55 protein-coding genes and 1 riboswitch (2 of these 56 running past the window's edge) are annotated in these 57,671 nt (G+C 39.0%); of the genes, 39 read left to right on the forward strand and 16 right to left on the reverse strand.

Translation table 11 applies throughout. The features are described 5' to 3' along the window. A protein-coding gene (locus tag QNH17_RS04995) for a PAS domain-containing sensor histidine kinase (protein ID WP_283877695.1) crosses the window boundary here: on the forward strand, positions 1–1,041 show its 3' portion. Its footprint begins 18 nt before the window's first position; 1,041 of the gene's 1,059 nt are visible here — the last part of the coding sequence; the start codon falls outside the window, past its left edge; its stop codon occupies positions 1,039–1,041. Positions 1,042–1,253: 212 nt separating this feature from the next. Here QNH17_RS04995 and QNH17_RS05000 read toward each other — a convergent pair whose 3' ends face one another. Beyond that, positions 1,254–2,909, reverse strand: a complete 1,656-nt coding sequence (locus QNH17_RS05000) for a glutamine--tRNA ligase/YqeY domain fusion protein (protein ID WP_283877696.1) — start codon at positions 2,907–2,909, stop codon at positions 1,254–1,256. A gap of 202 nt (positions 2,910–3,111) precedes the next feature. Between QNH17_RS05000 and QNH17_RS05005 the strand changes: the two genes are divergently transcribed. The 5 genes from QNH17_RS05005 to kynB all read left to right on the forward strand — a co-directional run bounded on the left by QNH17_RS05005 (position 3,112) and on the right by kynB (position 8,833). Then, complete coding sequence (locus QNH17_RS05005) at positions 3,112–4,095, forward strand: Gfo/Idh/MocA family protein (RefSeq protein WP_283879434.1); 984 nt, start codon at positions 3,112–3,114, stop codon at positions 4,093–4,095. A 187-nt stretch (positions 4,096–4,282) separates the two neighbouring features. After that, on the forward strand, positions 4,283–5,296 hold the full coding sequence (locus tag QNH17_RS05010) for a 4Fe-4S binding protein (RefSeq protein WP_283877697.1): 1,014 nt from the start codon (positions 4,283–4,285) through the stop codon (positions 5,294–5,296). Between the two features lie 159 nt (positions 5,297–5,455). Continuing rightward, positions 5,456–5,821, forward strand: a complete 366-nt coding sequence (locus QNH17_RS05015) for an SCP2 sterol-binding domain-containing protein (protein ID WP_283877698.1) — start codon at positions 5,456–5,458, stop codon at positions 5,819–5,821. 303 nt (positions 5,822–6,124) lie between these two features. Continuing rightward, complete coding sequence (locus QNH17_RS05020; protein WP_283877699.1) at positions 6,125–8,101, forward strand: WG repeat-containing protein; 1,977 nt, start codon at positions 6,125–6,127, stop codon at positions 8,099–8,101. Positions 8,102–8,215: 114 nt separating this feature from the next. Continuing rightward, a complete protein-coding gene (gene kynB / locus QNH17_RS05025) occupies positions 8,216–8,833 on the forward strand; it encodes an arylformamidase (protein WP_283877700.1) in 618 nt (205 codons plus the stop codon). Between the two features lie 86 nt (positions 8,834–8,919). Here kynB and QNH17_RS05030 read toward each other — a convergent pair whose 3' ends face one another. Beyond that, the gene (locus QNH17_RS05030) at positions 8,920–9,270 is read right to left on the reverse strand and encodes a hypothetical protein (RefSeq protein WP_283877701.1); all 351 of its coding nucleotides are present in this window, start codon (positions 9,268–9,270) and stop codon (positions 8,920–8,922) included. Between the two features lie 588 nt (positions 9,271–9,858). On the opposite strand from QNH17_RS05030, the gene QNH17_RS05035 reads away from it, so the two are divergent. The 5 genes from QNH17_RS05035 (at position 9,859) to QNH17_RS05055 (ending at position 14,137) form a co-directional block, all read left to right on the forward strand. Continuing rightward, on the forward strand, positions 9,859–10,662 hold the full coding sequence (locus QNH17_RS05035) for an MBL fold metallo-hydrolase (protein WP_283879435.1): 804 nt from the start codon (positions 9,859–9,861) through the stop codon (positions 10,660–10,662). A 156-nt stretch (positions 10,663–10,818) separates the two neighbouring features. Beyond that, a complete protein-coding gene (locus QNH17_RS05040; protein WP_283877702.1) occupies positions 10,819–11,118 on the forward strand; it encodes a DUF5658 family protein in 300 nt (99 codons plus the stop codon). Between the two features lie 106 nt (positions 11,119–11,224). Further along, on the forward strand, positions 11,225–12,370 hold the full coding sequence (locus QNH17_RS05045; RefSeq protein ID WP_283877703.1) for a DEAD/DEAH box helicase: 1,146 nt from the start codon (positions 11,225–11,227) through the stop codon (positions 12,368–12,370). Between the two features lie 106 nt (positions 12,371–12,476). Further along, the gene (locus QNH17_RS05050) at positions 12,477–13,946 is read left to right on the forward strand and encodes an amidase family protein (protein WP_283877704.1); all 1,470 of its coding nucleotides are present in this window, start codon (positions 12,477–12,479) and stop codon (positions 13,944–13,946) included. 56 nt (positions 13,947–14,002) lie between these two features. Beyond that, on the forward strand, positions 14,003–14,137 hold the full coding sequence (locus tag QNH17_RS05055; protein WP_283877705.1) for a hypothetical protein: 135 nt from the start codon (positions 14,003–14,005) through the stop codon (positions 14,135–14,137). Positions 14,138–14,192: 55 nt separating this feature from the next. On the opposite strand, the gene QNH17_RS05060 is transcribed toward QNH17_RS05055, so the two are convergent. From QNH17_RS05060 to QNH17_RS05070, 3 genes are all read right to left on the reverse strand, one after another. Then, on the reverse strand, positions 14,193–15,722 hold the full coding sequence (locus QNH17_RS05060) for an FAD-dependent oxidoreductase (RefSeq protein WP_283877706.1): 1,530 nt from the start codon (positions 15,720–15,722) through the stop codon (positions 14,193–14,195). A gap of 118 nt (positions 15,723–15,840) precedes the next feature. Then, positions 15,841–15,987, reverse strand: a complete 147-nt coding sequence (locus QNH17_RS05065) for a hypothetical protein (protein ID WP_283877707.1) — start codon at positions 15,985–15,987, stop codon at positions 15,841–15,843. A 91-nt stretch (positions 15,988–16,078) separates the two neighbouring features. Next, positions 16,079–16,456 carry a DUF1360 domain-containing protein gene (locus QNH17_RS05070; protein WP_283877708.1) on the reverse strand — a complete coding sequence of 126 codons (378 nt, stop codon included), beginning with the start codon at positions 16,454–16,456 and terminating at the stop codon, positions 16,079–16,081. A 121-nt stretch (positions 16,457–16,577) separates the two neighbouring features. Here QNH17_RS05070 and safA point away from each other — a divergent pair, with 121 nt between their 5' ends. From safA to QNH17_RS05130, 12 genes are all read left to right on the forward strand, one after another. Further along, positions 16,578–17,192, forward strand: coding sequence for a SafA/ExsA family spore coat assembly protein (safA, locus tag QNH17_RS05075; RefSeq protein WP_283877709.1), 615 nt, complete (start codon positions 16,578–16,580; stop codon positions 17,190–17,192). 149 nt (positions 17,193–17,341) lie between these two features. After that, a complete protein-coding gene (locus QNH17_RS05080) occupies positions 17,342–17,689 on the forward strand; it encodes a lmo0954 family membrane protein (protein WP_283877710.1) in 348 nt (115 codons plus the stop codon). Between the two features lie 21 nt (positions 17,690–17,710). Further along, on the forward strand, positions 17,711–18,355 hold the full coding sequence (locus QNH17_RS05085) for a PspA/IM30 family protein (RefSeq protein ID WP_283877711.1): 645 nt from the start codon (positions 17,711–17,713) through the stop codon (positions 18,353–18,355). A gap of 327 nt (positions 18,356–18,682) precedes the next feature. Further along, positions 18,683–19,417: a cell wall-active antibiotics response protein LiaF gene (liaF, locus tag QNH17_RS05090; protein WP_283877712.1), complete on the forward strand. Its 735-nt coding sequence runs from the start codon at positions 18,683–18,685 to the stop codon at positions 19,415–19,417. After that, positions 19,414–20,469, forward strand: a complete 1,056-nt coding sequence (locus QNH17_RS05095; protein ID WP_283877713.1) for a sensor histidine kinase — start codon at positions 19,414–19,416, stop codon at positions 20,467–20,469. Before liaF ends, QNH17_RS05095 begins: the two co-directional genes overlap by 4 nt. Next, positions 20,462–21,094: a response regulator transcription factor gene (locus QNH17_RS05100; RefSeq protein ID WP_283877714.1), complete on the forward strand. Its 633-nt coding sequence runs from the start codon at positions 20,462–20,464 to the stop codon at positions 21,092–21,094. Before QNH17_RS05095 ends, QNH17_RS05100 begins: the two co-directional genes overlap by 8 nt. 142 nt (positions 21,095–21,236) lie before the next feature. Next, the gene (efeO, locus tag QNH17_RS05105) at positions 21,237–22,088 is read left to right on the forward strand and encodes an iron uptake system protein EfeO (protein ID WP_283877715.1); all 852 of its coding nucleotides are present in this window, start codon (positions 21,237–21,239) and stop codon (positions 22,086–22,088) included. Further along, positions 22,089–23,381, forward strand: a complete 1,293-nt coding sequence (gene efeB, locus QNH17_RS05110; RefSeq protein WP_283877716.1) for an iron uptake transporter deferrochelatase/peroxidase subunit — start codon at positions 22,089–22,091, stop codon at positions 23,379–23,381. 30 nt (positions 23,382–23,411) lie between these two features. Then, complete coding sequence (locus tag QNH17_RS05115; protein ID WP_283877717.1) at positions 23,412–25,166, forward strand: FTR1 family iron permease; 1,755 nt, start codon at positions 23,412–23,414, stop codon at positions 25,164–25,166. A 105-nt stretch (positions 25,167–25,271) separates the two neighbouring features. After that, positions 25,272–26,603, forward strand: a complete 1,332-nt coding sequence (locus tag QNH17_RS05120; protein WP_283877718.1) for a polysaccharide biosynthesis protein — start codon at positions 25,272–25,274, stop codon at positions 26,601–26,603. A gap of 99 nt (positions 26,604–26,702) precedes the next feature. Then, positions 26,703–27,221, forward strand: coding sequence for an RNA polymerase sigma factor (locus tag QNH17_RS05125; RefSeq protein WP_283877719.1), 519 nt, complete (start codon positions 26,703–26,705; stop codon positions 27,219–27,221). A 35-nt stretch (positions 27,222–27,256) separates the two neighbouring features. Then, on the forward strand, positions 27,257–28,999 hold the full coding sequence (locus tag QNH17_RS05130) for an aromatic amino acid hydroxylase (RefSeq protein WP_283877720.1): 1,743 nt from the start codon (positions 27,257–27,259) through the stop codon (positions 28,997–28,999). 63 nt (positions 29,000–29,062) lie between these two features. Here QNH17_RS05130 and QNH17_RS05135 read toward each other — a convergent pair whose 3' ends face one another. The 3 genes from QNH17_RS05135 to QNH17_RS05145 all read right to left on the reverse strand — a co-directional run bounded on the left by QNH17_RS05135 (position 29,063) and on the right by QNH17_RS05145 (position 31,718). Continuing rightward, positions 29,063–29,698 (reverse strand): Bax inhibitor-1/YccA family protein, encoded by a 636-nt coding sequence (locus QNH17_RS05135; RefSeq protein WP_283877721.1) that lies wholly within the window; start codon positions 29,696–29,698, stop codon positions 29,063–29,065. Positions 29,699–29,747: 49 nt separating this feature from the next. Beyond that, positions 29,748–30,143: a large-conductance mechanosensitive channel protein MscL gene (gene mscL / locus QNH17_RS05140; protein WP_283877722.1), complete on the reverse strand. Its 396-nt coding sequence runs from the start codon at positions 30,141–30,143 to the stop codon at positions 29,748–29,750. A gap of 72 nt (positions 30,144–30,215) precedes the next feature. Next, positions 30,216–31,718, reverse strand: coding sequence for a response regulator transcription factor (locus tag QNH17_RS05145; protein ID WP_283877723.1), 1,503 nt, complete (start codon positions 31,716–31,718; stop codon positions 30,216–30,218). A 198-nt stretch (positions 31,719–31,916) separates the two neighbouring features. Here QNH17_RS05145 and QNH17_RS05150 point away from each other — a divergent pair, with 198 nt between their 5' ends. Genes QNH17_RS05150 through QNH17_RS05160 form a run of 3 tightly spaced genes read left to right on the forward strand, consistent with a single transcriptional unit; the run spans position 31,917 to position 34,079 of the window. Further along, positions 31,917–32,492 carry a DUF6230 family protein gene (locus QNH17_RS05150; RefSeq protein ID WP_283877724.1) on the forward strand — a complete coding sequence of 192 codons (576 nt, stop codon included), beginning with the start codon at positions 31,917–31,919 and terminating at the stop codon, positions 32,490–32,492. 17 nt (positions 32,493–32,509) lie between these two features. After that, on the forward strand, positions 32,510–32,896 hold the full coding sequence (locus QNH17_RS05155) for a DUF6114 domain-containing protein (RefSeq protein WP_283877725.1): 387 nt from the start codon (positions 32,510–32,512) through the stop codon (positions 32,894–32,896). 13 nt (positions 32,897–32,909) lie between these two features. After that, positions 32,910–34,079, forward strand: a complete 1,170-nt coding sequence (locus tag QNH17_RS05160; protein WP_283877726.1) for a hypothetical protein — start codon at positions 32,910–32,912, stop codon at positions 34,077–34,079. 197 nt (positions 34,080–34,276) lie between these two features. Here the strand turns inward: QNH17_RS05160 and QNH17_RS05165 are convergent, their stop codons facing one another. The 3 genes from QNH17_RS05165 to QNH17_RS05175 form a co-directional block, all read right to left on the reverse strand. Beyond that, the gene (locus QNH17_RS05165; protein ID WP_283877727.1) at positions 34,277–35,509 is read right to left on the reverse strand and encodes an aminopeptidase; all 1,233 of its coding nucleotides are present in this window, start codon (positions 35,507–35,509) and stop codon (positions 34,277–34,279) included. A 341-nt stretch (positions 35,510–35,850) separates the two neighbouring features. Continuing rightward, positions 35,851–37,119 carry an MDR family MFS transporter gene (locus QNH17_RS05170; protein ID WP_283877728.1) on the reverse strand — a complete coding sequence of 423 codons (1,269 nt, stop codon included), beginning with the start codon at positions 37,117–37,119 and terminating at the stop codon, positions 35,851–35,853. 101 nt (positions 37,120–37,220) lie between these two features. Beyond that, a complete protein-coding gene (locus tag QNH17_RS05175; RefSeq protein WP_283877729.1) occupies positions 37,221–39,311 on the reverse strand; it encodes a DNA topoisomerase III in 2,091 nt (696 codons plus the stop codon). A gap of 322 nt (positions 39,312–39,633) precedes the next feature. Between QNH17_RS05175 and hutH the strand changes: the two genes are divergently transcribed. Continuing rightward, the gene (gene hutH, locus QNH17_RS05180; protein ID WP_283879436.1) at positions 39,634–41,160 is read left to right on the forward strand and encodes a histidine ammonia-lyase; all 1,527 of its coding nucleotides are present in this window, start codon (positions 39,634–39,636) and stop codon (positions 41,158–41,160) included. Between the two features lie 235 nt (positions 41,161–41,395). Here hutH and QNH17_RS05185 read toward each other — a convergent pair whose 3' ends face one another. Further along, positions 41,396–41,599 carry a hypothetical protein gene (locus QNH17_RS05185; RefSeq protein WP_144552843.1) on the reverse strand — a complete coding sequence of 68 codons (204 nt, stop codon included), beginning with the start codon at positions 41,597–41,599 and terminating at the stop codon, positions 41,396–41,398. A gap of 632 nt (positions 41,600–42,231) precedes the next feature. Continuing rightward, a riboswitch (cyclic di-GMP riboswitch) is annotated at positions 42,232–42,318 on the forward strand. A gap of 30 nt (positions 42,319–42,348) precedes the next feature. On the opposite strand from QNH17_RS05185, the gene QNH17_RS05190 reads away from it, so the two are divergent. Beyond that, positions 42,349–42,471 (forward strand): anti-repressor SinI family protein, encoded by a 123-nt coding sequence (locus tag QNH17_RS05190; protein ID WP_144552845.1) that lies wholly within the window; start codon positions 42,349–42,351, stop codon positions 42,469–42,471. 95 nt (positions 42,472–42,566) lie between these two features. On the opposite strand, the gene QNH17_RS05195 is transcribed toward QNH17_RS05190, so the two are convergent. Continuing rightward, on the reverse strand, positions 42,567–42,893 hold the full coding sequence (locus QNH17_RS05195; protein ID WP_026564443.1) for a helix-turn-helix domain-containing protein: 327 nt from the start codon (positions 42,891–42,893) through the stop codon (positions 42,567–42,569). Between the two features lie 275 nt (positions 42,894–43,168). On the opposite strand from QNH17_RS05195, the gene map reads away from it, so the two are divergent. Then, a complete protein-coding gene (map, locus tag QNH17_RS05200; protein ID WP_283877731.1) occupies positions 43,169–43,918 on the forward strand; it encodes a type I methionyl aminopeptidase in 750 nt (249 codons plus the stop codon). A gap of 38 nt (positions 43,919–43,956) precedes the next feature. Here map and QNH17_RS05205 read toward each other — a convergent pair whose 3' ends face one another. After that, positions 43,957–44,181: a DUF1128 domain-containing protein gene (locus QNH17_RS05205; RefSeq protein WP_026564441.1), complete on the reverse strand. Its 225-nt coding sequence runs from the start codon at positions 44,179–44,181 to the stop codon at positions 43,957–43,959. A gap of 175 nt (positions 44,182–44,356) precedes the next feature. Here QNH17_RS05205 and QNH17_RS05210 point away from each other — a divergent pair, with 175 nt between their 5' ends. Then, entirely contained in the window at positions 44,357–44,728 is a 372-nt protein-coding gene (locus QNH17_RS05210; protein WP_283877732.1) for a YtxH domain-containing protein, read from the forward strand. Between the two features lie 13 nt (positions 44,729–44,741). Next, entirely contained in the window at positions 44,742–45,578 is an 837-nt protein-coding gene (locus tag QNH17_RS05215; protein ID WP_283877733.1) for a YihY/virulence factor BrkB family protein, read from the forward strand. A 267-nt stretch (positions 45,579–45,845) separates the two neighbouring features. Here QNH17_RS05215 and QNH17_RS05220 read toward each other — a convergent pair whose 3' ends face one another. Together QNH17_RS05220 and QNH17_RS05225 are read right to left on the reverse strand one after the other, a co-directional pair. Then, on the reverse strand, positions 45,846–47,759 hold the full coding sequence (locus QNH17_RS05220) for a heavy metal translocating P-type ATPase (RefSeq protein WP_283877734.1): 1,914 nt from the start codon (positions 47,757–47,759) through the stop codon (positions 45,846–45,848). 174 nt (positions 47,760–47,933) lie between these two features. Next, positions 47,934–49,112: an MFS transporter gene (locus QNH17_RS05225; RefSeq protein WP_283877735.1), complete on the reverse strand. Its 1,179-nt coding sequence runs from the start codon at positions 49,110–49,112 to the stop codon at positions 47,934–47,936. 213 nt (positions 49,113–49,325) lie between these two features. On the opposite strand from QNH17_RS05225, the gene cax reads away from it, so the two are divergent. The 8 genes from cax to rlmD form a co-directional block, all read left to right on the forward strand. Then, positions 49,326–50,366: a calcium/proton exchanger gene (cax, locus tag QNH17_RS05230; RefSeq protein ID WP_283879437.1), complete on the forward strand. Its 1,041-nt coding sequence runs from the start codon at positions 49,326–49,328 to the stop codon at positions 50,364–50,366. A 389-nt stretch (positions 50,367–50,755) separates the two neighbouring features. Next, positions 50,756–51,373, forward strand: coding sequence for a YczE/YyaS/YitT family protein (locus QNH17_RS05235; protein WP_283877736.1), 618 nt, complete (start codon positions 50,756–50,758; stop codon positions 51,371–51,373). Positions 51,374–51,500: 127 nt separating this feature from the next. Then, entirely contained in the window at positions 51,501–52,271 is a 771-nt protein-coding gene (locus QNH17_RS05240; RefSeq protein ID WP_373561737.1) for a YfkD famly protein, read from the forward strand. Positions 52,272–52,394: 123 nt separating this feature from the next. Further along, positions 52,395–52,592: an SE1561 family protein gene (locus tag QNH17_RS05245; protein ID WP_066251284.1), complete on the forward strand. Its 198-nt coding sequence runs from the start codon at positions 52,395–52,397 to the stop codon at positions 52,590–52,592. 188 nt (positions 52,593–52,780) lie between these two features. Further along, positions 52,781–54,325 (forward strand): fumarate hydratase, encoded by a 1,545-nt coding sequence (locus tag QNH17_RS05250; protein ID WP_283877737.1) that lies wholly within the window; start codon positions 52,781–52,783, stop codon positions 54,323–54,325. A 408-nt stretch (positions 54,326–54,733) separates the two neighbouring features. Next, positions 54,734–55,699 carry a nuclease-related domain-containing protein gene (locus tag QNH17_RS05255; RefSeq protein ID WP_283877738.1) on the forward strand — a complete coding sequence of 322 codons (966 nt, stop codon included), beginning with the start codon at positions 54,734–54,736 and terminating at the stop codon, positions 55,697–55,699. Positions 55,700–55,787: 88 nt separating this feature from the next. Further along, entirely contained in the window at positions 55,788–56,528 is a 741-nt protein-coding gene (pdaA, locus tag QNH17_RS05260; protein ID WP_481858614.1) for a delta-lactam-biosynthetic de-N-acetylase, read from the forward strand. A gap of 127 nt (positions 56,529–56,655) precedes the next feature. Next, positions 56,656–57,671: the 5' portion of a 23S rRNA (uracil(1939)-C(5))-methyltransferase RlmD gene (rlmD, locus tag QNH17_RS05265; protein WP_283877740.1), read on the forward strand. 370 nt of this gene lie beyond the right edge of the window; 1,016 of the gene's 1,386 nt are visible here — the first part of the coding sequence; the start codon lies at positions 56,656–56,658; its stop codon lies beyond the right edge, outside the window.

Genomic DNA, 57,671 nt, shown 5'->3' on the forward strand with positions numbered 1-57,671 from the left:
CAGCCTGCAAAATTCGCAAACCTTGAGTTAGAATTAAAAAAGTCAATGCAGGAATTAGTAGATATAAAGTTTGCGCTTGATGAATCTTCGATAGTAGCCATCACCGATTCTCGGGGCACGATTACATATGTGAATGATCAATTTTGTCATATCTCGAAATACTCCAGGGAGGAACTCCTTGGGGAAGATCATCGAATTATCAATTCCCAGTACCATTCAAAAGAATTTTTTCGAAAAATGTGGAAAACAATCGGTTCCGGTAAGGTTTGGAAAGGTGAAATCTGCAATAGGGCAAAAGATGGGACTCTTTATTGGATGGATACAACGATTGTTCCTTTTTTAAATGAAAAGGGAAAACCGTATCAATACTTAGCGATTCGTTATGAAATTACTGAACGAAAACGAGTCGAACGAGAGCTTCAAAAAATGATGACTACTATCATTAATGTTCAAGAAGAGGAACGAAAACGCTTGTCACGTAATTTACACGATGGAATTGGACAAAACCTGTATAGTCATTTAATTACTATTAATCGTCTCTTAGCCGAAATGGACCATCCTCTTTTGCAACAGATGCAAACCGAAGCAACCGAATTGATTGAAGAAATCCGTGAGATTTCATGGGAACTTCGGCCTTCCGTACTTGATGATTTAGGACTAGTGCCAGCTATTCGATCGTTTCTATCCCGTTACTCAGACCATTACAATATTGATGTGTATTTTGAATGCGTGTTAAACCGGCGCTTAGACATTAGCATTGAACTAACGATTTACAGGATTATTCAGGAGGCACTCACGAATATTCGCAAATATGCCGAAGTTAATGAAGCCACGGTCACTGTAAGAGAAATTGAAGATGTAGTTCGTGTTATGATTGAGGATAAAGGAAAGGGGTTTGATGTGAAGAATCAAACCTTTGGTGTTGGTTTGTTTAGTATGGATGAGCGTGCACGTTCGGTGGGTGGAGAGTTATTAATCAGCTCTTCACCTGGGAAGGGGACTAAACTGATCTTAGAAGTCCCTAATTCTATCGTGGAATAGCAAAGAACCAGGCGGTGTTTATGCCTGGTTCTTTAAGTATTTATATAGTAACTTTTTACGATGATAACTATCTAGCTCCAGCGCCCAGCGACTAGTGTGCTTCGCTCTCCTCCTTCGATAAGTCAAGCACGAATGCGCTACGCTCTTCGTGTTTCCTTTATCTCGTTCGGAGCGCTCCAGCCCTGTCGTGCGCTAAACGGGCGCTTCCGCTTTTATATTTTAAATGAACTTTTTAAAGATACGATTCGATTAAATACTAATTTATCTACTGTTGTATGTTTAGGATCGACGTTAAAGTATCCATGTCTAAAGAATTGGAATTTCTCTTGCGGTCTGCTTTCCTTCATGTTAGGCTCGACAAAGCCTTGTAACACCTGAATAGAATTTGGATTAACATTGTCTAAGAATGTCTTTTCTGGACTGCTGTTATCGTCTGTTTCGTCTAAAATCAGTGGTTCGTAAAGGCGGAATTCAGCAGGAACGGCATGGGCTGCTTCCACCCAATGAATCGTTCCCTTCACTTTTCTACCCGTAAACCCTGTACCGCTTTTTGTCTCTGGGTCGTAAGTGCAGCGCAGTTCGACAACTTTACCATTTGAATCCTTAACCACTTCTTCACATTTAATGAAATAGGCATTTTTTAGACGGACCTCATTACCAGGGAACAGACGGAAATACTTTTTAGGCGGCTCTTCCATAAAGTCATCTTGTTCAATATAAATTTCCCGTGAGAATGGAATTTTTCTCGTGCCCATTTCTGGATTCTCTGGATTGATTTCAGCATCTAGCAATTCAATTTGTCCTTCTGGATAATTCGTAATAACCACCTTTAAAGGATCGATGACACCCATTGTTCGTGGTGCTTTTAATTTTAGATCCTCACGGACGAAGTGTTCGAGCATTTGTGAATCAACTGCTCCAGAACCTTTGTGAATGCCAGTTTCTCGGACAAACGAAACAATCGATTCTGGCGTGAATCCTTTTCTTCTCATCCCAGAAATGGTGGGCATACGAGGATCATCCCAGCCATCCACAAATCCTTCGTCTACTAATTGTTTCAACTTACGTTTACTCATGACAGTATTCGTTACATTTAAGCGGCCAAATTCTATTTGCTGCGGCGTGCTCTCCATTTCACATTGTTCGACAACCCAATTATAAAGAGGACGTTGGTCTTCAAACTCAATCGTACAAATGGAATGGGTGATACCTTCAATGGCATCTTCAAGTGGATGAGCAAAAGCATACATTGGATAAATGCACCATTTGTCACCAGTATTATGATGGGTTGCATGGGCAATCCGGTAGATAACAGGGTCACGTAAGTTTATATTCGGTGATGACATATCAATTTTCGCTCGAAGGACCTTTTGGCCGTTTTCATAGACACCGTCCCGCATCTTTCCAAATAACTCAAGGTTCTCCTCAATCGAACGGGTCCGGTAAGGACTATCCTTTCCAGGTTCCGTTAGTGTCCCGCGGTACTGGCGGATTTCGTCAGCTGATAAGTCATCAACATAGGCTAATCCTTTTTTGATCAATAAAACCGCACGTTTATACATTTCTTCAAAATAATTGGAAGCAAATAATAAGTTATCCCATTCAAAACCTAACCACTTTACATCTTCTTTGATTGAGTTTACATATTCGATATCTTCTTTTAACGGATTGGTATCGTCAAAGCGTAAATTTGTTAACCCGTTAAACTCATCCGCTAAGCCGAAGTTGATGACAATCGATTTTGCATGTCCAATATGTAAATAACCGTTAGGCTCCGGAGGGAACCGAGTGACGATTTTAGTGTGCTTTCCAGCTTCAAGATCTTTTATCATGATATCTTTAATAAAATTAGATGTGTTATTGTCCACCCTTTTCAACCTCTTTCATTCTTAACTCTACATTATAAATAACATAAATACGGATATTTTTCCATTGTTCCCAACAATTCATGTATAAAACACACGTGAAATGGAATATTTGTTTCTTTTTTATAGGCTCTGGAATTGGCAAGTCGCGTCGAAAAAGACTACAATGGTTTCTAAAAGAAATATAGGAAGGGGAATTAATATGATTACCTTTGGAACAGTTGGAACAGGATGGATTACAGAATCCTTTATCAAAGCAGCCGAGCTCAGCGGTCATTTGCAATTAACAAGTGTCTATTCCAGAACTGAGGATAAAGCGAAACAATTAGCGGATACATATAACGCTCCCTATTTTTTTACTGATCTAGAGGAGTTGGCAAAGAGTTCAGAAATACAAGCGGTATATATTGCATCACCGAATTCTGTCCATTTTGAACAAACACTTACATTTTTGAAAAATAAGAAACATGTTATCTGTGAAAAGCCGATTTTTTCAACGAGCGCAGAGTTACATACAGCCTATCAGACAGCGGAGGAAAATGGCGTATATCTATTTGAAGCGATTCGTAATATCCATACCCCAAATTTTAAAATCCTGAAAGACAACCTACAACGGGCTGGGAAGCTACGTAGTACCATATTGCCTTATATCCAATATTCTTCTCGCTATGATTTATTTTTACAAGGGGAGGAGCCTAATATTTTCTCAGCGCAATATTCTGGCGGTGCGCTTGTTGATTTAGGTGTCTATCCGCTTTATTTAGCTGTCGGATTGTTTGGTGCACCTAAGCAAGTCAACTATCATCCTGTTGTTCTCCGCAGCGGTGTGGATGGAAGTGGAACCTTGGTGTTAACGTATGATGATTTTATTTGTACGATCCTTTGTTCAAAAATTTCTCATTCCGAATTACCGTGTGAGATTCACGGAGAAAAGGGAACCTTTATCCTTGAAGATGCGGCCCCGATTTCAACTATTACCTTCGTGGACAACCGTGGAAAAGAGAGAGAAACCATGAGTGTCACTCTAGAAGAACAAAACATGGTGTATGAATGTGTTAACATTGCTAAAATTATTGAGACGAAAAATGACCAAGAATATAAGCAATTGAAGGTCTGGAGCGAAATCGTACTCCAAATTACCGAAGAAGCTAGGAAACAAAATAATATCTTATTTGAAGTAGAAAAATAATACAAGGCCAGGAGGATACGTTCTCCTGGCTTTATTTCATGAGGTTATCTTCCCCAAAAAAGCTTATTTAACATTTTATGAATGGTTATGTGAATTCTTTATGAACTCAATATTCTCAATGACTTTTATCACATGCCATGTTTTTTAAGTTCATTATAGTTGAGGTAGTAAGATGGGAGGAAACCTTATGAAATCAAAAGCTTGGTATCAGAAACAGTTGAAACGTAAACCTGTCCAAATTACAAGATATACCGTTCAGGGCTTGTTTCTGTTGTTTTTATTATATGTCGGTCTGCAGTTTTACCAATTTTATTTGCATTTTGAAACACTCGGAAAATCCCCTTTTGTTAACCGGCCTTCTGCAGTTGAAGGATTCTTGCCAATCAGCAGCTTGGTCGCCTTAAAAGTATGGCTTACGAGTGGCGAATTTGATGTCATTCATCCAGCCGGTCTCGTTTTACTTGCATTTTTTGTAGGTGCGGGTATCATTTTGCGTAAATCATTCTGCAGTTGGATTTGTCCAGTAGGAACAGTTGGTGAGTTGATAGCGTTGCTGGGCAGGAAAATATTTAAGAGGAATTTTGAAATCCCGCGATGGCTGGCCTGGATACTAACACCAATAAAATACTTATTGATGTTATTTTTTGTTCTTATGGTTGTACAAATGCCTGTGTTTACGGCGAAAAGTTTTCTTGAGGAACCGTATAATAAGGTATCTGATGTAAAAATGCTCCTTTTATTTATCAATCTTGGCGGCTTTGCCTTGAAGTTTATCATTGTTATCTTCATCTTGTCCTTATTTTTTAGAAACTTTTGGTGCCGCTTCTTGTGTCCCTACGGTGCACTGATTGGACTAGGCAGTATCTTTAGAATTACGAAGATTGAGAGAAATGAAGATACGTGTACAAACTGCGAAATGTGTACCAAGGTTTGTCCGCAAAGATTAAAAGTACACAAGGTTGAGACCGTAAATTCCCTTAATTGTTCAGCATGTATGTCCTGTGTAGAGGCATGTCCTGTGAAAGATACGCTAAACATGACGGTTGCCCGGAAGAACGTTAATAAATGGTTTGTTCCAGTTACCTTCTTCGTGTTATTCTTCTTAGTTATTACGATTGCAAAAATAACTGGGCACTGGGATACAATCATTTCCTATGAAGAATGGAAACAGCTAATACCGGAAGCAGAAAACATAAAATAATGGTTTAATAGGAGCCCATATCGGCCGCTATTTTTGTGCTGAATTTGAGGTGAAAAGGAATAATCAAAAAGTTCGCAAAGTTTTCATTTTACGAAGCTGTCTCGCCTTTAGTATCATGAAACTATGAGGGGTTTTTGGAATTTTAAGGAGGATTATCTAATGACGAAGGCAATCGATGAATATTCATTAACTGACTTAATGCAACGGATAGAAGAGATTTTTAATGAAAATCCTGGTCCTATTAAAGGGTTTGAAGCTATTGTTCAGTATGACATTCACGGTGATGCAGAAGGAACGTATCAGCATTTCTTTCATGATGGAAAATTAACCATTAAAGAGGGAACAGAAGCGACTCCGGTTTGTACAATGCAAATGTCGTATGATAATTTCAAAAAATCGTTATTAGGTAAGCTGAGCGGAACCATGGCCTTATTGACAGGAAAGGTGAAGGTAAAAGGTGATATAAGCACCGGTTTAAAAATAGAAAGCATTGTGAAAAAGTATAAGATAAAAGAACAATTGTAATAGATAAAACGATAAAAATACCGCTAATTGGTTTATTTTAATTAGCGGTGTTTTTTTCATTGGCTGTGTTAAAGGCTAATGTTGATTGGAGTGGAGGGCACGAAGACTCCTGCGGGAGTACGGGGCAGGGGAGACCCCGCAGGAGCAAAGCGACGAGGAGGCTCCACGGCACGCCCGCGGAAAGCGAAGTGCCCGGAACGGAAATCAACAGATAAATATAACACAGCATTTTCATTAATAGTGTTTAACACATAGCCCACTTTGCATCATATAAATATAAAAAACTAAAATGGGTGAGTTATGATGGTTGGTAATAACAGAGAATTAATAAGTTGGATATTGCCATATCTCCCTATGGGTGCAGAGTTGGAATACCGAGATCAACAAGCAATCCTTCAATCTATGGATATCGATGGTGATGGAATCCAGGAAATCTTTGGGGTATACCATCTTTACCGGCAGCCCTATTTATTTGTTCTTAAACAGTACTTTGGTCAATTTAGATATTATTTTCCGCTTCCCTCTGAGGTGGAGCAAAAAGCAATTCGAGCGCTATCCATTTCCAGAGAGTCGAGGTCCGTTTACCTTTTTCCTGTTGTGAGGAAGGAAATTGGCGGAAACAAGTGGGGATATATGGATGCAAAAGGAAATTGGATTCTTCCGGCAAACTACGATCATGCCGAGGATTTTCAAGAGAATGGCTTGGCCATTGTTGGTTTAATGGACAAATCAGGTGTCATTAATTCTAAAGGTTATTTTATCGTACAGCCTAAATACGACACGATTAACCCATTTTCTGAAGGCAGGGCCGTTGTCAATGATGCCCAGGGATTCAAGGTGATTAATGAGAATGGCAAAGAAATCACGGAAGAGGCGTATTCTATCATTGTTGGAGAGTATAAAGAAGGACGCGTTCGTGCCGTGAAAATAGATGCGAACGGGGAATATTTATATGGTTATCTCAATAAAAGAGGGAAAGAAGTGATTCCATTAATCTATAAAACTGCCAGTGATTTTGAACAAGGGAAAGCAATAGTTGAAACAAAAGAAGACAGGTTTCAATTGATCGACCTTACCGGAAAGGTACTACAATCCTATCCTTTTGCTTACGTCGCTAATTATGGTCAAGGTTTGCTTGCATTTAAGAATAGTACCGATGGAAAGCTGGGTTATATCGATGAGCAGGGGAAAATAGTCATCGAGCCCAAATTTTCATATGCAGGTTCATTTATAGCAGATCTGGCAATCGTCAGTTTGTCAGAGAATAATAGAGAAAATTTTGGTGTCATTGATCGGCAAGGTCATTTTGTGGTTAAGCCTAACTATAATCAAATCTTATATTTAAATGAAGGGCGTTTTGCGATTGGAAAGGAGATTGACCCGAAACAGCCTTGTATGAGATCCATTTATGCCTTAGCGGATTCGGATGGTCATATCCTCACAGGATTTCATTTTACTGTGATGACAAAATTTGAGGAGGGCCTTGCGTCTGTCACTGATGATCTGCATACTTATTTTATTGACAAACACGGAAGGCGAAAGGAACATCTGCCAATGGTCAGTGGCTCAGGCTGGCTTAGTTTTGAAAAAACATTAATTAAGGGTCATATTGACGACCATCTCTTATATTATAATCAAATGGGAGAGTTACTCTGGAAGCAAGCTTCCATTCTTCCGCTAAATAACCAATATTCGGTGGTTGAGTATAAATACAAACCAAATAAGGATTATTTAGTCTACTTTCCACAAATCGAAGGGATGGAGAATCCAGAAAGTGTAAATCGCTCTCTAAAGGAGATGGCAGGTGTAAAACCCGTACCCGCACACACTCAGCTGGAATCGAATTATACGGGTAATTATGAAATAACTTATTTTAAGAAAAATTTACTCGTTATTAAGATTGCAGGGTACGATTACCCGTTTTGTGCAGCGCACGGAATGCCTGTCGAAAAATATGCCCATATTAACCTAAAAACGGGCTCGATGTACCAATTAAAAGACCTTTTTAAGCCTGGCAGTCCTTTTGTAAAAGCAATTAGTGAGCTAATTCTTGATCAAATAACAAGTAATAATCAGTATTCGTCTTATCTATTTCCTGACGAGTACCATGGAATTAAGGCGGATCAACCCTTTTTTATAAGTGAGGCTGGGCTGAATATCTACTTTCACCCCTATGAAATTGCAGCATTTGCAGCCGGTTTTCCTACCTTTACCATTCCGTTTGATGACCTAAAAGAGCTCATTAATAGGAACAGCGAATTTTGGAAATCGTTTCATTGAGGAAGGCAGGAATCAATCCTGTCTTTTTTTATGTAAACTAATGAAAAACCCTGCGGAAATATGAAATAATGGTGATAAACGAAAGATTATTATTGAAGGAGTGCATGGGTGGTTATGAAGATTTATGATATTTCTAGAAAACTAATAAATGGGATGCCTGTTTGGCCAGGTGATACGGATTTTCAATACGAGGTCGCATGGCCAATGGAGGAAAGCGGCTCCGTTAATGTGGGCAAACTTGAATTAAGTACCCATACAGGAACACATGTGGACGCTCCCTTCCATTTTGATAACGAAGGAAAACGTATCATTGAGTTGAACCTTGACCTATATATCGGTCCTGCGAGAGTTATTAATATGCTTGGTAAGGAAAGCATTGGTGCCGCTGATTTAGAGAAGATTAATCTAGATGGGTGCAAACGGGTGTTATTTAGAACACTAGCCTGGGAAAAACCTGATGTTTTCCCTGAAAAGATTCCACATATTGAGCCGAACTTAGCTCCTTTTTTAGGAAATAAGGGAGTTCAACTGATCGGCTTGGATGTTCCATCCGTCGATCCACTTGACAGTAAAGAACTGCCTGCCCATCATAGCTTGAATGAGCATGGTATTCACATCCTAGAGTCACTAATGCTTGATGAAATCGAACCTGGCGATTACGAACTGATTGCCCTTCCATTACCACTAGTTGAAGGAGATGGGAGTCCGGTTCGTGCAGTTCTGAGAAAGTAGAAGTAGAAGTACAAGAATTGGTGTCAGGCACCAAACAAGCGTGAATCCATGGACTCACGCTTGTTTCTATCTTACTAGGGGGAAATTCACTGTTCTTTTGTCTGAGCCGTATATTTTTTTCGATAAATTAACCAATAACCTCCAAAGCCAATGATAATAAATAAACCCACCAAACCGGGAACAACATAATTTATTAATGCTGGCTGGACATTCTCCACTTGATTTGAAGTCGATAAGGCCTGCCCATTTTCTGTTCCGGTTATTTTATTTGTTGGTTCGATTTTATTATTATCTGATGTTAAAGTAACTATTTGAGCTGTGTGGCTAACTACTGGATTATGTTGAGGAGAAGAAACTTCTAATCGAGAATCTGCATAGACAATCGTTCCTACAAGAAAAAACAACAGTGATGTGATAAGAGCAATCTTATTAAACATCATATTCAACTCCACTATATTGTAATCTTTCTGTTGTTTATTCTACCATCGTTTGCATCAGGAAAAATCACTTTAGCGGTAAAGTTCACAAAGCTTTCGAAAATTAAATCCTCTTAAAATTAAACAAAATTCTTCCAAAACATAGGAACCCCAGTGCATTGGGGGCTATTAATCATCGGAGAAGGGGAACCGCTAATTGCCAGTTTACAATCGTTAGGCATGAATGTAATTGTTAATCAGTTAGAACCCGTGCATTTTAGACTAATGGGCATCAAGCTTGACGAAATTAACTAATACCTGATAATTGTTTTAATTTCATATAGACGGCCGTTGACGATTAGTAAGAACCGGTAGGACAACGCTGCGATCTTTTCCATTGTGTTATTTGATTAAATGGCTGCTCATAGTGGGCAGTCTTATTTGGGTAAGAACGGATAATTCGTTATAATATTTTATATATTATAACTTTAGGACGAACGAGGATGAGCGATAGTAATAATTTTCCCTTCTAGTTAAATAATAAGCAAAAAGGGAGGGATTCTTTTGGAGCGTAATCAGGATAGTAAATTTGAAGAAACTTTTCTTCCGATGACCTCAATTGGCAATGGTGTGGGGATGGCTGTTTTACCAGATATATATTGTTATACCGACAAAATCGTGAATCTTGTACTTGTCGGCGAACCGGATAAATCGGGTGAATTTGTACTAGTAGACACTGGAATGCCAAAATCTGCAGAAAAAATAATTGAAATGATTGAAGAACATTTTGGTGAGGGGGCTATTCCGAAAGCGATCGTTTTAACGCATGGACATTTTGACCATGTCGGTTCAGTTGCTGAATTGTTGGAGGAGTGGAAGATCCCGGTTTATGCACATGAACTTGAGCTTCCCTTTCTAACAGGACAACGTGACTATCCACCCGGTGACCCAAATGTCGATAGCGGACTTGTTGCAAAATTGTCGCCGATGTTCCCAAACCATGGAATTAATATAAGTACCCATGTTCAGGTGCTTCCTAGTGATGGAACTGTTCCCCATATGCCTAATTGGAAATGGCTACATACACCAGGACATACACCAGGGCATATTAGTTTATTCCGTGAGCAAGACCGGACGCTGATTGCCGGAGATGCATTTGTGACCGTAAAACAAGAATCGCTTTATAAAGTAATGACGCAAACACAAGAGATTAGCGGTCCCCCTAAATATTATACGACTGATTGGGATGCGGCATTTGAATCGGTGAAAAAACTAGAGGCACTTAAGCCGCAAGTAGTGGTAACCGGTCACGGGCTTCCAATGGGAGGAGAAGAACTAGCAGAAAGTCTTCAGTATTTGATAGAGCATTTTGAAGAGATTGGTCGTCCCGAGAGTGGAAAATATGTGAATTGAATATCCTAAAAAAACATGAGCTGCCTAACTCTGCAGCTCTTTTATTTGAATAAGTCGTTCGTTTTTAAGAACGGATGAAAGGATTCATAGGTATCAGCATAAGTATTACTAGAAATAATGGATACTAATTAACTAATTCTTCCTGAGGTGGTAGTGATGAGACTTTGTTTATTCCTGCTAATTGCTGGACTATTGGATGCTGTTCTGACACATGTTGGGATAGCTTCAGGTATCGTTTCTGAAGGAAATCCGATGATGAAACTTGTCATTGAGAAAAGCTGGTCTTATTTCTACATTATCAAAATCTTTTTGCCCTTAACCTTGCTTGGGTTGTTTTACCTGCGTCCATTAAAAGGCTGGATTCGGACGCTGTTGGTTTCCACTTGCGTTCTCTACTTATCCGTCTTGATTTATCATATGGTTTGGATTGCCCTCTATTTTAATTCTGCAGCATGATTTTACACTATTGCTAACTAGACACTCCGAGCTTATTACGTTAGTATCAATACGATATGGAAAGACAAATAATAAGAAAAATGATTTTTAAATAAAGGAGTACAATATGTTAAATACCTTAAAACCATACTTGCAGGCAGCCTGGGAAAAGTCTGGGTTTCAACAGCCGACTTCCATTCAAGCAGCGGCCATTCCGATGATTCTTGAAGGCAAGGATTTAATTGCCGAGTCACCGACAGGTACTGGTAAAACGCTAGCTTATCTACTTCCATTATTAGATAAAATGGACCCTAGTTCACAATCCCTCCAAGCTATTGTGTTAGCTTCTTCGCAAGAGCTGGTGATGCAGGTCTATCAGGAATTTCAAAAGTGGTCTGAAGGCAGCGGAATCAGAGGCACTTCCATTATTGGCGGAGCTAATATGAAACGGCAGCTTGAGAAGTTAAAGAAACGCCCGCATGTCATTTTTGCTACACCCGGCCGTTTACTTGAACTGATTAAACAGAAAAAAGTGAAAATGCATGAAGTAAAACTGGTCGTTCTTGATGAGGGGGATCAATTACTTATTCACGAACATCTTACTACCGTCCAAAATATTGTGAAATCAACCATGAGCGACCGCCAAGTGGTATTGTTTTCTGCAACAATGAAACCGGCAACAGAGAAATTAGCCAAGGAAATGACTAAGGACCCCGAAGTTCTTCGGATTGAAAAGGATGAACTTGCTTCTTCTGGAGAAGTGGAACATATTTATTTTTCTTGTGAGCCGAGAGATAAAATCAAGCTGCTTGAAAAAATCACTCGCTTAGAAAATAGTAAATCGCTAGCATTTATTAATGATATCGGCGAAATTGAAGTATTTAAGGAAAAATTACATTTTAAAGAGCTGTCAATTGGAATCTTGCATAGCGACATGAAAAAGCTCGAACGGCAGACTGCATTAAAGTCTTTCCGTGATGGAAAAATGAGCATGCTGATTGCTACTGATGTAGCGGCAAGAGGACTTGATATCCAAGGAGTTACCCACGTGGTTAATATCGATTCTCCGAAGGATATCTCACAGTATGTGCACCGGGCGGGACGAACAGGAAGAATGGGTGCGAATGGGATTGTTATCTCGCTAGTTACTGAGAGAGAAGAACGAGAATTGAAACAGTATTGCCGTGAGTTAAAGGTTCCAGTTAATAAGAGAGTATTTTACAAAGGACTTATCGCTGAAGAAGGACAAAGAGACCAAAAACTAAGAAAATAATGGACGGCATTGACAGCGGAGGAAAATCCGCTGTCTTCTTTTAATGTGTAAAGGGATTTCATTCCTATTTCTTGAATAGTTAAGGAGAAAGGGGAGGGGAACAAACATGGAAGACTCAAAGTTAAAAGAAATGGATGTAGAGTGGCTTGAAGAAGCTACTATCACTCAGATACAAGAAAAATTTGCACAAGGAGAGCTTACATCGAAAGAGCTAGTACTGATGTACCTACATAGAATCGCTAAGTATGATAAGCACCTGCATTCCATCCTTGAAGTAAATCCAGATGCATTACAGCTAGCAGAAGCGCTTGATGCGGAACGAAAAGAAAAAGGTCCGCGCAGTCGATTACACGGAATTCCCATCTTACTAAAAGATAACATTGATACACATGATAAAATGCATACAAGCGCTGGATCCCTTGCCTTAAAAGATTCGATTGCTCTCCATGATTCATTTGTGGCAGAACAAGTAAGAAATGCTGGAGCAGTCATTCTTGGAAAGACAAATATGACTGAGTGGGCCAATTTCATGGCAATCGGGATGAAAAGCGGTTATAGTTCACGTGGCGGGCAGGTATTGAACCCATATGCCCCAGGGGAGTTTGATGTAGGCGGATCTAGCTCAGGTTCAGGGGCAGCCGTTGCAGCTAACTTCGCACCAGCGGCAGTGGGAACCGAAACATCAGGATCGATTTTAAATCCTGCTTGTCAAAACTCCTTGGTGGGAATCAAGCCAACAGTAGGACTGATTAGTAGAAGAGGAATTATACCAATTGCACATACCCAGGACACAGCGGGTCCGATGGCCAGAACGGTGGAAGATGCAGCAATTCTTCTAACGGCACTTTGTGGATGCGACGATAAAGATCCTATTACTAAAACAAATCCTTATGCTCAAAAAGACTTTTCCGATCATCTATTGATACATGGACTAAACGGCAAAAGAATTGGCTTAGCCCTAGAAGGTTTTATCGAGTTATTAAGTGAAGAAAAACAAAAGGTGATTCTTGCAGCGGTTGATAAATTAAAAACCTCTGGTGCTATCGTGATCGATACTATTGAGATTCCATCTGCCAAAGCAGATTGGAAGTATGATGTTTTGACCTATGAATTTAAACCAGATCTTAATGCGTATTTAAATAGCCTCCATCCATCAGTACCTATTAGAAATTTATCAGACCTCATTGATTTTAATAAGAACAATGAAGAGAAAATGCTCAAATACGGTCAGGCGGTCCTAATCGAGTCTGAGGAAACAAGCGGATCGTTAACAGAAGCAGCTTATGTTAACACATTGGAGTTCGACCAGTATCATTCGAAAAAACAGGGAATTGATTTTGCTTTGGAAACATTTAGCCTGGATGTGATTGTTTTTCCAAGTGAGGAGGGCTCTCATATTAGTGCAAAAGCTGGTTATCCATCCATTGCTGTTCCAGCTGGTTATACAGCAGAAGGGGAGCCAGTTGGGATTACTTTTGCAGGAACAGCATACAGTGAGCCATATTTAATCGAAATGGCTTATGCATTTGAGCAAATGACTAAATTTAGAAAAGCGCCGGTCCTTGAAAAAGAATAAGACTAATTATTTTCACTCATACTATCAATGTATTTCTCAAAAAGGAGCTGGTAGGTATGGGAAGACAGAAGCTAGGAAATCAAAATGCTCAGCGAAATAATAATCGCAAAAAGCCAATGAGAGATAGTGAAGAACTGGTTGAATTTACAACTGGTGAAGGGATAAAACACAATCGTCCAAATAGTAAATAATAAAGCGCGCCTCCTTCTGAGCAAGGAGGCGCTTTTTGTACCTTGTAATAACCAATTACTCTTCAGCAAGTAATTTTAATGCTTTTTTAGCAGGTCCCTCGATTACATCGCCTGAATATGCATACCGTGAGCCGTGACAAGGACAATCCCATGTTTTTTCAGCATGGTTCCATTCGCATTCACAGCCAAGATGGGTGCAAGTGGTATCAACGATATAGAGTTTACCGTTCTCGTCTTTATAAGCCCCCGCCCTTTTCCCGTTATACATCACAACAGATCCTTCGCCATCCGACAGATCGTCCGGATCTCCTGGAACAATTTCAAGCTTGCCTTTGATGAGGTGTTTGGCAACATCGACATTGGTGCTGACAATGCTTTTTAAATCCGGATCGGCATGGAACCTTGACGGTGAATAAAGCTCTTTGTATGGATTGTCGTTGTTTAACACATAATCTGATAATAAATGGCCAGCCATTGTTCCTGTTGTCATCCCCCATTTTTTAAACCCTGTAGCCACTAAAATATGCTCACGTTCAGAAGTGATCGGGCCGATATATGGAAGCTTGTCCAGTGTAACTAAATCCTGTGCTGACCAGCGGTAATCATATTCCTTAATCCCAAAAACTTCTTCCGCAAATGCCTCAAGATTTTCAAAATGGGCAATAGTATCAATGCCTTGACCTGTTTTATGGTTTTCACCGCCAATAATAATCAAGTTTTCGCCATTCACTGGTGTATAACGAATCGAACGGGTTGGACTGTCCGCACTAATATACATTCCGCCAGGGTACTCTTTATCTGTTTTAATTCCGATTGCATATGATCGATCTGCATACATACGTGCAAAATAAAGACCTGGCAAATCGTAAAATGGGAAATGAGAGGCAATGATCACTTTACTACAAGTAACGTTGAAACCGGATTTTGTAACAACTTTTGATTGCTGGTCATCATCTTCAATGTCGGTAGCAGTAGTATTTTCAAACACCATACATCCGGCTTGCACTGCTTCATCCAACAGAGCTTTCAAATATTTAAGGGGATGAAACTGGGCCTGATTTCGCATCATTAAGGCAGCTTTCACTTCAATATCGAAGGGGATGGTATCCTTTAATGCACCATCTATATCAAGTCGTTTATAGGCTTCCCACTCCGTTACCAGCTTTTCTTTATATTCATCAGTGACAGCATAAATAAAAGCATCTTGTTTGCTAAAATCACAATCGATTCCTTTTTCGTTCACATTACTTTCCACAAATTGTATGGCATTCATATGTGATTCAAAATATAGTCTAGCCTTTTCCTCTCCAAAATGGTTAATAAATTCATCATAAATTAACCCGTGCTGTGCGGTAACCTTCGCCGTGGTATGTCCAGTGGTACCATTTAACACACTACCAGCTTCAAGAATGGCAACCTTTACCCCCTGCTTCGAAAGTAAGTTAGCAGCTGTAATCCCTGTAATCCCTGCTCCAACAATGGCAACATCGACAGATATATCTTCAGTTAATTTCTTAAAAGATGGTAATTCTATTTCACGCCAATACGTTTTTGGGAATTGTGGAATTTTTTCAGATGAACTCATATAATACTCCTCCAGCCTAAAAAAATGACATCATAATTAATTTTGCCAAAGGAGTTAAAATAAATGTAATCAAGGAAAGATTTTCTTAACATAAAAAGAACCCAGCGTTTGCAGGGTCCTACTCCTCTTTGTCAATTTCCAATGGATCAATTCGGGTTGAGTCTTCGGTATTTAAGGAACTTCTTAGGAAGTAGAAGAATGTTCCTCCAATACAACCAAGAAATATAACAAAACCAATTGTTGTGACCCACCAAATTGCAGCCATTGTATTCCCCCTTTGTAAAGCTTAAGAGATGAACGTCTTAAGCTTTTCTAAAAATATATGCAAAAGGGGGGAGGATTTTTCCATCGAATTTCTAATTGTCCTTTTTCTTAAGTGAGGCATAATAGTCCACTTTTTTGATATTAACACCGACAAAGGTTTCAATAATCGACTGGCCGCCGGCAATCGATAAAATTAAGATGACCACAAAGGTAATGCGTGGAAAGAGTAAATAGGTTCCCCCAAGTAAAATAGCGCTCCAAACACCTGCACACCAATAACATTTCAGTAAATAACCGAACATCGATGTCGGAACTTCCTTTGTTTCTACCCCAGCGTCTGTCTCCACCTTAATTTTTTTAACAAAAGGTTTACGGATAAATTCAGTAATTTTATCAAAAACAATTAAATGGGTTAACCGATAACTCGCTAAAATTAACATTAAATATGTCATCCATGAAATCTCATTCACTTTTCAAATCCTCCATAATGTAGACCAAATTTTTTCAATAAATCAAAGTTAATTAAATTTTTTAATCCATTGTATATTTTGAGCCGGAAATCAAGATTATATATTCGGAGGAGGCGAAAAAATGAAAAAATCTTTTTGGTTTAGTTTTCTGTTTTTATTATCACTATTTTGTATTCCAAGCGTGTCTTTTGCCCAGCAAATATACACCGTTCAGCCGGGAGACTCACTCTGGAAGATCGCTGTCAGGTATCAGGTTGGAATTTCCGAGATTATTTCTGCAAATCGGCAATTTACAAACCCAAATTTGATCTATCCAGGTCAAAAGGTGACCATTCCAAGTTTCGACGCAGTCAAAAGTATTGAAAGTCAGGTCATTCAGTTAACCAATCAGGAACGTGCGAAAAATGGATTGAAAGCATTAACACCGGATTGGGAACTGTCAAGGGTGGCTCGTTACAAAGCAAATGATATGAGAGATAAAAACTATTTTAGTCATACGAGTCCAACGTATGGCAGTCCATTTGATATGATGAAAAACTTTGGGATTTCCTATCGTTCAGCTGCTGAAAACATTGCAGCAGGGCAAACAACACCAGCATCAGTTGTGCAAGCTTGGATGAATAGCTCTGGTCACCGAGCTAATATTTTAAGCACGAGATCTACCTATATCGGTGTTGGCTACTCACAGGGCGGCTCATCCAGACACTATTGGGTACAGATGTTTATCTCAAAATAAGTCAATAAGGGTCAGTTTCTTAAGCAATAGCAAAGAAACTGACCCTTTCTACGTCTTAAGGCTGATATAAAAATCAAGCTAAAGCGCAATTATGACAGCCAAAGAAAAGAGGTAAGATGATATCAAGATAACGAAAGGAGAAAAACAAAATGAAAAAATTCGGTTTATTGTTAGCAGGTGGAATTGCAGCTATGATCTTGCTTTCAACCATTGGTCCCATGGTGGGGTTACTGGTTAGCTTAGTACTCCTATACTTCATATTCAAACAGTTCTTAAAAGCTAAAACTACAGGAGGAAAAATCGGGCTTGGGATTATTGGCTTCATCGTCCTGATGGCCTCCATTCATAATGCCCCAGCCATCATTGGAGTGGCAGCAGCTTATGTATTATACCTCGTTTATAAAAAATGGAACCAAAATAAGGATACTGCCGTGAATGAAGGGTCTGACCCATTTGCTAATTTTGAAAAACAATGGAATGAAATGAAAAATTATTAAGATTATAAGGAGAGAATACACATGACAAACTTATTCACAAGAATTAAAAATACGATTACAGCAGATTTGCACGAGGCACTTGATCAAAAAGATAAAAAAAATCCAATTGCCTTATTGAATCAATACCTTCGTCAATGTGAGCAAGAAACGGAGAAAGTTAGAAAGTTGTTAGAACGTCAATATACATTGAAGGATGAGTTTACAAGAGAATACCAGCAAGCAGCCCAGTTAGCAGAAAAAAGAAAATACCAGGCGGATGTTGCTTCAAAGGCTGGCGAAACAGAACTTTATCAGTTTGCCTCTTCAGAGTATGAGCAATATGCAGATCGTGCAACCCGCTTAAGTGGTTCACTTGAACAAGTAAAGGGTCAGCTAGCAGACTTAGAAAGAAAATATGAAGAAATGAAACACAAAATCAAGGATATGCACCTAAGAAGGATGGAATTAATGGGACGTGAAAATGTAACACGTGCAAACCATCAAATCAACCAAGTACTTGATGCAAATACTTATTCAGATAAATCCTACTCAAAATTTAAAGAGATTGAAAACTATCTTGACCGTTTAGAACAGCAAGTGAATAGCTCGTTTTATCGCAATACCATCGATGCTCGGATCGCCCAGTTAGAAAAAGAAATGAAATTAGAAGAAAGCAAGTCCATTTAATTACAAATATGGTATGCTAAAAGAAAAGCGAAGGCGCCTCGCACATGGCGCGCATGTATAAAAGGCGTAGGCTTTCTGCGCCTTTTGTCCAAATGAAAAGAAAGTATTAGTTTTTGAACTTAGATTACTGTCTAGCGCAAGCGGCCCTAGCGGCTAGTGTCCTTCGCTCTCCGCCCTACGATAAGTCAAGCACGAATGCGCTAACGCTCTTCGTGTTTCCTTTATCTCAGTTGGAGTGCTCCAGGCCATACGCCGCTGACCAGGGCGCTTGCGCTTTCTTTAATTAAAATAAATGATGAGCCAGACATTGGTAAGGGAGGGTGGGCCATGTTTAAAAATACAAAAAATGATTATTTAGGCTGGATGTTCATCATTGGTGCGATCATTCTAGTTATGGAAATATTATTTTTCAACAGTGGGCTTATTTTTTCCCTTATCATATCTGGCGGCATGATTTTTCTCGGCCGCAAGCGTGCTGGGAAAAAAAGAGGGAAGTTTCTTTTTATCGGCGGAATTATCTTCTTTGTAATTAGTATCTTTCACATGATGACGTTTAGGTTCTTTTTGCTCGCCATATTACTGCATTTTTTCATTCAGTTTATTAATTCAAAAAAGCATCCAAAGAAGATATCACCGGAGATCATCCAAGCAGAAGAAACCCTGGAACAAGAAACACTGATTAAAACAGAGCCATTATTTGAAAATATTGTTCTTGGTCAACAAAAGACCCCTGCTGGTACTTACAAATGGAATGATGTAAACATCCAGGCAGGAATTGGTGATACCATCATTGATCTTAGTTTTACGATGCTTCCAAAAGGGGAAACCGTTATCTTTATACGAAATCTCGTTGGGAATATTCAAATCCTTGTTCCTTATGATATAGAAGTAAGTATCCAGCATTCTTGCATAGTAGGTTCAACAAGTGTTTTCGAGCATCATGACTCGAAACTTTTCAATCGGATCTTACACGTTAAGACACCTGGATATGAGGCAGCCGAGCACAAAGTCAAAATATTTACTTCGCTCGTTGTCGGAAATTTAGAGGTGAGCCGGATATGAGCACAACCCAGCGCCAAATTTTCTGGAGTGTCGGCTTTTCCTTTTTTATTGCGATCATTATCGGTGCCATTTTTATCTTTGTTTTCCCACTGGGCAGTTGGGCCGAATTGTGGAGTAAACAGTTCATGAATATTCCCTTTGTTATCTTTATCCCGGCCTTTAGTATTGCGGTCGGAATACTTTTAGGTGCGTTCTCTGGGATGTATTGGAGAAGACAGTTTCTATCGGTTGAACATTCCTTGCATTTATTAGAGGAAGGGAAACAGATAGAAGTGAAGGAGAAACCGGTGATCTCGGAAATGCAACTAATTGCCAACCGAATTGACAAAATCGGTAAACAAATGTCTGAGCAAGCTAAACTCTCTCAACGCTTAGCCACCGAAAAGGTGGAAGACCTAGAAGGAAGAATTCAAGAAATAATCGAACAAGAACGGAACCGTCTGGCCCGTGAGCTTCACGACTCTGTCAGTCAGCAATTATTTGCTGCTTCGATGATGATGTCAGCCATTAACGAAACAAAGCAGCAATCACAAGTAGAAAATGACCGCGAAGCGAAGCAACTGAAAATTGTCGAAGAAATGATTCACCAATCCCAATTGGAAATGCGTGCCCTCCTTTTACATTTGCGGCCGGTTGCCTTAAAAAATAAAACACTCCAAGAAGGAATTGAAGAGCTTTTAATCGAATTATCTCAAAAGGTTGAAATGGATATTAAATGGAAAACGGAAGCCTTCCCTCTAGATAAAGGTGTGGAAGATCATCTTTTCCGAATTCTGCAAGAATCTATTTCAAATACCTTAAGACATTCGAAAGCACACTCGCTCGAAGTTCTAATGGTTAAACGGGACGACTTGGTCATCTTGAGGATTGTTGATGATGGAATTGGTTTTGATGTAACCGAGATGAAGGCAGGCTCCTATGGAATGCAAAATATGCATGAACGTGCAGTTGAAGTTGGCGGTACGTTAAAAGTAGTTAGTGTGAAAAATCAAGGAACAAGGCTGGAAGTGAAGGTTCCGGTGATGATTAATGGAGATGGTGCCAATGATTAGAGTAGTATTTGTTGATGACCATGAAATGGTAAGAATCGGGGTTTCTTCTTATTTATCTGCACAGCCAGATATTGAAGTAGTCGGGGAAGCTGACGATGGAAAAAGAGGTGTGGAACTTGCCCTCGAACTTCGCCCTGATATTATTTTAATGGATTTAGTTATGAAGGAAATGGACGGAATTGAAGCCACAAGACGGATCATTGAACAATGGCCTGAAGCAAAAATCATCATAGTAACCAGTTTCTTGGATGATGAAAAAGTATATCCTGCACTTGAGGCTGGAGCCACAAGCTATATGCTTAAGACATCTAAAGCTGGTGAAATAGCCAATGCGGTCCGCGCTACATACCATGGGCAATCGGTCCTTGAACCGGAAGTTACCGGTAAAATGATGGTAAAAATGCGTCAAAAAAATACACACTTGCCACACGAAGACCTCACATCTCGTGAAATTGAAATACTTTTATTAATGGCTGAGGGCAAAACCAATCAGGACATAGCGGATGAGTTGTTTATAGCCCTCAAAACCGTAAAAACCCATGTCAGCAATATTTTGAGCAAGCTTAACGTACAAGACCGAACTCAAGCAGTCATCTATGCATTTAAGCATTCATTAATTAAATAAGTCCCGAAGGCTTTCCGGAAAATGGAAGGTCTTTTTTTTATAAAATTTCAAAAATATAATTGAAAAGGTTTCTCATTTATTGTTATGATATAAATACAAATGAAAATGATTATCATTATAGATATCGGAGGATTACATAAAAATGAAACTATTAAAAGTGTCAGGCACCTTAATTTTATCTAGTAGTCTACTATTTGGATGTTCAAATAACTCAGAGGAAACTTCAACAAAAGAAGTGGTAAAAGAAAAGGCAGCTGCGAGTCAGGCTTCGCTCACTGGGGTTACAGATGATTATAGGGCATATGCCTTAGGAGAAATTGAAGAATTTGTTAAGGCGACAGACGCCTTTACAGCCGCTGTTAAAAAGGGAGAAATCGAACAAGCCAAAGCCCTTTATGGACCAGCACGGATGCACTATGAGCGTGCCGAACCAATTGCTGAAGTGTTCGGTGACTTAGACCCGAAGATTGATGCACGTGAAGGCGATGTTCCTGAGGCAGAATGGGGCGGGTACCATCGGATTGAAAAAGGTCTTTGGATAGAAAAAACCACTAAGGGATATGAGCAGTACGCGGAGCAGTTAATGAAAGATGTTAATCTCTTACGTGCCAAGGTAGATACCGTTGAAGTAACACCAGAATTATTGATAACTGGCGCTGTTGACCTTTTAAATGAGGTATCCACTTCAAAAGTAACAGGCGAAGAGGATCGTTATTCCCATACTGATTTATATGATTTTGCTGCCAATGTGGAGGGAGCAGAAAAGATTTATCAATTGCTTAATCCGGCATTAACGAAAAAAGATGAGGCCGTTTCAAAGGAAATTCAAGCCCGTTTTGATGATGTGTACAGTTTATTGAACCAGCACAAAAAGGGAGATGGCTACAAACTCTACACTGAATTAACAAAGGACCAAGTAAAAGAACTAAGTCAGGCGATTGATGCACTAGCAGAACCACTCTCACAAATAGGACTTGTAACGGAGGCGTCTTAATTGGCAAAGAATACAAACATCATCGATGAATCTTCGGTAATTAGAAAAAAGATTTCGCGAAGAGATATCCTTAAAACGGCCGGTGTTGGTGGTGTCGGAGTGATTCTTGGTGCTTCTGGATTAGGAGGGTTGCTTTCGATTACGGAAAGCAAAGCTACTACTAAAGAGGACCATGATATTGTTCCCTTTTATGGAAAACAGCAAAGTGGGATCACCACAAAAACGCAAAATCACGTGTACTTTGTTTCCTTGGATGTAACCACCTCCAAAAGAGAAGACCTGGTTCAATTATTCAAGGATTGGACAAAGGCTGCCGCCCTATTATCTGAAGGGAAAGCAGTCGGAGATCTTTCGAGTAATGAGTTTCTCCCGCCAAAAGATACTGGGGAGGCCGCTGGGTTATCTGCTTCTAATTTAACGGTTACATTCGGAGTTGGTCCTAGTTTGTTTGTAAAAGACAATCACGACAGATTCGGCCTAAAACATAAGCAGCCAAAAGAATTAGTGGATCTGCCTAAATTTCCACTTGATGCGTTGGAAGACGAATGGACTGGTGGGGACCTTTGTATTCAAGCCTGTGCGGATGATTTGCAAGTAGCTTTTCACGCAGTGAGGAATTTGATTCGAATTGCAAGAGGAAAGGCGATCTTACGCTGGGCGCAAACAGGGTTTCAACGCACGAAACAAGCAGATCCAAAAAATGAAACACCAAGGAACTTGTTTGGCTTTAAAGATGGCACAGCCAATCCTGATGTAAACAATGAAGAACAGATGAACAAACAGGTTTGGGTTCAGCCTGGAGATGGCCCTAATTGGTTAGCGAATGGAAGTTATCTTGTCGTCCGAAGAATTCAAATGTTTATTGAAGTGTGGGATCGTACGACACTAAAAGATCAAGAAAATACCTTTGGCCGCTATCGTGAAAACGGTGCACCAATTGGGCAAAAAAGTGAATTTGAAAAACTTGATTTGAAGCAAAAAAATGAAAAAGGCGAATATAGCATCCCTGCAGACTCCCATACACGTTTATCCCATGGGGACGGGACACAGCAAATTCTGCGCAGGGCATATTCCTATTCAGATGGAATGGACCTGAAGACCGGAAGCTTTGATGCAGGCCTGTTGTTCTTATGTTTCCAACGTGCTCCTAGTAAACAATTTATTCCAATCCAAAATAGATTGGCCATGATGGATAAATTAAATGAATATATTTCCCATAGAGGAAGTGCCATCTTTGCTTGTTTACCGGGAACGAAACCAGGTGGCTTTATAGGAGAAACCCTTTTTAACTAGAGTTTTTCCTAATATAGAGGAGAGAGAAACATGTTACGATTTAAAACAAAAAGTAAATCTATTTTAATTCTAATGATGTTCTTCGTTTTTTTTCAAACCGTTCATCCGGTGAAAGCGGAAGTGAATCATGATGAACTTTTCGTTCTAATTGGTGATAGTTTAATGAAAGCCAAGGATGGAGACCAATCAACCGTTTCCACCAATATGGAACAGTTTGCAACAGAATGGAAAGCGATTAAGAACAAGGATAGTGAACAGGCTAAAAAGGTTGAACAAGCGCTTCACGAGGTTCAGAGTTTACTAACTAAAGGGAAAATAGAAAAAGACGTTCTGTCAAAAAGTCTTTCATCTCTTTCCAGTGCGGTCGTTCTTTATGACCAAGAACAAAATCCACAAGATAAAAAAAAGGGAAAAGAACAAGTAAAGCAGATGATACCGCTCATTGCCACATTCAAGAAATCGATTGAGGATGGAAATCAGACAGTATTGAAAACTCAATATCAAACCTTGCTAAATAAATGGAATGCTTCGGAAAAAATTGTCCATGATGAGAGCATTGCCACCTACGGCAGTATCGAAAAATACATGGCTTTAATTCGAATCGCAATCACCCAGAATCCGGTCGATTTAGATAAGGCGAAAACAAATATCGAGAAGCTATCAAGCGAAGTGGAAAATTTCTTAGCAGGGAAGGTTTCTAAACAGGTTCAAGGTGATTATTCACTGTCGGATCTTTCAACATTATTGAGTAAGGCAGAATCACAGATTTCACAAGAAAACTATAAAAGTGCCGAGAACCTGTTAAATGAAGTCCTTAACGTTTGGCCAATGGTCGAAGGGGATGTTCAGACGAGGGATAGTAAACTGTATAGTGATCTTGAAACCAAAATACCTACAGCTATTAGTCTCTTAAGTTCTGCTAAAGTCGATGGTCCCAAAGCAGAGGAGATTGTAAAAGAAATAAATTCACGTCTTGCACCGCTAATTAGTAAAACTGATTATTCACTATGGGATGCGGCATTAATTTTGCTGCGCGAAGGGTTAGAAGGGTTATTAATCGTCGCTACATTGCTTGCCTTTTTGAAGAAAATGGATCAGGGTGCGAAACAGAAATGGATCTGGGCGGGTGTTGGAGCAGGTATCCTAGCAAGTGCTGTATTAGCCATTATAATTAATATTGTATTTTCACGTATCGTTGCAGCTTCCAGCCGAGAATATATAGAGGGAATTACTGGAGTTGTTGCTGTGATTATGATGTTAACAGTTGGAGCATGGCTCCATAATAAATCCAGTATTGGGAACTGGAATAAATATATTAATCAACAAATGGAACAAGCCATTGCCAAAGGAAGTTTGGTTTCTTTTGCTTTCATTAGTTTTCTGTCTGTGTTCCGTGAAGGAGCAGAAACCATCATATTCTATACAGGAATCACCCCATACATTAGTATGCAGCAATTGGTTCTGGGTGTAATCCTGGCAGTGGGAATCCTAGCTATTGTTGGGTTCGCCATTATTTATTATAGCGTAAAAATACCGATTCGCTTTTTCTTTAAAGCGGCAACTATTCTTATTTATATTTTAGCCTTTAAAATCCTCGGTATTAGTATCCATGCGCTGCAGATTTCGGATGTGTTGTCGACAAGCACCGTGCATCAGCTTCCGTTTATTGATTGGATTGGTTTATATCCAACTTTGGAAACAACGATTACCCAGTTATTATTAGTTATCGTCATTCTGGGGTTGACTTGGATGATCAAAAAGAGAACAGTCATTACTAACATTTAAAAGGACCTTAGGTCCTTTTTTTGTTTCTGTTAAAATTTTCTCCTACTAATCAAAGAACTTGTCTCATAAGTTTATATAAGTGAGATTAGTATGGAGGAGAAAAAATTGAGGATTTATTATAAGGGAATATTCTTTTTAGCTGCCGCTGCATTTTTGGGGGAAGGTATTGAAGTTTTAGTAAATATGATTCTTGCTCGAGAGTTAGGACCACACGGGCTAGGACTATATATGTCCATTTTGCCATCGATATTCTTCATTGTTTTGTTAGCAAGCTTTGAGCTGCCTGTATCAATTTCAAAATTTATTGCAGAAAGGGAAGACCGTTATCACCGTAATATCCTTCATCATGCCATTACGATTACGATTGTATTCTCGGCTGTCCTTTTTTTAGCAGCTACTGTGATCATTCCGTTTATTCCTGTGTTTGATAAATATCATCCATATGTTAGATGGCTTGTTTTAATCTTAATCCCAATCATTTCCTTTACGTCCGTCGCGAGGGGATATTTTATGGGAAAGCAACAAATGGGGAAAATAGCAGTATCTAACTTTTTAAGGAAAACCATTCAACTCGCTGGATTGTTTCTCCTCTTTCGTTTGTTTGCCTTTGACACATCCGAGTCATTGTTAATCGCAATTGGTACATTTATTGGAAGCGAGATTGTTGTGTTCCTATATTTATTCTACATGTTCATTATCCAGTTTCAGCAATTGAAACGACAGCCATTTTCTAATTTGAAACGCAAGGTAGTCCAGAAGAATTTAATGTCAGTATCGATTCCAACCACGGGTCTTCGGTTGTTTTCAGCATTCACTGGTGCCATACAGCCCTTTATCATTAAGGCAGCGTTGGTTCGTTCTGGAATGAGCGAAACAGTAGCGACCGAGCAATTTGGGCTGTTGATGGGCGTGGCCATGTCAATAGGATTTTTCCCAGCATTTATTGCCCATTCCCTTATGGTCGTTCTAATTCCCGCTGTATCCAAGACTTACTCACAAGGTGATTATCAAAGGCTCCATAAAATGCTTCAACAGGTGATGAAGCTCACCTTTGTATATGGGGTTGCAGCAGTAGCTATTTTCTACTTTTTTGCACCGGAGTTAACTTCGCTATTTTTTAAATCAGAAACACCAGCTATATTTTTACAATTACTCTGGCCATTTTTCTTATTCCACTTCTTTATCATGCCAATGCAGGCCTTTTTGTTTGGACTTAATTTACTTAAAGAGACATTTATTCATATCATATGGTCGACCATCATCTCCTTTGCTCTCATTCTACTGCTTGCGGCAATGCCAGAATGGAGAATGAACGGGGTTATTATTGGGATGAATACAGGTGCTGTTTTGTTGGCGCTTATGCATTATATAACCATTTGCAAAAAAATCGGGATAAGTTTATTTATGCAGAGGCTCATTCAAAATCCCACTGAATGATAAATTTAGAGAAAAAATTACTTCAGTACTGTAGGGGTTATACTTTCCACTTCGTCTATTAATATGAAAAGGGATTTTTCAACATGGAGGTTTAGGAAAATGAAAAATGAACGTACCCCATCATTTGAAGAAGTGGTCATGGAATACGGAAGAGCAATCTATAAATATATTTTATCATTGGTGAGGCATAAAGAACTTGCGGAGGACATCTATCAGGAGGTATTACTCTCTGCTTATTTAGCATATCCTTCAATAAAGGAGCAATCGAAATATAAAGGATGGTTTTTTACGATTGCCATCAATAAATGCCGTGACTTTTGGCGGAAAGAAAATAGATCCAAGCAATTTTGGAGGGAAGAAGTTTATTCCTATTCAGCCTCTTTCGAACCAACAGTCATCCCAGAAGAGGAAGTGTTACATAAATTTTCTGCAGCACAAATGGCTGAAAAGATTAACCTATTACCGGAAATCTATAGATATCCTATTTATCTATATTACTATCAAGATTTTTCTCTCGTCGAAATTGCCAAAAAAAGTAACCTTCCCATGTCTACGGTCAAAACAAGAATGAGAAGGGCAAAGGAAAGACTCCGACCAAAAATGCAGTCACTCGCATGATACCAGTAAATTCTTTGTGAAGGAGAATGTTCACCATGACTGGAAAAGGAGCAAAAAGAGGCCAGGCGCACTTACAGCCATACATTTCAAAACAGTATTACCATCGTTATACACCCATTGATCATGCAGTATGGCGATTTGTCATGAAGCAAAATCATTATTTTTTAAAGGATATCGCTCATCCCGCATATGTAAATGGCTTGAGAGATTCAGGTATTAAAACTGAATCCATTCCAAGGGTTGACGATATGAATAAGAGCCTAGCAAAAGTCGGCTGGGGGGCCGTTACGATTGATGGGCTTATTCCAGGTTCCGTATTTTATGGATTTCTGGCAAATGGCCTTTTACCGATTGCGACAGAAATAAGAAACATTCAAAACATTGCCTATACCCCTGCACCGGATATGATCCATGAAGCTGCTGGACATGCGCCGATTTTATTAGATCAATCTTATCGGGAATTTGTAAGGAAAATTGGTGAGATGGGGGCAAAAGCACTCGCTAGTAAAGAAAAATTAGAGGTGTTTAAAGCCGTCCGCCATTTAACCATTGTTGCAGAAGATCCTAATTCAACCCCTGAACAGGTGAAAGAGGCAGAAAGGCTTGTGGCAGAAGCAAGACAAAAGGTGAAGGGTCTATCTGAGGCCGATATGGTTTCAAGGCTTTTCTGGTGGACGGTGGAGTATGGCTTGATTGGTGACCTTTGCGATCCGAAGATCTATGGAGCTGGTTTGCTTTCATCTGTAGGTGAAAGTCAAAGCTGTCTAGCCGATGACGTGAGAAAGATTCCATTTTCAGTTGAGGAATGTATTAAGACACCTTATGATGTTACCAAGCCACAGCCGCAATTATTTGTCTGTAAAGATTTTAATGAACTAGCAGGTGCCATTGATCAATTTGCTTCGACAATGGCATTTAAGAAAGGCGGCACGGAAAGCCTTGAAAAAGCTTTACAATCTGATAATCTTGCAACATTTGTTTTCTCGTCTGGCTTGCAAGTGACAGGGACACTGGCAACCATCTGGAAGGATGATAAGGGAGAGGCTGTTTATATCAGAACCAAAGGGCCGACCGCATTATCTTTTGATCAGAAACAATTAAATGGTCATGGCAAAGATACACATCACAAGGGCTTTGGAACACCAATAGGAGGTCTGGAGGGAAAGATAGCATTAGAGAAATGCTCGCCCACTCAATTAAAGGATTTAGGCATCATTAAGGGCAGCAAGACCGTGTTGAAATTTGAAAGCGGTGTCAATGTGAAGGGGATTGTTAAGTCAATTTTGATGTCAGAAGGAAAGCCCATCTTAGTCTCTTTTAAGGATTGCCAAGTAACCTATCAGGGGCAAGTCCTATTTGAGCCCTCATGGGGGACGTATGATATGGCTGTCGGTGCAAGAATTACATCAGTTTTTGCAGGCGCTGCAGATCCAGACGCTTTTTTTGATTGGCCAACAGATGAAACAAACAGTATGGAGGAAGCAGAAGTTCAGCAACTGAATGAATTAGAAAGGCTTTATGCGGAAATTCGCAGCCTGCGTGAGGGACCGGAATGGAATGAACAGAGTTGGTCTCGATTAGAAGAGGTAATAGCAGCCCTAGATCAGAAATATCCAAGTGAGTGGTTATTACGACTAGAAATACTAGAAATCTATAAGTTGCAAAATAACAGTCATCCCAATGTGAAAATTATTTCCGAATTATTACGAAACAAAAATTGGGGGAAATCAGTTAATCAGGTGATTCAACGCGGATTCACTTTAATTAATAATAGATAAGGAAAAGGAGCTTGGGGAATCCAAGCTCCTTTTTATAATGTCCAGCATAATTCACTTTTCAACTTAGTCTTTACTCGATAGAATTCCAAAAATACGAAGGATACTAACAAATAGGTTAATAAAGTTCAAGTATAAGTTTAATGCCATCAATGGTACTTCTTCTGGTCTAACCCCGTAATGCTTCATACGGCTGAAATCAAACAGAACATAACCGCTAAAAACGATTACTCCAATAATGGAGAAAGCAAGCATTGCTGTTGAGCCCAATGGAAAGAAAATATTATAAATGGAAATAACCACTAATGCTAGTAAAGCAGCGAGCAGAAATCCACCTAAAAAGGAAAAGTTTTGTTTTGATTTCGTTGCATAAATAGCCACACCTGTAAAAACCACGGTCGTACTAGCAAATGCCATGACCACCACGTTTGCTCCTGCTGCAGCTGTGTAATAGGCTACGATGGGGTAAAGCGTAATTCCAGATATAAACGTAAAGAGATATAGGAATGAATAAGATATGGCCTTTTTACGTCTGAAAAAGAATGCGATTATAAGCATGACAAATTCTAGAATTGCTAGCGGCATAAATAAACTGTCTGGTACAAATACACCTGCCATAGTCCCTAAGAAAGCAATCGCAAGAGAAAGGGCAAACGTTCGTATAACAGAGGGCAAAAATTCAGTAGATGTTTGTGTATACAATATTTTCACCTCAAAAATTATTTGTTACTTAACATATACGATAAATGGGTCAAGATGTTTCATTTTTTCTAAAAAAATCTTTATCTTCTTTTAGAAGATCGCGAATCTCTGCTAATAATTCTACTGTTGGGTCCGCTTTTACAACAACTTCCGCGGGTTCTTCTTTCTTCTTAAAGCGATTGATAAACTTCACAAATAAGAATATTGAAAAAGAAATAATTAAGAAATCAACTACCGTTTGAATAAATTTACCATAGGCTAATTTTCCGTAGGCAAGTTTTGAAAAATCAAAATCAACTCCTCCGATGATTACCCCAACTAAAGGCATAATAATATCAGCGACAAGAGATGAAACTATTTTTCCAAAAGCTGCACCGATAATAACACCAACAGCTAAATCAATAACATTGCCTTTCATGGCAAACTGTTTAAATTCACTCCACATAAGTACATCCTCCAAGCTCTTTTCCTAAATATACATTGTATCCTTTAATAAAATAATATTGCAAGCTTTGTATTATGAGATTAAGTTCATCTTAATTGCTTTTACTGCTGCATCCGTTCGATTTTTTGCAGCTAATTTTTGAATAATGATCGAGATATAATCCCGAACTGTATAACTGCTAAGATGAAGAACCGTCGCTGCTTCATTAATGGTGGCACCGTCGGCAATTAACTTTAACACCTCTTTCTCCCGCTGTGTTAAGACCCCATTGGAGTTTCCAAATTGCTGCAGTGCCTCATCTCTAATCGAAAAAAGCAGTTCCCCAGCATAATGCCCGAATTTTATAAGTGTGGTTAAGGTTTGAACAGAAACCTCAAATTGAGAATCCTCTCCTTTGTCTAAAAGGGCAATCCCAATTAACTTGCTCTTGGTTGGCACAAATATGGGTAATACCACTAAGGATTTCAACTTATATTCCTGAACATATTTTTTCGGTAACACCTGCGCTGCATCCGCAAAATATAGGGGGTGAGAATGGTTTAAGGTATGGAAATATTTTTTGATTAAAGGGAGTTTGAAAATTTCCTCCTTAATCTGCTGAACAGAGGGATTGTTTACATTATATCCTGAAACGCCAATTCCTTTCCCCTCGAAATGATTGTACATAAAAAGAGCGCAGCGATTAAACGGCATATATTCGACTAACCCTGTCGTAATTGCCTTAACAGCCTCATCCGCCCCGCGTGAACGTAATAAGTGCTGTAAAAAGAGGAGCGAGGCATCTTTCCATTCCATCTTACTTTCTAGATGGTGTAGTTTTAGCTGCCGCAAATACATCCCTCTAATAAATTCGATTTCATGGTCGGTAATCGGAGAAGCACTATTTTCCAGACCTATTAATAAGGTGTCATTCAAGCAAGGGATACGGATCATGGTATCCTCTTGTCCCTTTGTTCCTAATAGTTTCGAGATCGCCATAGATAAGTGGTCGATTTGACCTGCTTTTAAACTAGTGGACATCTCAATTAGATGCCTTTCCACTTGATGTTGCTCTGAACAGACTACACTATTAACCTGATATTCTTCATGCTCCTTATTGACGACAGCAATCCATTTTATTGGCATGATGTTAGTTGTGATAATCGTTTTTATCCATTTTTGATTCCGCTCTTCAATATCTTGTGTTAACAACGTCTGGTCAAGTATTCTCGAAAACACGGATTGGACAGCCTGATGATCGAGAAAAGTGGAAGAAACCATGACAGATAACAGCTTATGAAATATATTTTCAATCATTGTTAACAAGAATATTGACTCATTTTCATCATATTTCGTGGCGAAACGGTTGTGCCATTCCGTATGGAGGGAAAGGATGAAGGAGTCTACACTTGAGATTTTATTGTTAGCAACCTGTTGGAAAGCAATTTGAATAATCACATTAAATTCATCTACTAAACTATCTTTTCGGTATTTTAATGTAGATAAGACTTTTTTCCATTCTTTCATAAATGGTTCTCTTAGTTGAAAAAGAATAGAAAGCCCCTTCTGTAAAAGTTGTTCCAATTTGTGCTCCATGTGCCCCCACCTCATCATGAACTGTTTTAATATTCTTCGTTGGAATATTTTTCAATATGTCCGTAGTAATAATTCGCACCCGACATTTGACGGGGTGCTCGTATTTTTCCGATAGATGACGTGATTGTGGCTGTTATATAACCGTAGTAAGGTAATAAAAGAGTAATGTTTAAAAATTCAGAAAATAGGAGAGTGCGTATGGAAAGTTCAATTCAATCTGTTGAGGGGATGACAAGTAAGAAAGTTTTTTGGTCGGCTTTAGGTACTGGAATTTTGGTATTAGCGTTATTATTAGTCTCATTTGGGATTTCAGGTGTAGCCTATGCTGTCCCCATTGCTGGAGTAGGTGATTTCTATGTAGAGTTCGACAAGTTAGAGGGGAATGGCTATACCTTCTTTCCAAAAATGGGTGAAACAAGCAGCTCAGATTCAGCCCCACAAGGCACCAATTTAATAGAAAATTTGACAATTGATCATTTGCAATTATACAAGGATTTCAAAGTTGGCGGACAGTGGATTCGTGTCAAGATTACTGCATCTAAACCTGTACAAATTACCGGTCTGCAACATGATGCAGGTTTAATTGAAGCGGATGCAAAATTCACAAATTTAGCGCTAAAAGAAAATCATAGTGATGATTGGCAAAAACAATTCCAACAAACCTCCTCAAAAATTACTTTAGAACATGCAAAACTAAAAACGCACTATCTTTTTCAGAAAACAATTAATATGAATGGAATGAGACTGACAGTTGAAAAGATTGATAAGAAATAAGGTAGGGGGGGAGATAGATGAAATTCACTAAATGGCGAAAAGCCAGGCCCATATGGGGGGCTTTCATGACAATAATCAGTGGACTCATGATTTCATGGGTACCATTAAACCTTTATTTAAGTACATTCTTACCAGGGTCGATTGCAATCATTGGCTTACTCTTTGGAGGATTGCTTACTTTGATTGGAATTGTAGCCTTATTTTTTCCTAATGCTTCTAAAATTCTTGGAATCTTTACTATTTTTCTATCGATATTATCCGTTATTGGAGCCTTAGGAGGGTTTCTTTTCGGGACTCTCTTTGGAATCATCGGAGGTGCAGCACTGCTGGCATGGCGGCTAGCACCAGTGAGAGTGAAAGTTACACCCCCAACTGATTTGGAAAAATCAACCCACACTTTCTAAAGGAGAGCAAACCATGTGGTGGAAAAGCAAGAAAATCTTGTTAATCTTTTGTCTCCTATTTCTTTTTTTAACTATTTTTGAAAGTGGTGAAGTAGTAAAAGCGGAGGACCAAAGTACAGAAGGGTTTGTCATTGAGGCAGATCGAGTCGTTGGTTCGGGTATTACAGTAACCATAATTAAACAAGATACCGCTGCAAATAATGGGAAACTAATGATTCGTTTTCATTATAAATCCGCAATGATATATGGAATGAAATTAACCAAACAGGTGAATTCACCAAAAGGTCCGGTAACTATTAGTTTAAAAGCAAATGGACCAGTTAGTGTAAAGAATATGATTGTTGATACTTCAGCTCTTTCCTTTAAAGGGGCTTGCCTAAACGCGGCGGAAACTGTTCCAGAACTTGGGATGGAACAGGTGGTTATGGTAGCTCATTCTTTAGAATCCGAAAATAGTATTATTAAGCAGTTAGTCCTTAATACGGTTTCCGGCCAGTCAAATGCAACAAAGCCTGAGAAGTTGGAAATAATTCAAGAATTAAGTGCACTTCCCGTTAATCAATTGGATAAAGAGCTTAATAAAATTTCAAGTGGACATTTGCCTCTCACATGTGAAGATCGTTCCAATGTAGATAAACCACCCGATGACATTGGGAAGATCACTGAACCTGTTAAAGAGGTGATTAATGTTGTGACGAATCCCGTGGAACCTATTACAAAACCATTGGTGCCAATCGTTGAGCCAATCGAACCTATCCTGAAGCCGTTGGAACCAGTAACAGATCCACTTGAGCCAGTGTTGAAGCCCGTCGAGCCTGTCACGAAACCACTTAAACCAGTTATAGAGAAAATTGACCCTATTGTTAGTGGAACTAAGGAAAAGGTGGAACAGGTTGTAAAATCCGTTTGTATTCAATTAGAGGAAGCAAAAGGGACGGTTACAAAAGAGCTAGCTTTGTCATTAATTGATGAAGCCATAACAAAGAAACAAACTTTGAACTCCATCTGTCAAGGTGACTCATTGACAAAAGAATTACAAAGCTTGGAGGAAGACCTATTAAAATCACTTGACCTTGTTGGCATATTAGGAAAAGTTATACCTGAAAATCCACTGGACCAACTTAATAAAATGCGTGAAAAAATTGAAAAAGAAAAGGATGGGGCAATTATATTTTCACAATAGAAAAAGAGCAGGAGATCCCTGCTCTTTAAGTTTCTGAACTTAGATTACTGCCTAGCTCCAGCACCCTAGCGGCTAGTGTCCTTCGCTCTCCGCCCTACGATAAGTCAACATCGAATCACCTCGGGCTCTTCGTGTTTCCTTTATCTCGGTTGGAGCGCTCCAGGCCATACGCCGCTGAACAGGGTGCTTACGCTTTATTAAAATGCCCAATTCCCGCCTCTAAACACGGGTTCTGTTTTGCCATCTGCGGTGATTCCATCGATGTCCATCTCAGTGGAACCAATCATGAAGTCGACGTGGGTGATACTTTCGTTTAGACCGTTCTCTTTCAATTCTTCAGAAGACATTTTCTTTCCGCCTTCAATACAGAAAGCATAGGCACTTCCGATTGCTAAATGGTTTGAGGCATTCTCATCAAATAATGTATTAAAGAATAGGACATTTGATAGGGAAATTGGTGAATTATATGGTACAAGTGCAACCTCACCAAGATAATGTGAGCCTTCATCAGTATCAACAAGACGCTTTAGAATTTCTTCGCCTTCTTCTGCTTTCACGCCAACAATTTTTCCATTTTCAAATGTAATTGAAAAGCGGTCAATAATATTTCCACCATAGCTTAAAGGTTTTGTACTAGCAACTGTACCATTCACACCTGTTCGATAGGGTACAGTGAACACTTCTTCAGTCGGCATGTTTGCCATAAATTCAAAGCCCTTCTCATTCACACTGCCTGCGCCTACCCAGATATGTTTTTCAGGAAGTTCAATCGTTAGGTCTGTACCAGGCGCTGTATAATGAAGCTTTTGGTATCGTTTTTCATTTAAATAATGAACTTTTTCATGAAGGGTTTCATCATGTTTCTTCCAAGCTTCTACTGGATTTTCCACGTCTGCACGTACTGCTTTAAAAATTGCATCCCAAAGCTTATTGACTTGGTTTTCAGCAGGCTCATCAGGGAATACCTTTGCAGCCCATGCAGGTGACGCAGCGGCGATAACCGTCCAACTCACCTTATCGGATTGTACGGCCTTCCGATAATTGGCCAATGCTGTTCCGGCAGCTTTATTAAAGTTAGAAATCCGTTCTGGATTCACACCTTTTAACAAATCTGGGCTAGTAGAAATAACTGACATAAAGGCTGCACCCTTGGCTGCTAGGTCTTCCATTTCTTTGGCACGCCAAACAGGATACTCAAGGAAAGCATCATCTGGAGCTAAGTCATATTTTGTTCTCGTCACAGTATCGTCGTTCCAGTTGACGATGACATTTTGAGCACCAGTTTCGTAAGCTTTTTTAACAATTAGACGAACAAAATTCGCTGCATCTAATGTAGCATTAACGACTAGAGTTTGACCTTTCTGAACATTTACACCAACCTTAACAGCTAGTTCAGCATATTTTTCAAGTGTTGTTTGAAATTCATTCATATGTATGCCTCCTTTTTCTGAATCTTTCTATATTGTAGCGTTATTAATTGGAAAAAGAAACTATTACCAATTAAGTTTGAGAACGTCTATAAAATGAAAAACAGTAAAGATTTTCATCTTTACTGCATCTTGCTGCCGTATACTTTTATATTAAAATAAACACCTGCGGAAAATAGTACTAAGAATGTAATAATACCTGATAATGATGTTGGAGCCATGAACTCGGATAATTCCATTGTTTACACCGCCCTTATTATAATTATCTTTATAAGTTAATTATAATACAAATTGGGCAAATGTGAACAATTTAGTACAAATATTAAGAGATTATTGACCGGTTTTTATATATGTGATTTAATATTTTGTTTTTCAAATGAATGGAACATGACCCAGTACATCCCAGCACTTAACAAGGCAAGAAAAACTAACACGAAAAACGTCCAGCTATAGCCAAGCAGTACCGTCATTGGAATTGCAAGCGGTGCAATAGTGCGGCTTATGGTAAACCGAAGGCTTGCAGCAGCGAAGTATTGTCCTCGCATATGCTCCGGAGCAAGTCGTGATACAAAGCTTTGCTGGAGCCCAGCCCCCATTAATTCAGCAAAAGTGAAAACCGCCATCGCGATCATTAAACCCCAAATCCACGTGGTTTGACTAAAAAGAATCATAGAAAAGGCGTACACAACTGACGAAAGTACAAATACATTTCTTTCATAATAAGTACTCATCCACTTTGTGACAATTACTGTCAGCAGAGCGACGAGAAATCCATTTTCTGCAAGCACCAAACCAAACGCCTGTTCACCATTGACCGAAAACGACCAATTCCCAATTGAAAAGAGACTCTGATCTTGAAAGACATCCTTTATATAAACTGGAATCAACAAATCCAATTGCATAAATGTTTGCCCCGCTAATACTCCCGCAAGAATAAATAGAAGGAAGGTTTTATCTTTAACAATGAGTGAATAATCCTTCAGTTGATTTGTTAAAAAGTAATACCATTTCCCGTCAGACGAAGAAGTACTTTGATTAACCGGGACTGTTTCACGAGTCCATTTGGCTAAAATAAGTCCCAAGGAAATGCAGACTAACCCTGCGACAAGTAAAAGTTGAAACCGGTAATGAACATAAAAAATCGCACCTAAAATCGGGCCAATTACAACCGCAATATTAATTGAGGTGTAAAAAATAGCAAACACATTGCTTCTGTCTTTTTCATCGACGACATCGGCTACCATCGCTTGGCTAGCCGGCCAATAAAAGGAACCGAACACACCGGCAACTGCAAAAGCGATAAAGCCCATCCACGGCGATTCATACCACGGTGAACTAGCGAAGCCAAATGCGATAAATGAAAGTCCTTGACCAATTGCAGACAGTACCATCATTCGTTTCCGCCCGAACCGGTCAGCGCAGTATCCGCCCATAAGGTTAGCAAGTACTGAAAAAATCTGTGAAAAAACTAATAATAATCCTGCTTTACTTTTACCGAACTCTTCTGCGAAGTAAATCGTTAAGAAAGGAAAAAACATCCAAAACGTGATGTTCATCATCGCTTCACTGAATAAGCGAACCTTTAAATTAGGATCCCAATCCCTAATTCTCATACATTGTCCTCGTTTCTAAAATTTTGACCAACATAATACTAGCCAAATCGAAAAACTTATAACATAAATGGTAAGCACATCCTGAGTGCTTACCATTTAATTTATTCCTGATTGTTTAAGGCTTGTTTTAGTAAATCACCTAAGCTGGTTCCGAAATCCTCTTTTTGGGTATATTTCTGAACGAGCTTTTGTGCTTCTTTTTTATTGACAGCTTTTTTCTTGTCTTCTGCCTTTTCAACGACATTACAGCGGCGGCATTGGAAGTACGCGCCGGCTTTTCCATTATGAATTTCCATTTTTTTATGGCATTGCGGACAACGGCGGTTGGAAAGCTTTGGATCCTTACGTTTTCGGAAGGAACACTCTGGACTTGAGCAAACGAGAATCTTGCCTTCCTTTGTATTCCGCTCCTTTAGGAATTCGTTACATTCAGGACATCTTGAACCGGTTAAATTGTGGGCACGATAGGATTTTTCACTTTTTTTAATTTCAGAAACCAACTGCTCCGTTTGGCGGCGAATCTTTTGTAAAAAGGCTTTCGGGTCCGCCTTTCCTTTGGAGATTTTCTCTAGTTCTTGTTCCCATTTGGCCGTTAGTTCCGGTGACTTTAATTCATCATTAACAAGTTCAATAAGCTGCTTGCCTTTTTTCGTTGAGTGGAAGCGTCCATTCTGTCGTTCTACGACTTCCGTTTCTACAAGTCTTTCAATAATTTCTGCCCGCGTTGCTGGCGTACCTAGACCGAATTTCTCCATTTGCGCCAGAACATCAGCTTCGGAATAGCGCTGCGGCGGCTCTGTCCATTTTTGGTTTAGTACGCCATTTTTTACCGTAAAGGACTGACCCTGAGCTAATTTTTGCAGTCCAGTAGTCAATTGTTCCGATCCTTCTTTTCCTAACACCTTTTTAAAGCCCAATTCCATTACATTTGTTTCTTTGGCAGTAAAGGTTTCGCCTTCAACTTTAAATGTTGCCTGTATGGTGTCAAATTCATAAGCTGGTAAAAACAATGCTAAGAAACGTCGAGCAATGATGTCATAAAGTTTTCTTTCATCTGAATCAAGTTCACTAAGATTAAGCCTTTGCTCCGTTGGGATAATGGCGTGATGGTCTGTTACCTTTTCATTGTTAAAGACGCGTTTGGCGAGCACAGTTCCCTTGTTTGCAAGAATGGGGCGAACTTCTTCTTTATAACCTGAAGCCATGCCATGCAAGCGGTCTGTCATAGTGTTCACCATATCGGTGGTTAAATAGCGTGAATCAGTTCTAGGATAAGTGACCAATTTGTATTGCTCATAAAGACGTTGTAAAACAGATGATGTCTTTTTCGCCGAGAAACCAAACCGCTTGTTAGCATCTCGCTGTAGTTCTGTTAAATCATAAGGCAGTGGCTGTGGCTCTGATTTTTTCTTGCGGTCTATTTTATCGAGCACCGCCTTTTTACCATATACTTTGGATTGGATAGTTTCAGCTTTTGCCTTATCGAAGATGCGCTTTTCATTGTCCCGTTCCCAATCTGTTGAAAGTGGGCCAATATCGGCTCGAATCGTCCAATATTCCTTTGGAACAAAGGATTGAATCTGCTGTTCTCGTTCCAAAACAAGGGCAAGAGTAGGGGTCTGAACCCGACCTGCCGAAAGTGGGTCTTTATATTTTGTTGTTAGTGCTCTTGTTACATTCAATCCGATTAACCAATCAGCTTCCGCACGGCAAACGGCCGAATGGTAGAGGTCCTCAAATTGTTTACCAGGTTTTAATTGCTTGAACCCGTCTTTGATGGCCTTATCTGTTTGCGAAGAAATCCATAATCTTTTTAAGGGCTTGTTCCACCGAATCTTGTCAAGAATCCAGCGTGCTACTAATTCACCTTCACGACCAGCATCGGTTGCGATGATACATTCTTTAATGTCTTTCCGTTTTGCTAATGTTTCGATCGCACGGAATTGATGGTTGGTTTGCTTCATGACCATCAAGCCCATTTTTTGTGGAATAATCGGTAAATCCTCTAAATTCCATGTTTTATATTTCGTATCATAATGCTCTGGCATTTTTAATTCGATTAAGTGGCCGAGTGCCCATGTGACAATGTATTGATTTCCTTCCATATAGCTTTTATGTTTTTGATTGCAGCCAAGAACACGGGCAAGTTCCCGGGCAACACTTGGCTTTTCTGCAAGTACAAGAGATTTCATATTTACTCCTTTCAGGTACATCCATTTTGACCTTTATATAGTATAACGGAATCTCAAGGTATTTTGTAACTTAAGTATTTTCCTTTCATTTATTATCCTGCTAAAGCGTTATCGTTCTAAAATTCAGAAAATTGAATTGACAAATAAGCTTATCAAACCATACAATATTATCACTAAGATAGATAAAGAATGGAATGATACCCATGAGGCATCTGATAATATTCAATCAATTCATCATAAAAGAGGCTGGACTCCCAATCAAGTAGATTCGGAATCCAGCCTCTTTCTTTATTATACTACAGTGGTAGAGGAGAGAGACGATATGGTAACACTGACAGGTGGAAGTTTAACATTAGAGCAGATGAAAGATGTTTTATATCGAAAGCAAAAGGTCATGGCCTCAGACAAGAGCATGGAAGCAGTCAAGAAGAGTCGTGAAGCAGTTGAAAGAATTGTTTCAGAATCAAAAGTAGTTTATGGGATTACGACGGGATTTGGAAAGTTCAGCGACGTTCTTATTGAAAAAAAACATGTTCAAGACCTCCAGCTTAATTTAATTCGCTCCCATGCATGCGGGGTTGGTGAACCTTTTCCCGAAATAGTTTCCAAAGCAATGGTACTTCTACGAGCCAACGCACTCCTCAAGGGTTATTCAGGAGTCAGACCTGTTGTCATTGAAAAGTTATTAGAGTTAGTGAATCAGAATATTATTCCTGTGATCCCGCAGCAAGGTTCCCTGGGGGCAAGCGGTGATTTAGCCCCGCTTTCTCATCTTGCGTTGGTTTTAATTGGCGAAGGAGAAGTATTTTACAAAGGTAAACAAATGGAGGCCCTTGATGCACTCCAACAAGAAGGAATTTTACCGTTAACGTTGGAGGCAAAAGAGGGTCTAGCCCTTATTAATGGGACACAAGCGATGACAGCTATGGGTGTGATCGGCTATTTGGAGGCAGAGCAGCTGGCACATGAAAGTGAGCTAATTGCAGCTATGACAATGGAAGGGTTAAATGGGATTATCGATGCATTTGCGGAAGAAGTTCATATAGCTAGAGGGTATAAACAGCAAATTGATACGGCAGCAAGAATCCGTGGTTATTTAAGCGATAGTTTATTAACTACACAACAGGGCGAATTACGGGTTCAAGATGCTTATTCTCTCCGCTGCATGCCACAGGTTCATGGTGCATCGTGGCAGGCTCTGGATTATGTGAAAGAAAAATTAGAAATTGAAATGAACGCAGCAACAGATAATCCGTTAATCTTTGATAATGGGGAAAAGGTGATCTCAGGGGGGAATTTCCATGGACAGCCGATTGCTTTTGCCATGGATTTTATGAAAATTGCTGTGGCTGAACTGGCGAATATTTCAGAAAGAAGGATTGAAAGATTGGTTAATCCGCAGTTGAATGATTTACCAGCCTTTCTAAGTCCTGAGCCTGGCTTACAATCAGGGGCAATGATCATGCAATATGCGGCAGCAGCACTGGTATCAGAGAATAAAACGCTTGCCCATCCAGCTAGTGTCGATTCCATACCATCATCTGCTAATCAAGAGGATCATGTAAGTATGGGCACGATTGCGTCGAGGCATGCTTATCAAATTATCCAAAATGCACGAAGAGTTGTGGCGATTGAACTGATTTGTGCCATGCAGGCCGTGGAGATTCGCGGGATCGAAAAGATGGCCACAATTACTAGGTTGTTCTACGATAAGGCCCGCGAACAGGTAGCATCCATTAAACAAGATAGGGTCTTTTCAAAGGATATTGAAAAAATTGCTTATTGGCTTAAGTCAATTGAATTTTCTCCATTTATTAGAAATATAAGGATCGAAAAGCGACATTTCTAAAATGAATTCTTAAAAGATAAGAAAGATAAAGTTTTTTAACTTAGATTACTGTCTAGCGCAAGCGGCCCTAGCGGCTAGTGTCCTTCGCTCTCCGCCCTACGATAAGTCAAGCACGAATGCGCCTCCGGCTCTTCGTGTTTCCTTTATCTCAGTTGGAGTGCTCCAGGCCATACGCCGCTGACCAGGGCGCTTGTGCTTTTCTTAATAGGAAAAAGGCGTGAGATACTCACGCCTTTTATTCTGTCTGATCATTTAGTAAGCGAGCAGTATCTCCGCGATACTCATCTTCATTTTCCACACGATTTTTAAATGCTTCTCGTACAACTAGGAATTCTTCGTCACCAACTGCTTCTTTCGCATGTTTTTCCACTAAAGTATCTTGTGGAAAGTTTCCTGGATGACCCTTCTTTTTATGTTCAAAATGTTCTCCGCGTGCCAATTACAACACTCCTTTCGTTTACGCAAGTATCATTCCCGAAACGGAGTGAAATAATTACTTTTTTAATAACTACACCAAAAGAAAAAGCTGAATGACAGAGGAATCCTTTAAAAGATTCAATCTTCACCAGCATTGTGTTTTGTGGAATCTGGCTTGCACATGAGGTCTAAAAAATAACCGGCCAACCCAATAAATGCAATCGGTATGGAAAAATTCAACACATGAAGAATGGTCATTACACTGCAACACCACCAATATTAGAAAATTAATAATATTTAGAAAATTATTATATTGTTTATATTATATGCCAATTGTCACAATTTAGACAAATATTTAACGTATATGTTGGGAAAATTTTTTGGTTCTGGTTAAAGAAATGATTAAATAGCAGGGTATTTCTTCCAAAAATTCACTCTTTTGACAGAAGGTATTCTGATTTCAAGTCCAAAATAGGATATTTTTGTAGAAATGTGGGATAATTTGTTAGAATTAGTTGTGTGAAAATTTAATCAATACGACAAATTACAACACCCTACTAAAATAGCACTAGATATAATATCAATGTAGATTAAGTAAATCGACCTATCAAAACAAAAAAGAAATGCTAATTCAGTGACTTAAGTTTTATTAATGTCAGAAAAAGGCAAACCTGTTGAAAGGCAGGGACGCAAAGCCGAGGATCTAAGGCGGGTTTCTGCTAGGATGGCCGGGCTACCTGGAATACATTATGTATTTTAGGGGTGAGTGGAATGGTTATTACAAAAAGTGAAGTAGAAGTAATCGATCAGGAATGGATGGCACTCATATTAGAAGCAAAGGACTTAGGGTTATCCATAGAAGCAGTTCGTGATTTCTTGGTCAACGAAAGATGATCAGAATCATCCTATTCGTACATAAAATAAAAGCATTCTACAAGTGCAACTTGTTTGTAGAATGCTTTTATTTTTCAATAAGATTATTTTATTTTCTATTTATCGTTTTGATTAATTCGCCACTTGTTAAATTCGAGGAAATCCCGAAATTGTTCCTTAGAGACGCCAGAATTCATTGCGTCCTTGACTAAATTCATCCAATCAATATCTAATTCCTCTTTATTAATTTCTTCATGTATCAAGTGATCCACAGGAATATTTAAAACAACAGCGATTTTTTCTAGGAATTTTATAGAAGGATTCTCTTGTTTATTATTTTCAAGGTTACTTAAATAAGATTTTGCCACACCTGCTTGAGCAGCAAGTTCGGATAGCGACATTTTTCTATCTAAGCGAAATTTTTTTACGCGATCACCAATCATTAGTCTCACACCCAATTATTATTCACTCTACGTTAATTCTATCAAAAAGAATAGAAAAGCACCATATTAAGAACAAAGAAATAAGGCAAAAAATATGAACTTTAAGAAAATAATTATGTTAAAGTATTTTTGAAAAAATACCAGGATAGAGTTAATATTAAAAGTGTTGCCTATTACGGCATGTTGTATAATTCTTTAGAGGTATGTTTTTAGTCGAATAACAATTTTGATTTGCATACATAAAAATAAATAAAAAGGAAGGGGACCCTACAATAATGATTGTCCTAAAATCACAACGTGAAATAGAAGCAATGAAGAGAGCAGGGGAAATTCTTGCTGCTTGTCATAAAGAAATAGCTAAATTGATTAAACCAGGTATTACCACTTGGGAAATTGATGTCTTTGTGGAAGAATTTCTTAAGAAAAAAGGTGCGACACCAGAACAAAAAGGTTATAAAGGCTATGAATATGCGACATGTGCGAGTATAAATGACGAAATCTGCCATGGCTTTCCAAGGAAAGAACCTTTAAATGAAGGGGATATTGTCACGGTAGACATGGTTGTAAATTATAACGGTGCGCTAGCGGATTCTGCCTGGTCATATGCTGTTGGGACCGTATCAGAGGAAACCGAGCGGTTATTAAAAGTCACAAAAGAAGCACTGTATAAAGGGATTGAACAAGCCGTTGTCGGTAATCGAATCGGAGACATAGGGCACGCTATTCAAAAATATGTTGAAAGCGAAGGGTTTTCGGTTGTACGTGACTTTATTGGCCACGGAATTGGCGCAGTAATTCATGAGAAACCGGATGTTCCTCATTATGGGCTGCCAGGGAAAGGTGCAAGAATCAAGGAGGGTATGGTCTTTACGATCGAGCCAATGGTAAACGTAGGACGATACCAAACAAAAATGGATCTCAATGGCTGGACGGCAAGAACTATTGATGGGAAGTATTCAGCGCAATACGAACATACCCTTGCCGTTACCAAAGAGGGAACCGTCATTTTAACTGAACAAGATTAATAACAAACAAACCCGTTATTTGCATAACGGGTTTCACTTTATTTCTTTCGAAGGCTTCCAAGCTCTTCAACTAATGCTTGCATTTCATTTGGACTAAACGAATTCTTTCGTTGGACCATATCATAAATCTCTTTCAATTCCTCGTACATTTCTTCATCAAAGTGTGAAGGTTTAATTGCACCAAGGTTTAAGACTTTTAATTTTTCCTTTATTTGTTCAATCATATATTCGACATTTTCAATCGACTTTTCAGATAAATTCATTTCGGTCATCCTTTCCGAATTATTAAGTTCATCTTTTCATGTAAGAAATTATATGTCAATAAAAAAATCGGACTTGCATGGAATACCTCTATCAAGGAAAATAAAAATATGCAGGTTTTGGTATTTTTTACATGGGGTACTATTGATAATAACAAAGATTAAAGGAGACGTTAACATGACACAGAAAAATCAATTTTGGCGCGGAATGATACTTGGTGCCATTGCTGGTGGGGCCATTAGCCTTTTAGATAAACAAACACGTGAAGTGATGAAAGCAAATGTACAAAAAACCACATCAAAAGTTACTTATGTTTTTAGAAATCCGGGTGAAATTGCGGAGAAAGTAAAGGAAACAGCTGAAAAGGTAAAGACAACCGTAAAGCAGGTGAACGAAGATATCTCCTTTATCACAGATAAGGTAGAAGAATTACGCGAATTAACACCTCAGGTAACTGACATGATAAAAGAAACGAAGGATACTTTCTCGAAGAGTGACGAAGCACTTCTTTTAGAAGAAGTGTTAGGAGAAGACGAAAGAACTCATTAGAAGGAGGATGGACATGGAAAAGGTGGGGAATGTCCGCTCGTCTCTATTACGATTACTTTGGCATAGGGTCGATGAAGATGATCTGCCAGGTTTAAGTGCGCAGCTGGCCTATTATTTTCTATTGTCCCTATTTCCGCTCCTGATTGTTCTATTTACACTTCTTCCCTATATTCCGATTCAACATCAGGATATGCTCGGAGTAGTGAAAGATTTTGCACCAGGCGAGGCAATGGATTTAATTGAAAAAAATGTCCACGATATCATGAACCATCGGAATGGCGGGTTGCTTTCGTTCGGGATCATTGGCACTATTTGGTCGGCATCGAACGGAATTAATGCGATTGTTAAGGCATTTAATAAGGCATACAATGTCAAGGAAAGCCGTTCATTTATTGTTTCAAGAGGGATGGCTATAATATTAACATTTGGGATGATTTTGGTATTAATTCTCGCTATTGTTCTCCCTGTATTCGGCAGAGAAATAGGTATTTTTTTATTTTCTCAATTGGGCTACACGACAGAATTTATTAAGCTCTGGAATACATTAAGTTGGCTTGTTAGTGCGATTATTTTGTTTCTTATTTTTACAGTGTTGTATTGGATTGCACCAAATGTAAAATTAAAATGCCGCAGTGCCTTTCCAGGTGCCGCTTTTGCAACAATTGGCTGGATTGTATCCTCGATTGGATTAACGTTTTACGTTGGGAATATAAGTAATTATTCTCTTACTTATGGAAGTATCGGGGCAATCATTGTCTTAATGATTTGGTTATACATTTCGGCATTTATTATTATTTTAGGTGGAGAAATAAATGCCTTTTATAGTGAGAAAAACCGTAAGAATTGCTAATAGTTACCTTCATGAAACTTGCCTATCTGTTCAAACTAAGGTGGCAGGCTACTTTCATTAAGGAGGTTCTTATTATGACAAAGAAAACTAAAAAAGATGGCGGTACTAAGCAAAAAGGTAAAGGAAGTAAAGGAAACAAAACTTCCGGTTCAGCAAACGGCTCAAACGGCTATCACTAATGGGCTTTCCATCTTATAAAAATAAAAAGACCGGATGATGTTCATCCGGTCTTTCTAATCCAGTTCAGGGGAGCTTTCGCTTTTTGTACTATTTAAGCAATCGCAGGCTGTTTAGAATAACTAAGATTGTGCTGCCTTCATGACCAATGACTCCAAATGGCAAATCAAGGATCTGAAAGAAGTTTGACGAAATTAAGATCATGATAACAGTTATCGAGAAAATAACATTCTGTTTAATGATTTTATTCATTCGCTTCGAAAGATCAATGGCCTCAGCAATGCGAGGTAAATCATTTTTCATTAAGACAATATCCGCAGTTTCAAGTGCAACATCTGTTCCACCACCCATGGCAATACCAACATTGGCGATAGCAAGTGCAGGTGCATCATTAATTCCGTCACCTACCATTGCCACGGTTTCATATTTTGTTTTTAACTTCTTTAATTTTTCGACTTTTACCTCAGGTAAGCATTCAGCGAAAAACTCATCAACATGGCTTTCCGAAGCGATTGCGCGTGCCGTTTTTTCACTATCACCAGTCAGCATAACTGTACGGATTCCTTGCTTTTTCAGGTGATCAATCGCAAGTTTAGTCTCCTCACGAACAACGTCCTTCATTGCGATTACCGCAGATAACTCGCCATCAATTTCAATAAATACAAGCGTATTGCCATAAGTAGCGAGTTCTTTAATCCTTCCACCTGCAAACTTTTCAATCAGTTCTTGGTCTACAAACGCTGCTTTACCAATCTTCCAATTTTCACCGTTAATGGTGGCCTTTACTCCCCATCCTGGTATATCTTCCAGACTGTCTGGATGGAGGAGTTCTTTGTTAAGGTTTGATTTTACATATTTCACAATCGCTGTTGCAAGAGGATGGTTAGAATGGCTTTCAATTGATGCTGCCTTCCAAATCAGGGTATCCCTATCAAGTCCATCCTTTACAATCACTTCCGTTACTTCTGGGTTGCCTTTTGTCAATGTACCGGTTTTATCAAATGCAATGGCACCCAAATGGCTTAAATTCTCTAGATGCACCCCGCCTTTTACCAGAATTCCACGTTTAGCTCCATTGGAAATGGCTGATAAAGTTGCAGGCATGATGGATGCAACAAGGGCACAGGGAGAAGCCACCACCAATAAGATCATCGCCCGATAAAAGGCTTCTTGCCAACTCCAGCCTAAGATAAAGTGCGGAAGAAAAAACATCAATAAAACAACAGAAAGGACTACTTTAACATAGGTTCCCTCAAAGCGTTCAATAAATTGTTGTGAAGGAGACTTTTCGCTTTGTGCTGATTGTACGAGCTGAATGATTTTTTGAAAAAGAGTCTCATGGCTCGCTTTTGTTACTTGGACAGTAATTGAGCCTGTCATGTTAACAGTTCCTGCGAAAACGACTTCTCTATCGCCTTTAGATACAGGCATAGATTCACCAGTAATTGCCGCCTCGTCAATATTGGTTTGTCCTTTGATGATCATCCCGTCAGAAGGAATCCGCTCACCGGGCTTTATTAGAATCAAATCTCCGACATGAAGCAATGAAACAGGAACTCTCTTTTCACTGCCATCTGATATGAGTAAAGCCTCTTCTGGCTGCAGTTTCATTAAAGAGGAGATTTCTTTATGACTTTTATTCATTGTATAAGTTTCGAGTGCCCCGCTTACTGCAAAAATAAAGATTAACACGGCACCTTCTGTCCAGTATCCAATAATGGCCGATCCAATAGCTGCAAAAATCATTAACATTTCCACGTTCAGTTCCTTATTTTCATAGGTAGCCTCAATGCCTTCTTTTGCCTTGGCAAAACCACCAATTACAAATGCTAGCAGGTAAGCAATAATGGAATCTGCCCCATTTCCATACTTATCAAATAACCAGCCAGCTGCAATTAAACCACCGCTTAGGCCTGCTGCAATTAATTCTGCATGTGGTTTGATTTTCTCGAATAGCCCTAATTTGTTCATACTCTTTGTTAGTGCCTTTGCTTCGGAACTCACTAATTTTCCCCCCTCCGATTGCTAATTGATAAGAATAATCAAAGTCAATACCCTTAAAAAATACGAAAGCTGTCATCAAAAGGATGACAGCACGATCTTTATAGGGTTTCTATTTATGGTTATCTTACCACATATTTTATGCATAAGATATGAATTTGCTCCATAATTATCCTGTTACGAACTTTGTTGCTTAAATACTAAATTAGTCTTCTTACCAAATGTGAAGATGATAATTGATAAGGTTAAGAGCATCGTACTAATGATATAGAAGAAACTCACATTTTCAACGAATTTAATAAACAAACCTCCAATGATGGGACCGCTTAAACTGCCGAGACTGAAAAATATCCCGCATAACAAATTGCCGGTCGGAAGAAGAGTTTTTGGAAGTAAATCTGTCATGTAGCTGATACCTAGCGAGAAAGTTGAACCAACGACCATTCCAGAAATAAGAAATACGACAAACAGTCCAATAAAAGAGTGTTCAAGGAAGATGGCAGCAGTAAAGCTAAAAAATCCAAGAAAAAGTATTGTTATTAAGACATTTCGCCGTCCATACTTATCACTCAAAATTCCTAAAGGAAGTGAGGTAATAATACTACCAGCGGCAAATGCAGTCAACAACATGGAAACATTGGTGACGTTTATATCCATTCTTAAGGCATAGACAGGAAAACTGCCATTTAAGGAGGATTCTAAAAAACCATAAGAAAATGGCGGAAGGAAAGCAACCCATCCATATTTTAAAGCCTTCTTAAACTGTTTAATGGTCGATAGGAAGGAATTGATACCAACTTCTTGTTCAGGTCGTTCGTTTTTAAGCATAAATACAAAAATCCAGCCAATAAAACAAAGGATTGAGGAGACAATAAAAGGCAGAGATTGATTTACATTAACTAATGGTGTCATAAGTGGTCCACTGGCAAAACCAATTCCAAAAAATAATCCATATAGAGAAATATTTCGTCCTCGCTTATCAGCAGGAGCTGATGAGGTAATCCAAGTCTGTGTGGCGAAATGGAGGGAATGGTCACCTATTCCAATTAGTACCCGGAGGGCAAACCAAAACCAAAACGTCTCCCAGATAGGAAATAGAGCTAGTGAAACGATGACGAGTCCGCCGCCATAAATAATCACTGGTTTATAACCGTATTTTCTAAGAGGCATTTCCATGAAAGGAGATACAAGGAGAATTCCGATATAAAGTGCGGTCGCATTTAAACCATTTAATGAAGGGGATACCCCACTTTTCTCAAAAATTACAGCGATGAGAGGCAGCAACATTCCTTGCGAAAACCCAGAAATCGCAACGATACTAACAAGGATCCAAAATCGCAGATTAGTTTTATTCATAGAACTTCCTCAATTCTACAATTTTCATTCAATAAAGATTAAATATCTCCTAAATAATGGTAACTAGAAAAACGTTCTTATGCAAGAGGAAAGTTTCGACCCTAGACAATTGGGGTAATTTTAGGTAAATTAAGGAACAAAAGGAAAAGTCTAATAGAAAATATCCTCATTATATAAAAAGAATATGGAGGGAATACGGTGAACAGGATTTTTATGCTTATGACATTCATTGGAGTGCCGCTGTCCGTTATTGGCTCACTGTTGCATTGGTCAAATATTGTTTTATTTATTATCTACTGCTTAACAATCGTGGCACTTGCCAGTTATATGGGAAGGGCAACTGAAAGTCTAGCAATTGTTGCGGGGCCGAGGATTGGCGGACTGTTAAATGCAACCTTCGGAAATGCAGTCGAACTTATTATTTCAATCTTTTCGTTGAAAGCCGGGCTTGTTGGAATTGTTCTCGCCTCACTAACAGGTTCCGTGTTAGGAAACTTACTACTTGTGGCCGGGCTTTCGTTCTTTATAGGGGGCTTAAAATTTAAGCGTCAATCATTTAATGTCTACGATGCTAGGCATAATTCAGGGTTGTTGATGTTTGCGGTTATCATTGCTTTTGTTATCCCTGAAGTTTTTTCTATTAATATGAATGAGACAAAAACTCTTTCCTTAAGTATTGGGATTTCAGTCATTTTGATCATCCTTTATCTGGCCGCCTTATTTTTTAAGTTGGTTACCCATCGAGGCGTATACCAGCCTAGTACTGAAAAAGCCGCACATGAAGAAGAAGAACCAGAATGGGGAAAAGGGAAAGCCATTGCTGTTCTTTTCATTGCAACAATAGCAGTCGCTTACATTTCCGAGCACCTAGTTCATACGTTTGAGTATGTAGGAGAAACACTTGGTTGGTCTGAATTGTTTATCGGTGTCATTATCGTGGCTATAGTAGGGAATGCAGCCGAACATGCATCTGCCATTGTCATGGCATTTAAAAACAAAATGGATATTGCCGTTGAAATTGCGATTGGTTCTACATTGCAGGTGGCCATGTTCGTATTACCTGTTCTTGTGCTTGTATCACTTTTCTTTGATACTACTATGCCACTGCTATTTAGCTGGCAAGAGCTAATTGCGATGGTGTCATCGGTACTCCTTATGGTTGTTATCTCGAACGACGGTGAATCCAATTGGTTCGAAGGGTTAACACTACTCGCTGCCTATTTGATTATGGGAATTGGCTTCTACTTACTCTAGTTATTGTAAAAAATAAAGACTCTAAGCCCGGTGGCATAGAGTCTTTATTATTAAATTTAAGTTTCATTTCCATTCTTCAATGTACGGGGTTAATCGTCAAGCTTGGGCTATTATGATAAAATAACCATTTAGTAGGGTAAAAATCAATCGCTTTTCTTTGGGCCATCAATCACCAACCTTCATGTTTATTTAGATACATGAACACGAGTGTTGAATCTCATATAAGACGGGAATCCCAACCTCCTTATGGATAATAAGTAATGGAAGCAGATTGATTACGGCCCTCCTTTGTTGATAAGTTAAGTATATTATAGTATTTAATTTTAATTTTGTAAATGTTCTGAATATTACAATTGTGTTACTTTTTTCTTAACTTTAAGGAGCGACTAATGAGACTATTAATTCGGTTTTTATTTTTCATTTTTGGACTTACTATTATGACTTTTGGTGTCTGTATGACCATTGAAGTGGCGGATATTGGTGTTGGTGCATGGGATGCTCTTAATGTCGCCTTAACTGAAAAGGTAGGTTTATCAGTAGGAAAATGGGTAATGATTGATGGGGCTTTTTTAGTCATAGTGGTCTCTCTCTTATTAAAGAAAAGACCTGATCTTCTTTCACTTCTAACGATAATAATCATAGGTTCATTAGTTGATTTTTGGTTAGGAACTGTTTTTGATTTATTTCAAGTCAATCAACTTATCCCTAAAATAGTTATGCTATTAGTAGGAATCTTGATTATCGGATTTGGTGCAGCTATATACATTCAGGCAAAATTCCCTCAAAGCCCCATTGATAATTTTATGTTAGCCATTAAAGAACGTTTTCGAGTTAATTTAATGGTTGCCAAAACCATTGGAGAGATTACAGCATTGATCCCTGCCTTTTTACTACATGGACCTATCTCATACGGTACCATTATTATTACATTCACTGTAGGAACTGCGATCCAATTGTTCTTTCCATTTTTTGAAAAATTAATGTTACGACTACAGATGAAATATTGAAATTCCTTGCTGAGATGGATAAAAATAATCAACTCCGAAAAAACTATTAGCAGACTGATTAATGCTATTAGTGAAAGGAGTTTAACTCGTGAAGAAAAATGTCACTATCCTGATGACACTGCTATTAATGTTAACTTTTATTCCCTCAGCCTTCGCACAAAAGGGTCAAGCGCAAAAAGTTTCGGTAAAATATCAGGTCCCAGCTTCGGTTCGAAATATTACTAAGGAGAATACCTATCCAAATTCGACACAGGATCTGCCATTACTACAACCAAGTGATTTAACTAAAAAGTTGATTAACTCATCAAAGGTAAAAATCGAAAACCCTGATCTAATCCGAATGCTAAATGAATCGAGTATCAATAGCACACCTTTTGCGATTGGCTATCGTGCCATCGTCTATTTAGGTCAGTGGCCCTTAAATTACGAATCATCGGAAACTTCTCCGAATTGGGAGTTTCAAAAAATAAACACCAATTATTTTGATAATCGCGGCGGCAAAGTCCCATATCAAATCAAGTATGTTCAGGAGTCGCAAAAGATTATCAGAGGCGGGCTGACTGCTAAAATTGCGAGTGCAGAAGCGGTGAAAAAAATGATGCTTTTAAAGGCAATGGAAAAAACACATCTTCCGCTTGCATTCGATACGATTATTGGCGCCGGCACGAAGAACGACCATATTTATAACATTCCACCGAATCGGTTGGGCTACTTATATGCCTATGCACCAGGTGTGAATGAAAAAGGTAAAGTAACCTACGGTGAAGTCTATTTAATGCTAAAGGGCAGCAAAAAGTTTATCGTAATTAAAAATGTCACCTCTCAAGGAATCGGTGCATGGATCCCGGTTCAAGATTATGTATCCTTTGGATTTGCAGCGTCAGAACGACCACGCTAAAAGCTGACTCCTGATTACAGGAGTCTTTTCTTTTTTAAAAAGTTGGGCAAAATATTATTAATCGATTGTCAAAGCAGCAATTTTTCGATAGGATGAGAACGTTAGCGAAAGGAGTGAAACAATTTGGGTAGTCCGATTGAAGATAAAAATACACAAGTGAATTTTTTAAAACAACGTTTAAACATGTTCATTGATGTCCTCGATGCCATTGATCCAGAAGATACGGATCTTGAAGATATTGACCGCTTAATTTCGATGTTAGATGATATGGAATCAAAATGCAGGGAATTTAATAACCGTGAAGTGAGTGAGTCTGTTTAACCAACAGGCTCTTTTTAATGGGGTTAGAAAGGTGAATCCAATATTTACATGGGGATTTCCTCGATTATCCTGGCAGCGGTTGCAAGCTAATCCTTTAATTCTAATGGTTATAGGAGTATAATATAAGCGTGCAAAAATTGTAAAATTGAAAAATATTAATGGGGAACATGGGGAGAGGGGTACTCGAATTGAATATTTCTAAATTTCAAGAAAGCATGTACAAGCTAGTCGTTGAAACATCAACAAAACTTCCTAAGGACGTCCGCCGAGCTGTTAAACGGGCTAAGGAAAATGAAAATGCGGGTACAAGTGCCGCAATGAGCCTTGCGACAATCACAAATAATATCAAGATGGCAGACGATCAAGTTTCACCCATCTGTCAGGACACTGGTTTACCAACCTTTAAAATTAAAACGCCAGTAGGTGTGAATCAATTAGAAATTAAAGAAGCGATTCGTAATGCCATTGTGTTGGCAACAAAAGAAGGGAAGCTTCGCCCGAACTCGGTCGATTCCCTAACTGGTGAAAACAGTGGCGACAATCTTGGTGCAGGCGTACCTGTTATCAAATTTGACCAATGGGAAAAAGATTATATCGACGTTCGTCTGATTTTAAAAGGCGGCGGTTGTGAAAATAAAAACATTCAATACAGCCTTCCATGTGAATTAGACGGACTAGGCCGTGCTGGACGTGACCTTGATGGAATTCGTAAGTGCATTATGCATTCTGTCTACCAGGCTCAAGGCCAAGGCTGCAGCGCTGGCTTTATCGGTGTTGGTATTGGCGGCGACCGTTCTTCTGGATACGATTTAGCGAAAGAACAGTTATTCCGTTCTGTGGAAGATGTGAACCCAAATGAAGACCTTCGTAAGTTAGAAGAGTATGTAATGGAAAACGCTAATAAATTAGGAATCGGCACCATGGGCTTCGGTGGTGAAGCAACCCTTTTAGGCTGTAAAGTGGGCGTCATGAACCGTATTCCTGCAAGTTTCTATGTTTCGGTTGCCTACAATTGCTGGGCATTCCGTCGTTTAGGTGTAAGTGTAAACGCGGAGACTGGTGAAATCAACGAATGGATGTATCAAGATGGGGAATTCATTGATTTTGCTGAAGGAGAAGCAGCTGTACAGGAAACGGCAGCTACATCTGAAGGGGTTATCACTTTGGAAGCGCCAATATCTGAAGAACAAATCCGTTCTCTTAAAGTAGGCGATGTCGTTCAAATTAATGGTTTGATGTACACTGGCCGTGATGCAATTCATAAGTATTTAAGCGATCATGACGCACCAGTAGATTTAAATGGACAAGTTATTTATCATTGCGGTCCGGTTATGTTAAAAGACGAGGCCGGTGCTTGGCATGTTAAAGCGGCTGGGCCAACAACAAGTATTCGGGAGGAGCCTTACCAAGGTGATATCATGAAGAAGTTCGGCATCCGTGCTGTCATCGGTAAAGGCGGTATGGGACCAAAGACGTTAGCTGCATTAGAAGAACATGGCGGGGTATACTTAAATGCAATTGGCGGAGCTGCTCAGTACTATGCAGATTGCATCAAATCAGTTGAAGGTGTCGATTTAATGCAATTCGGTATTCCAGAAGCGATGTGGCACCTGCGTGTAGAAGGCTTCACAGCGGTAGTGACAATGGACTCACACGGAAACAGCCTGCATGCAGATGTTGATAAGTCTTCCTTAGAGAAGTTAGCAGCGTTTAAGGAACCGGTTTTTAAATAGGGAGTTAGTAGGGGGGATAGGCGCAGGGTTTGCGTCTATCTTTTTTAGTTTGAAGAGCAAATATTGTAGAATGATCGAACTGGGAGATATTCCATTTTTTGAAAAATAAAGCTGTTGGATTGTACAATTAATCATAATTTTGGTCTTATAATCTGGTTTTCTTTATTGTTTTGTAAAAAATTTACAATTATTGTTTAATCCCATGCTTGTTTTGTAAAATAAATTGAATAATTGTAAAATAAATCATTTTTATAGTGTAATTATCTCCCAAATTGTAAAATTTCCCCCATCATCGAATGTCTAGCACAATAAAAATAATCAAAAAAACAAAATTCATATATATTTCATACAAGAATTAGGGCAAACATGTTATAAATAAGCGAAACGACTTCTAAAGGAGGTATTAATTTGTTTGTTAAAGACCTAGCAGTTCCGCTTAACCTATTGAAAGCTGAAGCATTAGAAAAAAGAATGCCCCCAAATCATCCAAAACTGATCGATTTGAGACTTTTCATTAAAAATTTACGATCTGGATATAGTGGAGAAATGAAAATACGATATTATTTAGGTCAAATTCCCTCAAAAAGGTTCTACATATTCCACGACTTGCGCCTCCCGTATGGTGACGGGTACTTTCAAATAGATGCATTGTTGATTTCCCCAAGAGGAATTCTTATGATTGATGGCAAAAATCATTCCGGAAAATTAACTATCGAAAAAAATCAAATGATTCAAGATTATATGGACAAGAGGATAGTCTATGATAATCCAATCGCACAGGCCCACCGCCATAACTTATTATTGAAGTACTTTCTTGAAAAACACAAAATCCCTCCAATGCCAATTGACTCGTTAGTAGTTATTAGTAAATCTTCAACTGAATTATGCATTAGTCCCGGATACGCAATTGCGGAGAAAAAGATTTGCCGAGTGGGTGAACTACTTGGGAAAATAGAAGTATTTTACAATCAACATAATAAGACTCTCCTTGATCCTAAAAACATTGAGAAAATTAAAAGACTACTTTTAAAAAGTCACACCCCTTTAATTACAGACATAATGCAGAAATTTAGCTTGCAAATGTTAGAAATAATTACAGGTGTTCAATGCCCAAATTGCTTTCGGTTTCCAATGAGCTATAATAGAAAAATTTGGGTATGTCCACATTGCCATTTCATATCCCAGGATGCACATTTAGTTGCAATTAGAGATTATTTCTTGCTAATTGATTCCTCATTTACAAATATGGAGATACGTACATTCCTTCACCTTCCATCTACAAGAATAACCACGTACTTTTTATCTTCCTTATGTTTCCCTTATACAGGAACCACGAAAGGCCGCGTCTACCATCAGCCTCAAAATTTCCTATAAATACTAATAATCATTTTCTCATTTAAACAAACACTAAAAAAAACAAAATAGGGGGAACATGATGAAACGATTATTTTGCATCCTCAGTATGCTGCTTTTATTTATACCGCAGAGTACATATGCGGCTGTTTCCAATCAGCCAATCCATTGGGGCTTTAAAAAAGGTGTAAATGAACAGCAAGCAGAAGCTGGAGCCGAGCTTGATCAGCTAATTGAAAAATACGGTGCTTTTTATAAAAGCAACCCCGACTCAAAAACGTTATACCTAACTTTCGATAACGGTTATGAACAAGGATATACCCCCCAGATTCTTGATATTTTAAAAAAGGAAAAGGTACCTGCGACTTTTTTTGTGACAGGGCATTATTTGCTTTCGGCAGGGGATATTGTGAAAAGGATGGTCAAAGAAGGGCATATTGTCGGGAACCATTCGTGGCATCACCCGGACCTGACAACCGTAAGTGATCAAAGGATTCGTGAAGAGCTTAAAAAGGTCAGCGTCAAAACCAAAGAATTAACAGGTCAAAAAGAAATGAAATACCTTCGACCGCCACGGGGGGTATTTAGTGAAAGAACGATGCAGATTGCTAATGAAGAGGGCTTTACGCATGTATTCTGGTCACTCGCTTTCGTCGATTGGCATGTGAATTCGCAAAGAGGCTGGCAATATTCCTACGACAATATTATGAGGCAGGTCCATCCGGGCTGTATCTTACTATTACACACTGTCTCAAAGGACAACGCCGATGCCTTGGAAAAGGCGATTCAGGATTTAAAGAAAAAAGGCTACAAGTTCAAAAGCCTTGATGATTTTCCGAAGAAAAAATAGATATATCACCCACAGAAATCGAATTTCTTTTTGGAATTCGGTTTTTCTGTGTGAAACATGCTATAATACGGGGAAATTAAAATGAAACGATCTATATGAATTTATGGAATATTATGGAGTGAAATAGATGAAATCTGATCAAAATATCAAAATTGAATTGAAGCAAACCTTTCCGCTCACGATCAAACGGCTCGGTATTAATGGGGAAGGTGTTGGCTATTTTAAAAAACAGGTTGTCTTTGTGCCCGGTGCCCTTCCTGGTGAAGAAGTGGTCGTAGAGGCGACAAAGATTAATCCCAAATTTGCTGAGGCAAAAATCAAAAAAATTCGCATTAAATCCCCCAATCGAGTCCAGCCGCTTTGCCCGGTATATGAACAATGTGGTGGATGTCAATTACAGCACTTGAATTATGATCAACAATTGAAGGAAAAACGTGATATTGTCATTCAATCACTGGAGCGCCATACCAAAGGGAACATTAGCAAACTTGATATAAGAGAAACCATTGGAATGGAAGACCCTTGGGGTTATAGAAACAAGAGCAGTTTTCAAGTAAAGGCAATGGATGGTAAGGTTCTTGCGGGGCTTTATGGCCTTAATTCCCATCAATTGATTAATATTGAAGAATGTGCGGTGCAGCACTCACAAACAAATGAAGCAACATCTGCGGTTAAACGAATCTTAGAGGAATTAAAAATTCCTATTTATAATGAAAAATCTAGAAAAGGTATTGTTCGAACCATCGTTACTCGTGTTGGCATTCAAACAGGTGAATTACAAATAGTCCTAATTACAACACAAAAAGAATTACCAAAAATGGACACCATCATTCATGAAATCCAAAAACGTCTTCCGAATGTGAAATCAATTGTTCAGAACATAAATGGGCAAAAGACGTCCCTTATTTTTGGCGAGGAAACTCTTCCGTTAGCGGGGGAAGAGTTCATCCAAGAAACACTAGGAGACCTTCAATTTGAGCTTTCTGCAAGGACATTCTTTCAATTAAATCCTGTTCAGACCGTGAAGCTTTATAATGAAGTGAAAAAAGCAGCCGCGCTGACTGGTCAGGAAAAAGTAGTAGATGCCTATTGTGGAGTGGGAACCATCGGGTTATGGCTCGCCGACCAGGCAGGCGAAGTCCG

The sequence above is a fragment of the Neobacillus sp. SuZ13 genome (genome assembly GCF_030123365.1).
Taxonomy (GTDB): Bacteria; Bacillota; Bacilli; order Bacillales; family Cytobacillaceae; genus Neobacillus.

Coding starts and splice junctions, on each gene's coding strand:
- hutH (WP_283879436.1), top strand. CDS start 39,634: ATGGTAACACTGACAGGTGGAAGTTTAACATTAGAGCAGATGAAAGAT.
- QNH17_RS05100 (WP_283877714.1), top strand. CDS start 20,462: ATGATTAGAGTAGTATTTGTTGATGACCATGAAATGGTAAGAATCGGG.
- QNH17_RS05225 (WP_283877735.1), bottom strand. CDS start 49,112: ATGAATAAAACTAATCTGCGATTTTGGATCCTTGTTAGTATCGTTGCG.
- QNH17_RS05165 (WP_283877727.1), bottom strand. CDS start 35,509: ATGAATGAATTTCAAACAACACTTGAAAAATATGCTGAACTAGCTGTT.
- map (WP_283877731.1), top strand. CDS start 43,169: ATGATTGTCCTAAAATCACAACGTGAAATAGAAGCAATGAAGAGAGCA.
- QNH17_RS05115 (WP_283877717.1), top strand. CDS start 23,412: ATGTTACGATTTAAAACAAAAAGTAAATCTATTTTAATTCTAATGATG.
- QNH17_RS05040 (WP_283877702.1), top strand. CDS start 10,819: ATGAGACTTTGTTTATTCCTGCTAATTGCTGGACTATTGGATGCTGTT.
- cax (WP_283879437.1), top strand. CDS start 49,326: ATGCTTATGACATTCATTGGAGTGCCGCTGTCCGTTATTGGCTCACTG.
- QNH17_RS05210 (WP_283877732.1), top strand. CDS start 44,357: ATGACACAGAAAAATCAATTTTGGCGCGGAATGATACTTGGTGCCATT.
- QNH17_RS05145 (WP_283877723.1), bottom strand. CDS start 31,718: ATGGAGCACAAATTGGAACAACTTTTACAGAAGGGGCTTTCTATTCTT.
- QNH17_RS05155 (WP_283877725.1), top strand. CDS start 32,510: ATGAAATTCACTAAATGGCGAAAAGCCAGGCCCATATGGGGGGCTTTC.
- QNH17_RS05035 (WP_283879435.1), top strand. CDS start 9,859: ATGACCTCAATTGGCAATGGTGTGGGGATGGCTGTTTTACCAGATATA.
- QNH17_RS05095 (WP_283877713.1), top strand. CDS start 19,414: ATGAGCACAACCCAGCGCCAAATTTTCTGGAGTGTCGGCTTTTCCTTT.
- pdaA (WP_481858614.1), top strand. CDS start 55,788: ATGCTGCTTTTATTTATACCGCAGAGTACATATGCGGCTGTTTCCAAT.
- kynB (WP_283877700.1), top strand. CDS start 8,216: ATGAAGATTTATGATATTTCTAGAAAACTAATAAATGGGATGCCTGTT.
- QNH17_RS05175 (WP_283877729.1), bottom strand. CDS start 39,311: ATGAAATCTCTTGTACTTGCAGAAAAGCCAAGTGTTGCCCGGGAACTT.
- QNH17_RS05190 (WP_144552845.1), top strand. CDS start 42,349: ATGGTTATTACAAAAAGTGAAGTAGAAGTAATCGATCAGGAATGGATG.
- QNH17_RS05240 (WP_373561737.1), top strand. CDS start 51,501: ATGTTAACTTTTATTCCCTCAGCCTTCGCACAAAAGGGTCAAGCGCAA.
- liaF (WP_283877712.1), top strand. CDS start 18,683: ATGTTTAAAAATACAAAAAATGATTATTTAGGCTGGATGTTCATCATT.
- safA (WP_283877709.1), top strand. CDS start 16,578: ATGAAAAAATCTTTTTGGTTTAGTTTTCTGTTTTTATTATCACTATTT.
- mscL (WP_283877722.1), bottom strand. CDS start 30,143: ATGTGGAGTGAATTTAAACAGTTTGCCATGAAAGGCAATGTTATTGAT.
- QNH17_RS05235 (WP_283877736.1), top strand. CDS start 50,756: ATGAGACTATTAATTCGGTTTTTATTTTTCATTTTTGGACTTACTATT.
- QNH17_RS05080 (WP_283877710.1), top strand. CDS start 17,342: ATGAAAAAATTCGGTTTATTGTTAGCAGGTGGAATTGCAGCTATGATC.
- QNH17_RS05160 (WP_283877726.1), top strand. CDS start 32,910: ATGTGGTGGAAAAGCAAGAAAATCTTGTTAATCTTTTGTCTCCTATTT.
- QNH17_RS05010 (WP_283877697.1), top strand. CDS start 4,283: ATGAAATCAAAAGCTTGGTATCAGAAACAGTTGAAACGTAAACCTGTC.
- QNH17_RS05085 (WP_283877711.1), top strand. CDS start 17,711: ATGACAAACTTATTCACAAGAATTAAAAATACGATTACAGCAGATTTG.
- QNH17_RS05045 (WP_283877703.1), top strand. CDS start 11,225: ATGTTAAATACCTTAAAACCATACTTGCAGGCAGCCTGGGAAAAGTCT.
- QNH17_RS05030 (WP_283877701.1), bottom strand. CDS start 9,270: ATGTTTAATAAGATTGCTCTTATCACATCACTGTTGTTTTTTCTTGTA.
- QNH17_RS05215 (WP_283877733.1), top strand. CDS start 44,742: ATGGAAAAGGTGGGGAATGTCCGCTCGTCTCTATTACGATTACTTTGG.
- QNH17_RS05125 (WP_283877719.1), top strand. CDS start 26,703: ATGAAAAATGAACGTACCCCATCATTTGAAGAAGTGGTCATGGAATAC.
- QNH17_RS05170 (WP_283877728.1), bottom strand. CDS start 37,119: ATGAGAATTAGGGATTGGGATCCTAATTTAAAGGTTCGCTTATTCAGT.
- QNH17_RS05150 (WP_283877724.1), top strand. CDS start 31,917: ATGGAAAGTTCAATTCAATCTGTTGAGGGGATGACAAGTAAGAAAGTT.
- QNH17_RS05060 (WP_283877706.1), bottom strand. CDS start 15,722: ATGAGTTCATCTGAAAAAATTCCACAATTCCCAAAAACGTATTGGCGT.
- QNH17_RS05205 (WP_026564441.1), bottom strand. CDS start 44,181: ATGAATTTATCTGAAAAGTCGATTGAAAATGTCGAATATATGATTGAA.
- QNH17_RS05065 (WP_283877707.1), bottom strand. CDS start 15,987: ATGGCTGCAATTTGGTGGGTCACAACAATTGGTTTTGTTATATTTCTT.
- efeO (WP_283877715.1), top strand. CDS start 21,237: ATGAAACTATTAAAAGTGTCAGGCACCTTAATTTTATCTAGTAGTCTA.
- QNH17_RS05055 (WP_283877705.1), top strand. CDS start 14,003: ATGGGAAGACAGAAGCTAGGAAATCAAAATGCTCAGCGAAATAATAAT.
- QNH17_RS05130 (WP_283877720.1), top strand. CDS start 27,257: ATGACTGGAAAAGGAGCAAAAAGAGGCCAGGCGCACTTACAGCCATAC.
- QNH17_RS05050 (WP_283877704.1), top strand. CDS start 12,477: ATGGAAGACTCAAAGTTAAAAGAAATGGATGTAGAGTGGCTTGAAGAA.
- QNH17_RS05015 (WP_283877698.1), top strand. CDS start 5,456: ATGACGAAGGCAATCGATGAATATTCATTAACTGACTTAATGCAACGG.
- QNH17_RS05020 (WP_283877699.1), top strand. CDS start 6,125: ATGGTTGGTAATAACAGAGAATTAATAAGTTGGATATTGCCATATCTC.
- QNH17_RS05195 (WP_026564443.1), bottom strand. CDS start 42,893: ATGATTGGTGATCGCGTAAAAAAATTTCGCTTAGATAGAAAAATGTCG.